This window comes from Kitasatospora sp. NPDC059817 (genome assembly GCF_042731835.1).
Lineage (GTDB): Bacteria > Actinomycetota > Actinomycetes > Streptomycetales > Streptomycetaceae > Kitasatospora.
Map to the genome: position 1 here is coordinate 1 of NZ_JBHWIR010000032.1, position 43,357 is coordinate 43,357.

The 43,357-nt window shown below is 73.3% G+C and carries 46 protein-coding genes and 1 riboswitch; of the genes, 25 read left to right on the forward strand and 21 right to left on the reverse strand.

Features of this window, described 5'->3' with window-relative positions:
* The 3 genes from ACFV61_RS09735 to ACFV61_RS09745 all read left to right on the forward strand — a co-directional run.
* Window positions 1-844 (forward strand): ATP-binding cassette domain-containing protein (locus ACFV61_RS09735; protein WP_380490953.1); only part of this gene is annotated, 844 nt, incomplete at its 5' end.
* A gap of 122 nt (window positions 845-966) precedes the next feature.
* Complete coding sequence (locus ACFV61_RS09740) at window positions 967-2,730, forward strand: ATP-binding cassette domain-containing protein (protein ID WP_380490955.1); 1,764 nt, start codon at window positions 967-969, stop codon at window positions 2,728-2,730.
* 167 nt (window positions 2,731-2,897) lie between these two features.
* Window positions 2,898-3,071, forward strand: a complete 174-nt coding sequence (locus ACFV61_RS09745; protein WP_363372238.1) for a hypothetical protein — start codon at window positions 2,898-2,900, stop codon at window positions 3,069-3,071.
* A gap of 120 nt (window positions 3,072-3,191) precedes the next feature.
* Here the strand turns inward: ACFV61_RS09745 and ACFV61_RS09750 are convergent, their stop codons facing one another.
* A complete protein-coding gene (locus ACFV61_RS09750) occupies window positions 3,192-4,283 on the reverse strand; it encodes an alcohol dehydrogenase catalytic domain-containing protein (protein ID WP_380490957.1) in 1,092 nt (363 codons plus the stop codon).
* A gap of 176 nt (window positions 4,284-4,459) precedes the next feature.
* Here ACFV61_RS09750 and ACFV61_RS09755 point away from each other — a divergent pair, with 176 nt between their 5' ends.
* The 4 genes from ACFV61_RS09755 (at window position 4,460) to ACFV61_RS09770 (ending at window position 8,587) form a co-directional block, all read left to right on the forward strand.
* Window positions 4,460-5,116, forward strand: coding sequence for a class I SAM-dependent methyltransferase (locus tag ACFV61_RS09755; RefSeq protein WP_380370540.1), 657 nt, complete (start codon window positions 4,460-4,462; stop codon window positions 5,114-5,116).
* 185 nt (window positions 5,117-5,301) lie between these two features.
* Entirely contained in the window at window positions 5,302-6,465 is a 1,164-nt protein-coding gene (locus ACFV61_RS09760) for a hypothetical protein (protein ID WP_380482114.1), read from the forward strand.
* A 7-nt stretch (window positions 6,466-6,472) separates the two neighbouring features.
* Window positions 6,473-7,471 (forward strand): N-acetylmuramoyl-L-alanine amidase, encoded by a 999-nt coding sequence (locus ACFV61_RS09765; RefSeq protein WP_380490959.1) that lies wholly within the window; start codon window positions 6,473-6,475, stop codon window positions 7,469-7,471.
* Window positions 7,472-7,666: 195 nt separating this feature from the next.
* Window positions 7,667-8,587, forward strand: a complete 921-nt coding sequence (locus ACFV61_RS09770; RefSeq protein WP_380490961.1) for a hypothetical protein — start codon at window positions 7,667-7,669, stop codon at window positions 8,585-8,587.
* A 148-nt stretch (window positions 8,588-8,735) separates the two neighbouring features.
* On the opposite strand, the gene ACFV61_RS09775 is transcribed toward ACFV61_RS09770, so the two are convergent.
* The 3 genes from ACFV61_RS09775 to ACFV61_RS09785 form a co-directional block, all read right to left on the reverse strand.
* Window positions 8,736-9,797: a hypothetical protein gene (locus ACFV61_RS09775; protein WP_063347384.1), complete on the reverse strand. Its 1,062-nt coding sequence runs from the start codon at window positions 9,795-9,797 to the stop codon at window positions 8,736-8,738.
* Complete coding sequence (locus tag ACFV61_RS09780; protein ID WP_363372252.1) at window positions 9,794-10,543, reverse strand: methyltransferase domain-containing protein; 750 nt, start codon at window positions 10,541-10,543, stop codon at window positions 9,794-9,796. The genes ACFV61_RS09775 and ACFV61_RS09780 overlap by 4 nt, the downstream gene beginning before the upstream one ends.
* 123 nt (window positions 10,544-10,666) lie before the next feature.
* A complete protein-coding gene (locus ACFV61_RS09785) occupies window positions 10,667-11,977 on the reverse strand; it encodes a glycosyltransferase family 4 protein (RefSeq protein ID WP_079135554.1) in 1,311 nt (436 codons plus the stop codon).
* Window positions 11,978-12,231: 254 nt separating this feature from the next.
* Between ACFV61_RS09785 and ACFV61_RS09790 the strand changes: the two genes are divergently transcribed.
* From ACFV61_RS09790 to ACFV61_RS09815, 6 genes are all read left to right on the forward strand, one after another.
* Window positions 12,232-12,861: a TetR family transcriptional regulator gene (locus ACFV61_RS09790; RefSeq protein ID WP_063351068.1), complete on the forward strand. Its 630-nt coding sequence runs from the start codon at window positions 12,232-12,234 to the stop codon at window positions 12,859-12,861.
* 103 nt (window positions 12,862-12,964) lie between these two features.
* A riboswitch (cobalamin riboswitch) is annotated at window positions 12,965-13,040 on the forward strand.
* Between the two features lie 117 nt (window positions 13,041-13,157).
* Window positions 13,158-14,405: a prenyltransferase/squalene oxidase repeat-containing protein gene (locus ACFV61_RS09795; RefSeq protein ID WP_380490963.1), complete on the forward strand. Its 1,248-nt coding sequence runs from the start codon at window positions 13,158-13,160 to the stop codon at window positions 14,403-14,405.
* Complete coding sequence (locus ACFV61_RS09800) at window positions 14,402-15,160, forward strand: SCO2322 family protein (protein WP_380490965.1); 759 nt, start codon at window positions 14,402-14,404, stop codon at window positions 15,158-15,160. Before ACFV61_RS09795 ends, ACFV61_RS09800 begins: the two co-directional genes overlap by 4 nt.
* Window positions 15,161-15,213: 53 nt before the next feature.
* Window positions 15,214-16,317, forward strand: coding sequence for a CbiQ family ECF transporter T component (locus ACFV61_RS09805; RefSeq protein WP_380490967.1), 1,104 nt, complete (start codon window positions 15,214-15,216; stop codon window positions 16,315-16,317).
* Window positions 16,314-17,924 carry an ABC transporter ATP-binding protein gene (locus ACFV61_RS09810; protein ID WP_380490969.1) on the forward strand — a complete coding sequence of 537 codons (1,611 nt, stop codon included), beginning with the start codon at window positions 16,314-16,316 and terminating at the stop codon, window positions 17,922-17,924. Before ACFV61_RS09805 ends, ACFV61_RS09810 begins: the two co-directional genes overlap by 4 nt.
* The gene (locus ACFV61_RS09815; RefSeq protein WP_380423713.1) at window positions 17,921-18,769 is read left to right on the forward strand and encodes an ECF transporter S component; all 849 of its coding nucleotides are present in this window, start codon (window positions 17,921-17,923) and stop codon (window positions 18,767-18,769) included. The genes ACFV61_RS09810 and ACFV61_RS09815 overlap by 4 nt, the downstream gene beginning before the upstream one ends.
* 26 nt (window positions 18,770-18,795) lie before the next feature.
* Here ACFV61_RS09815 and ACFV61_RS09820 read toward each other — a convergent pair whose 3' ends face one another.
* From ACFV61_RS09820 to ACFV61_RS09840, 5 genes are all read right to left on the reverse strand, one after another.
* Window positions 18,796-19,635 (reverse strand): helix-turn-helix domain-containing protein, encoded by an 840-nt coding sequence (locus tag ACFV61_RS09820; RefSeq protein WP_380490971.1) that lies wholly within the window; start codon window positions 19,633-19,635, stop codon window positions 18,796-18,798.
* 233 nt (window positions 19,636-19,868) lie between these two features.
* A complete protein-coding gene (locus ACFV61_RS09825) occupies window positions 19,869-20,957 on the reverse strand; it encodes a methyltransferase domain-containing protein (protein WP_380490973.1) in 1,089 nt (362 codons plus the stop codon).
* Between the two features lie 13 nt (window positions 20,958-20,970).
* Window positions 20,971-21,123: a hypothetical protein gene (locus ACFV61_RS09830; RefSeq protein ID WP_380423710.1), complete on the reverse strand. Its 153-nt coding sequence runs from the start codon at window positions 21,121-21,123 to the stop codon at window positions 20,971-20,973.
* A gap of 346 nt (window positions 21,124-21,469) precedes the next feature.
* On the reverse strand, window positions 21,470-21,754 hold the full coding sequence (locus tag ACFV61_RS09835) for a hypothetical protein (protein ID WP_380423709.1): 285 nt from the start codon (window positions 21,752-21,754) through the stop codon (window positions 21,470-21,472).
* Window positions 21,755-21,855: 101 nt separating this feature from the next.
* Window positions 21,856-23,070 carry a helix-turn-helix domain-containing protein gene (locus ACFV61_RS09840; RefSeq protein ID WP_380490975.1) on the reverse strand — a complete coding sequence of 405 codons (1,215 nt, stop codon included), beginning with the start codon at window positions 23,068-23,070 and terminating at the stop codon, window positions 21,856-21,858.
* 287 nt (window positions 23,071-23,357) lie between these two features.
* On the opposite strand from ACFV61_RS09840, the gene ACFV61_RS09845 reads away from it, so the two are divergent.
* Entirely contained in the window at window positions 23,358-23,909 is a 552-nt protein-coding gene (locus ACFV61_RS09845) for a flavoprotein (protein ID WP_380490977.1), read from the forward strand.
* A 78-nt stretch (window positions 23,910-23,987) separates the two neighbouring features.
* On the opposite strand, the gene ACFV61_RS09850 is transcribed toward ACFV61_RS09845, so the two are convergent.
* Window positions 23,988-24,143 (reverse strand): hypothetical protein, encoded by a 156-nt coding sequence (locus ACFV61_RS09850; RefSeq protein WP_380370499.1) that lies wholly within the window; start codon window positions 24,141-24,143, stop codon window positions 23,988-23,990.
* Window positions 24,144-24,363: 220 nt separating this feature from the next.
* Here ACFV61_RS09850 and ACFV61_RS09855 point away from each other — a divergent pair, with 220 nt between their 5' ends.
* Entirely contained in the window at window positions 24,364-25,539 is a 1,176-nt protein-coding gene (locus ACFV61_RS09855; protein WP_380490979.1) for a macrolide family glycosyltransferase, read from the forward strand.
* Between the two features lie 110 nt (window positions 25,540-25,649).
* A complete protein-coding gene (locus ACFV61_RS09860) occupies window positions 25,650-26,297 on the forward strand; it encodes a M15 family metallopeptidase (protein ID WP_380490981.1) in 648 nt (215 codons plus the stop codon).
* Window positions 26,298-26,435: 138 nt separating this feature from the next.
* Here ACFV61_RS09860 and ACFV61_RS09865 read toward each other — a convergent pair whose 3' ends face one another.
* The 3 genes from ACFV61_RS09865 to ACFV61_RS09875 form a co-directional block, all read right to left on the reverse strand.
* Entirely contained in the window at window positions 26,436-26,663 is a 228-nt protein-coding gene (locus tag ACFV61_RS09865) for a hypothetical protein (protein ID WP_380490983.1), read from the reverse strand.
* A gap of 253 nt (window positions 26,664-26,916) precedes the next feature.
* Window positions 26,917-27,390 carry an ATP-binding protein gene (locus ACFV61_RS09870; RefSeq protein ID WP_380490985.1) on the reverse strand — a complete coding sequence of 158 codons (474 nt, stop codon included), beginning with the start codon at window positions 27,388-27,390 and terminating at the stop codon, window positions 26,917-26,919.
* Window positions 27,391-27,585: 195 nt separating this feature from the next.
* Complete coding sequence (locus ACFV61_RS09875) at window positions 27,586-27,795, reverse strand: hypothetical protein (RefSeq protein ID WP_380490987.1); 210 nt, start codon at window positions 27,793-27,795, stop codon at window positions 27,586-27,588.
* Window positions 27,796-27,870: 75 nt separating this feature from the next.
* Between ACFV61_RS09875 and ACFV61_RS09880 the strand changes: the two genes are divergently transcribed.
* Window positions 27,871-28,833 (forward strand): hypothetical protein, encoded by a 963-nt coding sequence (locus ACFV61_RS09880; RefSeq protein WP_380490989.1) that lies wholly within the window; start codon window positions 27,871-27,873, stop codon window positions 28,831-28,833.
* Between the two features lie 17 nt (window positions 28,834-28,850).
* On the forward strand, window positions 28,851-29,564 hold the full coding sequence (locus ACFV61_RS09885) for a creatininase family protein (protein ID WP_380490991.1): 714 nt from the start codon (window positions 28,851-28,853) through the stop codon (window positions 29,562-29,564).
* Window positions 29,565-29,632: 68 nt separating this feature from the next.
* Here ACFV61_RS09885 and ACFV61_RS09890 read toward each other — a convergent pair whose 3' ends face one another.
* Window positions 29,633-29,962: an antibiotic biosynthesis monooxygenase gene (locus tag ACFV61_RS09890; RefSeq protein ID WP_363372301.1), complete on the reverse strand. Its 330-nt coding sequence runs from the start codon at window positions 29,960-29,962 to the stop codon at window positions 29,633-29,635.
* Between the two features lie 142 nt (window positions 29,963-30,104).
* On the opposite strand from ACFV61_RS09890, the gene ACFV61_RS09895 reads away from it, so the two are divergent.
* Complete coding sequence (locus ACFV61_RS09895) at window positions 30,105-30,341, forward strand: hypothetical protein (protein WP_063347401.1); 237 nt, start codon at window positions 30,105-30,107, stop codon at window positions 30,339-30,341.
* Between the two features lie 27 nt (window positions 30,342-30,368).
* On the forward strand, window positions 30,369-30,911 hold the full coding sequence (locus ACFV61_RS09900; RefSeq protein WP_380490993.1) for a helix-turn-helix domain-containing protein: 543 nt from the start codon (window positions 30,369-30,371) through the stop codon (window positions 30,909-30,911).
* Window positions 30,912-31,045: 134 nt separating this feature from the next.
* Here ACFV61_RS09900 and ACFV61_RS09905 read toward each other — a convergent pair whose 3' ends face one another.
* Window positions 31,046-31,339, reverse strand: a complete 294-nt coding sequence (locus tag ACFV61_RS09905) for a hypothetical protein (protein WP_063347403.1) — start codon at window positions 31,337-31,339, stop codon at window positions 31,046-31,048.
* 519 nt (window positions 31,340-31,858) lie between these two features.
* Between ACFV61_RS09905 and ACFV61_RS09910 the strand changes: the two genes are divergently transcribed.
* Window positions 31,859-32,047, forward strand: coding sequence for a hypothetical protein (locus tag ACFV61_RS09910; RefSeq protein ID WP_380490995.1), 189 nt, complete (start codon window positions 31,859-31,861; stop codon window positions 32,045-32,047).
* Window positions 32,048-32,122: 75 nt separating this feature from the next.
* Here the strand turns inward: ACFV61_RS09910 and ACFV61_RS09915 are convergent, their stop codons facing one another.
* Entirely contained in the window at window positions 32,123-32,533 is a 411-nt protein-coding gene (locus ACFV61_RS09915) for a cupin domain-containing protein (protein WP_380490997.1), read from the reverse strand.
* 78 nt (window positions 32,534-32,611) lie between these two features.
* Between ACFV61_RS09915 and ACFV61_RS09920 the strand changes: the two genes are divergently transcribed.
* Window positions 32,612-33,121: a MarR family winged helix-turn-helix transcriptional regulator gene (locus ACFV61_RS09920; protein ID WP_380490999.1), complete on the forward strand. Its 510-nt coding sequence runs from the start codon at window positions 32,612-32,614 to the stop codon at window positions 33,119-33,121.
* Between the two features lie 51 nt (window positions 33,122-33,172).
* Window positions 33,173-34,195 (forward strand): S41 family peptidase, encoded by a 1,023-nt coding sequence (locus tag ACFV61_RS09925; RefSeq protein WP_380491001.1) that lies wholly within the window; start codon window positions 33,173-33,175, stop codon window positions 34,193-34,195.
* Here the strand turns inward: ACFV61_RS09925 and ACFV61_RS09930 are convergent.
* Window positions 34,192-36,264, reverse strand: coding sequence for an MFS transporter (locus tag ACFV61_RS09930; protein ID WP_380491002.1), 2,073 nt, complete (start codon window positions 36,262-36,264; stop codon window positions 34,192-34,194). The genes ACFV61_RS09925 and ACFV61_RS09930 overlap by 4 nt on opposite strands.
* Before the next feature lie 357 nt (window positions 36,265-36,621).
* On the opposite strand from ACFV61_RS09930, the gene ACFV61_RS09935 reads away from it, so the two are divergent.
* Complete coding sequence (locus ACFV61_RS09935) at window positions 36,622-37,740, forward strand: peptidoglycan-binding protein (RefSeq protein ID WP_380491004.1); 1,119 nt, start codon at window positions 36,622-36,624, stop codon at window positions 37,738-37,740.
* 17 nt (window positions 37,741-37,757) lie between these two features.
* On the opposite strand, the gene ACFV61_RS09940 is transcribed toward ACFV61_RS09935, so the two are convergent.
* The 4 genes from ACFV61_RS09940 to ACFV61_RS09955 form a co-directional block, all read right to left on the reverse strand.
* Window positions 37,758-38,348, reverse strand: coding sequence for a TMEM165/GDT1 family protein (locus tag ACFV61_RS09940; protein WP_063351072.1), 591 nt, complete (start codon window positions 38,346-38,348; stop codon window positions 37,758-37,760).
* Between the two features lie 286 nt (window positions 38,349-38,634).
* A complete protein-coding gene (locus ACFV61_RS09945) occupies window positions 38,635-39,351 on the reverse strand; it encodes an ABC transporter permease (RefSeq protein ID WP_380423732.1) in 717 nt (238 codons plus the stop codon).
* 50 nt (window positions 39,352-39,401) lie between these two features.
* Window positions 39,402-41,018 carry a dolichyl-phosphate-mannose--protein mannosyltransferase gene (locus ACFV61_RS09950; protein ID WP_380423691.1) on the reverse strand — a complete coding sequence of 539 codons (1,617 nt, stop codon included), beginning with the start codon at window positions 41,016-41,018 and terminating at the stop codon, window positions 39,402-39,404.
* Between the two features lie 232 nt (window positions 41,019-41,250).
* Window positions 41,251-42,555: an MFS transporter gene (locus tag ACFV61_RS09955; RefSeq protein ID WP_244293344.1), complete on the reverse strand. Its 1,305-nt coding sequence runs from the start codon at window positions 42,553-42,555 to the stop codon at window positions 41,251-41,253.
* Window positions 42,556-42,702: 147 nt separating this feature from the next.
* Here ACFV61_RS09955 and ACFV61_RS09960 point away from each other — a divergent pair, with 147 nt between their 5' ends.
* Window positions 42,703-43,263, forward strand: a complete 561-nt coding sequence (locus ACFV61_RS09960) for a MarR family winged helix-turn-helix transcriptional regulator (RefSeq protein WP_380491006.1) — start codon at window positions 42,703-42,705, stop codon at window positions 43,261-43,263.
* The last annotated feature ends 94 nt before the right edge of the window (window positions 43,264-43,357 follow it).

Sequence of the window (43,357 nt, forward strand, 5' to 3'; positions counted from 1 at the left end):
GGGGGGCGGCGCGGGGGGGGGGGGGGGGGCGCGGGCCCGGGGGGGGGGCGGCGGGGCCGCGCCGCGCCCCCCCGCCCGCGCCGGCCGCCGCCCCCCCCCCCCCCCCGCCGGCGCGCCCCCGGCCCTCCCCGTCGGCGGCTACGGGGAGGTCGTCCTGCGCGGCGTGGTGGTGCGCGACGGCGACCGGGTGCTGCTCGGCCCGCTCGACCTGACGATCCCCGGCGGCCGCACGGTCGCGCTGGTGGGGCGCTCCGGCTCCGGCAAGTCCCTGCTGGCCGCGCTGCCCGGGCGGCTGCTCGACCCCGACGAGGGCGCCGTACTGATCGACGGCGTCCCGGTGGACGCGCTGGCCCCGGCCGAACTGCGGCACGCGGTCGGCTACGCCTTCGCCCGGCCCGCCCTGGTCGGCCGTACGGTCCGCGACGCGCTGGCCGGCGCCGGCCCAGCCGAGGCGGCGGCCGCCCGCGCGGACGGCTTCCTCCAGCGGCTGCCCCGGGGCTGGGACACCCCGCTCGACGAACTCCGGCTCTCCGGCGGCGAACTGCAACGCCTCGGCCTGGCCCGGCTCCTGGCCCGGCCCGCCCGGGTCGTCGTCCTCGACGACGCCACCTCGGGACTGGACCTCGCCACCGAGTACCAGGTCAGCGAGGCTCTCGACCGCGCCACCCTCGGCCGCACCCGGCTGGTGGTCGCCCACCGCGCCGGGGTCGCCGCCCGCGCCGACCTCGTCGCCTGGCTCGACGCCGGCCGCCTGCGCGGCCTCGCCCCGCACACCGCCCTCCTCGCCGACCCCGACTACCGCGCCGCCCTGTCGGACACCGCCCTCCAGACGGCCTCCGCCTGATGGCCCGTCACCGCGCCCCGTCCGACGGCGGCGCAGGAAGTCGGCCCGATCGACTTCCTGTGCACCCAGCCACCCCGGCGCCACCCGGCCCGAGACGTCGGCGCCGGCCCGGCGCGGGCCGAATGCCCGGCACCGGAAGTCGGCGGCGCCGACTTCCCGCGTCCGCCTCCCCCGGATGGGCGCTGCTGTTCCGGCAACTGGCCGTCACCCGCGGGCCACTGCTCCGGCTGCTCGGCTGGTCCGGGGTGGAGGCGCTGCCGCCGCTGCTGTCCGGGCTGTTCGTCTCGGCCGCCGTCGACCAGGGGTTCCTGGCCGGGCGGCCGGGGGCCGGGGTGGCCTGGCTGGCCGGGTTCGGCGCCGCGATGGCCGTCCGGGCGTACGCGGCGCGGGCCGGGTTCCCGCACCTGGCGGGGGTGGTGGAGCCGTTGCGGGACGCCCTGGTCGAGCGGGTGGTCCACAGCGCGCTCGCCCGACCGTCGGCGGATCCGGCCGAGGTCGCCCGGCTCACCGAACAGGTGGAGTCCGCACGGCAGTTGACCGCCACCCTGCTGCGCACCCTGCGCGGCGTCGGGGTCACCCTGGTCGCCGCCCTGGTCGGCCTGGCGCTGCTGGCGCCCGCCGTCCTGCCGCTGGTCCTGCTGCCGCTGCTCGCCGCCGGGTTCCTCTTCTTCCGTCTGCTGCGCCCGCTGGTGGCGCGGCGGAGGGCGGTCGTGCTCGCCGAGGAGCAGCTGGCTGCCGAGGCGGGGCGGGCGCTGCACGGGTTGCGCGACGTGCAGGCCACGGGCACCCGGGAGCAGGTCGCCGAGGCGCTGACCGGGGCCGCCCGGGCGAGCGCCGCCGCCGCCCGCGCCCTGGGCCGGGCTTCGGCCCTGCGCGCGCTGGTCGTGGCCCTCGGCGGCCGGCTGCCCGTCCTGGCCGTCCTCGCCGCCGCGCCGTGGCTGCTCGCCCGCGAGGCCCTGACCCCCGGCGAACTGCTCGGCGTCGCGACCTATCTGCTGCAGCAACTCGACCCGGCGGTCAGGACGTTGGCGGGTACGGTCGGCGGCTGGCTGCTCAACCTCGCCGTCGTCCTGGACCGCCTGGCCGCCACCACGAGCGCCCCCCTGGCGGACGCCGCCCCCGGCGCGCTGCCCGGGAGAGCCCCGGGGCAGGAGCCGGAGGTGCGGGTCAGCGGGTTGGGGTTCGGGCACGGCGGGGCCGGGGCGCCGGTGCTGGAGGGCCTGGAGTTCGGGTTCGGGCCCGGGGAGCACGTGGCCGTGGTGGGGGTGAGCGGGGCGGGGAAGTCGACGCTGGCGGCCCTGCTGGCCGGGGTGCTGGCGCCGACGGGCGGGGCCGTGTCGGTGGGCGGGGTGCGACCGGACGGGCTGGCGGGGGCGGCGCGGGCGCGGCTGGTGGCGCTGGTGCCGCAGGAGGCGTACGTGTTTCCGGGGCCGGTGCGGTCCAACCTGACCTGGCTCTCCCCGGAGGCCACGGAGGAGCAACTCGCCCGTGCCGTCCGCTTGCTGGGGGCTGATCGGCTGGTCGCGCGGCTGGGTGGCCCGGAGGCCGTCCTGCGCGATCCGGGCGTGTTGTCGGGCGGGGAGCGGCAGTTGCTCGCGCTGGTGCGGACGTATCTGTCGCCGGCACCGGTCGTGGTGCTGGACGAGGCGACCTGCCACCTGGACCCTCGTACGGAGGAGCGGGTCGAGCGGGCGTTCGCCGCCCGGCCCGGGACTCTCGTCGTGGTCGCGCACCGGATCAGTTCGGCCCTGCGCGCGGACCGGGTGCTGCTGCTGGACGGCGGGCGGGGGGTGCTCGCCCGGCACGGCGATCTTCAGGTGCTGTCCCCGCTGTACCGCGAGTTGGTCGGTCACTGGCTGGGTTCGACGGCAGGTCGCGCGTCATGATCTCGATAGGATCTCGTCCGTTCCGGCCGTTATGGTGGCCGGGGCACGGGCCGCGATCACCGGCTGTGGCGCGTACCGAGCGCCCGATCGGGGACCCGACCGCGCGCCGCCAAGCGCCGGCCGGGCGCCGATGACCTGCACCCTCCGCACGGAAAAGACGATTTCTGATGTCCGACACCCTCACCGACACCACCGGACCCACGGCCAACGGGACCGACGCCGACGAGAGCACCGCCTGGGACGCCTCGTCGCACGGCCGGCACCGGGGCCGGTCCGCCGCCGACGACAAGCCCGAGGCCGACCCGCACGGCCGGCACCGCGCCGCGGCGGACCGGGGCTGAGCACACCCGCACCGGGAGGGCCCGTCGGGGGGAGCACCCCCCGGCGGGCCCTCGTCGCGTCCCGGGTCCTGGGTTCGGGGTCCCGGGTTCGGGGTCCTGGGTTCGGGGAGGGCGCGCGGCTCAGCGCCCCAGCGTCACGACCGTCCGCAGCGCCTCGCCGCTGCGCATCTGGGCGATCGCCTCGTTGACGTCCGACAGGTCGACGCGGTGGCTGATCATGCCGTCGAGGTCGATCCGCCCGGCCCGCCACAGGTCGACGACCAGGGCGATGGTGCGGGCCACCGGCGCCCCGCCGTAGAGCGAGGGCAGCAGGCGCTTCTCGTTGAAGAACAGCTCGCCCATGGTGAACTGCGCGAGGTCGTCCTGCGCGCCGGCGCCGATCACCACGACCGCGCCGCCGCGCCGGGCCGCGTCGTAGCCGGCCCGGACGGTCGCGGACCGGCCGACGGCCTCGAAGACGTAGTCGAAGCCGCCGCCGGGCAGGCCCTTCGCCGTCGCCTTGAGGTCCTCGGGGGCGATCGCCTCGGTCGCACCGAAGGCCAGTGCCCGCTCGCGGCGCGAGACGACCGGGTCGACGACGGTGATCCGGGCGGCGCCGCAGACCCGGGCGCCCTGCACGGCGGCGACCCCGACCCCGCCCGCGCCGATCACCGCGACGGAGGCGCCGGGTTCGACCCGGGCGGTGTTGACGGCGGCGCCGACGCCCGTGGTCACCCCGCAGCCGATCAGCGCGGCGGCCTCGTACGGCAGGTCGGCGGGCACCTTGATGACGGCGTCCGCGGCGACCACGACCTCCTCGGCGAACGCCCCGGTGCCGTAGAACCCGGAGGCCTCGACCGCCGCGCCGCCGTTCTCGAAGCGGAAGCCGGGCGCGCCGAGCCGCCGCAGGCTGGCGATGCACAGGTGGCCGCGGCCCCGCTCGCAGTGCGCGCAGCGGCCGCAGGGCGCCATCCAGCAGAGCACCACGCGGTCGCCGGGGGCGAGGCCGGTCACGCCCTCACCGACCTCCACGACCTCCCCGGCCCCCTCGTGCCCGGGGACGAACGGCGCGGGCTGCGGCAGGACGCCGCTCATCGCCGAGAGGTCGGAGTGGCAGAGGCTGGCGGCGCGCATCCGGACCCGTACGGCGCCCGGCCCGAAGCCGACGGCCGTCACGTCCTCCCGGACGTCGAGGGTCTCCTGGCCGGTCTTGTGCAGGACGGCTGCGCGCATGGGGCTGCTCCCGGTGTGCCTCGTGTGCTCGGTTTCCACGGTCGGGCCCGATTCTGACACGGGCGACCCGACCCGACTAGAACACGTTCCAGGGCCGCTGTGGTCCACCCCTCTACCGTCGAGTAGGGTCCGGGTCGAACGCGTTCGCGCACGTCCCGAGCCCGAGGAGCACCGTCATGTCCGACCTGCTGGAGAGTGTCCGCCCGGCGGCCGAGGTGCTGGCGGCGTTCGAGGCGGCCACCGGGTTCATGCCGGTGGACGAGGGGCTGGCGCTGTACGCGGCGGCGGTGACGGCGGCGCGGCGCACCGGTCTGCCGCTGCTGGAGATCGGCACCTACTGCGGCCGCTCGGCGGTCCTGCTGGCGGCGGCCGCCCGGGAGGCCGGGACGACCGCGCTGACGGTGGACCACCACCGCGGCTCGGAGGAGCAGCAGCCCGGCTGGGAGTACCACGACCCGACGCTGGTGGACCCGGAGGTGGGGCTGATGGACACCCTGCCACGGTTCCGCCGGACGCTGCACGCCGCCGGGCTGGAGGAGCACGTGGTGGCCCTGGTGGGCCGCTCGCCGCGGATCGCGGCGCTGTGGGGGCGGCCGCTGGCCCTGGTGTTCATCGACGGCGGGCACACCGACGAGCACGCGACCGGCGACTACGAGGGCTGGGCCCCGCACCTGGCGCCGGACGGGCTGCTGGTGGTGCACGACGTGTTCCCGGACCCGGCGGACGGCGGCCAGGCCCCGTACCGGGTGTACCTGCGGGCGCTGGCCGAGGGCTTCGAGGAGGTCTCGGTGACGGGCTCGCTGCGCGTCCTGCGCCGGACCGCCGCGAGCTAGCCGCCCGCCCTAGCCGCCCACCGCCCGGTCCGCCGGCCGATCCGCCGAGCGGCCCCACAGCCCTGCACGGATGCTCTAACGTCGTGCCGGAGCTGTCGGGCGGAGGTTCGAACGGTACGGTGTCCGCGCAGCACCAGGCAGAGCATCGGCGGACGGTGGGGGCTAACGGTGGGGGCTAGCGGCACATGACGGACCAGCACAACACCGCTCCGGCAGTCTGGGACCCCACCGCGCGCGGCGGCGCGGGCGGCTGGGTGCGCGGCCCGCAGCGACCCGCCGAGCCCACCCCGGCGCAGCCGAACCCGGCGCAGCCCGCCCCCGCTCAGCCCGCCGCCGGCGCCGTCGGGGACCAGGGCCCGCCGCTGGGCGCCCGCCCGTACCTGGCCGCCCCGCAGCCGCCGTCCGTGCCGCCGCCGGCGCCGTTCCCCTCCCGCGCGTCCGCGCAGACCCCGGGCCCCGGCTACGTGTCCGGCGAGGCCCCCGGCCCCGGCTACGTGTACCCGCCGCAGCCGCCCGCCGGCCCGCAGCAGCCCCCGTACGTCCCGTACCAGGGACAGCCCGACTACCCCGCCGCCTACCCCGCCGACCACCCCGTCGGCTACGAGGACCTGGACGACGAGGACCGCCCGAGCAACCGGAAGGCGCCGCTGCTGATCGGCTTCGCGCTGCTCCTGGTGGTGGCGGTCGGCGGCGGCCTGCTGGTGGCCGCCCGGAACAGCGGCGACAAGAAGGACCAGGCCTCGCCCGCCCCGCCGTCCGCCTCCGCGACGTCCACCGGGAACCCGTCGGCGGGCCCGGCGCCCACCGGTACGGACGCCGCGCCGAACGGCGCCACCGACCCGGCCTCGTCCGCCGCGGCGCCGTCCCCGACCGCGAGCGGTGCCGGCGCCAACGCCAAGACGCAGGCGCAGGCCCTGGACGGCCTGCTCACCGAGGGCGAGAGCGCGAAGGCCCCGATCGGCAGCGCGGTCGCCAAGGTGAGCAGCTGCCCGGCGAAGGCCGACATCGAGAGCGCGGCGCAGGTGTTCGACAACGGCGCCAAGCAGCGCGACGGACTGCTGCGCAAGCTCGCCGGGCTGAGCGCCTCCGACGTGCCGGGCGGCGCGGACGCGATGGCGTCGCTGAAGTCCGCCTGGCAGCTGTCGGCCGACATCGACCGGGCGTACGCGAACTGGGCGCGGGCGGTCGCCGGCCAGGGCTGCTCGGGCTCGGCCCCGAACACCGCCGACAAGAAGCGGGCCGACGAGCTCAACCCGCAGGCCACCCAGGCGAAGAAGGACTTCGCGGGCAAGTGGAAGCCGATCGCCGACACGTACGGCCTCACCCCGCGCACCCAGGACAGGATCTGATCCACCCGTGACCGGCCCGAACTCCCGCCCGCCCCGCCGTTCCACCCTGCTGCGCGCCACCACGGCGGTGGGCGCGGCCGTTCCGCTCTGCCTGGCGGGCTGGCTGGGCTGGCAGTCCCTCGGCCACTCCGCCGCGGTGGGCGGCACCGCCGCGCCGGCCACCTCCCCGACCGGAACCGCCACGCCGGGCACCGCCACACCGGAAGCCACCGCACCGGAAGCCACCACCCCGGAAGCCACCGCACCGGGAACCCCGGTCCAGACGCCGACGACCCCGACGACGCCCGCCCCGCCGAACACGCCCGCCCCGTCGGACACCCCGGTCTCCCCCACCGCGCTCACCGGCCGCACCATCCTGCTCGACCCCGGCCACAACCCCGGCAACTCCGCGCACACCGCCGAGATCAACCGCCTGGTCGACATCGGCAACTCCCGCAAGCAGTGCGACACCACCGGCACCGAGACCAACTCCGGCTACACCGAGGCCGAGTACGCCCTGGACGTCTCCCACCGGGCCCGCGCCATCCTGGCCGCCCGCGGCGCGACGGTGGTGCTGGCGCAGGACGGCGACCGCCCGTGGGGCCCCTGCATCGACGAGCGCGCCCGGGCCGGCGCCGACGCGCACGCCGACGTGGCGCTGTCGGTGCACGGGGACGGCGGTCCGGCGGGCGGCAGCGGGTTCCACGTGATCCTCCCGGCGAAGGTGGCGGCCGGGAAGGCGGACAACGCGGCGATCGTCGAGCCCTCGCGCCGGCTCGGCCTGCTGCTGCGCGAGCACTTCCGCGCCGCGACGGGCGAGCCGTACGCGGACTACACCGCGAGCGACGGCCTGGACACCCGCTCCGACCTGGGCGGCCTGAACCTGTCCACGGTGCCGAAGGTGTTCATCGAGTGCGGTAACATGCGCAACCCGGTGGACGCCAAACGGATGACGGATCCTCAGTGGCGGCAGCGGGCGGCCCAGGGGATCGCCGACGCGCTGACGGCGTATCTGACCACCCGGTAAGGGAGTTGGGCCGGGGCGGCGGACGGCGTGCGCACCGCCCGGGTCGCGCCTTTGGCAACGACTTCGCCCCATTCCCGGTCCCGCCGTGCACCGGCGGTGCGGTTGGGCCTAGGCTTCTGGTCCGTTCGGGAGTTTCGGCCGGTCAGCCCGACCGCACGAACCGCCGTCCACGACACGTCAACGAGGGGAACGTTAGTGAATCTGCGCGCTCTCACCAGGGGAGACGCCGCCGTCGCCGGCGCGGCCGTCCTGCTCTTCATCGCCTCCTTCCTGCCCTACTGGACGGTGGACTGCACCGGCCGGTACTGCGGCGACACGTCGCAGAACGCGTGGAGCACCCAGTTGTTCCCCATCCTGCCGTCGATCTACCTGCTCGGCATCGCCGCCGCGGTGCTGATCCTGCTGCACCGCTTCCAGGGCGAGGCCGCGGCCGGGCGCCAGGTGCTCGGCCTGCGGCTGGACCAGTGGGGCATCGCCTTCGCCGTCGTCGCGCTGTGGACGGCGCTGTGGTCGCTGGCCGGCGGCCCGGCCGGCGGCAGCTTCGGGCACGGCTTCGGCGCCTGGCTCGGCCTCATCGCGCTGATCGTGCTGGCCGGTGCGGCCGCGGCCGCGCCGATGGTGCCCGCGCTGAAGGCCCCGCTGGTCGCCGACCGTCCGGCGGCCGTCCCCTACCAGGGCGGCTACCCGGCCCCGGGCCAGCCCGGCCAGCCGGCGCAGCCCGGCCAGTACGGCTACCCGGCCCCGGGCCAGGACCCGAACCAGGCCCCGGCGTACGGCGCCCAGCCCGGTGGCTACGGCTACCCGGCGGCCGGCCAGCCGCAGCCGGTGCAGGCCGGTCAGCCGCAGGACGCGGCCGCTGCCCCGCAGCCTGTCCCGGCCGCGCAGCCGCAGCCGACCCCGGCCGCCCCGGCGGCCGACTTCGCACCGTTCTGGTTCGCCGTCCCGGCCCCGCGCTCGCTGGCGTCGAAGGACAACCCGGCGGGCGCCCCCGTCGGCGAGCTGGTGCCCGGCACCTGGTACCTGGCGGTCGAGCAGCGCGGCAGCGCGCTGGTCGCCCAGCTGCAGGACGGCACCGTCGGCCTGCTGGCCGACACCTCGGGCATCCAGCGCGGCTGACGCCCCCGCCAGTACGACGAAGGGGTGGGACCGGATCTCTCCGGCCCCACCCCTTCGCGTTGCCCGTACGGGCCTCAACCGTCGTACGGGCCTCAGCAGTCGTACGGGCCTCAGCCGTCCGTACCGGCATCGGCCACGGCTACGGGCCTCAGCAGCAGTCCTGGACCACCAGCCCGGCGGGCAGCTGCTCCCCGCCGAAGACCGCGACCGTCGCCGGGTCGCCGCCGAGCGCGGCGACCGCGAGCAGCAGTGCGCCGGCCGTCCAGGTGGTGCGCTCCTCCGGCCAGACGGCGTCGTCCTCGAAGACGTACCCGGTCCAGTAGGAGCCGTCCTCGTGCCGCAGGTGCTTCTGGATCCAGCGCAGGATCTCCACGGCGCGGTCGGAACGGCCGATCGCCCAGAGCGCGAGGGCGAGTTCGGCGCTCTCGCCGCCGGTCACCCACGGGCGGTCGCTGACGCAGCGCACGCCGAGGCCGGGGACGACGAAGCGGTCCCAGTCCCGGTCGATCCGTTCCAGCGCCGCGTCGCCGCGCAGTCCGGTGCCGAGCACCGGGTAGTACCAGTCCATCGAGTAGCGGCCCTTGTCGAGGAACCGCTCGGGGTGGTGGGTGATGGCGTGCCCCAGCCGGCCGGCGGCGAGCTCCCAATCGGGCTGCGGCTCCTCCAGGTACTCGGCGATGGCCAGCCCGCAGCGCAGCGCGTGCAGCATGCTGGACGAGCCGGTGAGCAGCGCCTCGTCGGTGGCGGTGCCGTCCTCGTCGAGGCGCCAGGCGATCGGGCCGCCGGGCAGCCGCTGGCCGACGATGAAGTCCAGGGCGCGCCGGACGACGGGCCAGATCCAGTCCAGGAAGGCGTCGTCGCCGGCGCTGAGGTGGTGGTGCCAGACGCCGACGGCCACGTAGGCGCAGAAGTTGGTCTCCTTGGCCCGGTCGGTGACGGCGCCGTCGGTGTAGGCGGCGTACCAGGAGCCGTCCGGGTTCTGGGTGGCGGCGAGCCAGCGGTAGGCGGCCTCGGCGGCGGCGTGCTCGCCGGCGGTGTCGAGGGCCATGGCGGCCTCGGTGTGGTCCCACGGGTCGAGGTGGTGGCCGGCGAACCAGGGTATGGCGCCGTCGGGGAGCTGTTCGGCCAGGATGCTGCGGACGGTGCCGGCGGCCTGCTCGGCGTCGAGCACCCCGTCGAGCAGCAGTGCCTCGGGGACGGCGGCGGTCATGCGTCCACGCGCCCGGGCTCGGTCCGCCGCGGCTTGGACGCGTAGGCGACGAAGCTCTTGCCGATGACCGGGTTGAGCGCCCGTTCGGCGGCCTTGGTGAGGGTGCTGATCACCGGGGTGCCGACGATGTCCCAGACCAGCAGCTGGTGGTAGGCCTTGACCGGCAGTGCCTTGTCGTTGTTCACGCCGACCGCGCACTTGATCCACCAGTACGGCGAGTGCAGCGCGTGCGCGTGGTGGGTGCCGTAGGGCTCCAGGCCGGCGTCCTTGAGCTTGCCGAGCAGTTCGTCGCCCCGGTAGATCCGGATGTGGCCGCCCTCGACCTCGTGGTACTCGTCGGACAGCGTCCAGCAGATCTTCTCGGGCAGCCAGCGCGGCACGGTGACGGCGAGCAGCCCGCCCGGCTTGAGCACCCGGAACATCTCGTTGAGCACGCCCTTGTCGTCGGGTATGTGCTCCATCACCTCGGAGATGATGATCTTGTCGAAGTAGTCGTCCTCGAACGGCAGCGCCAGCGCGTTGCCCTCCATCGCGACCGCCGACGCGCCCTCCGGGGCCTCACCGGCCTGCTCCATCGCGGCGAACCACTTCTGGACCTCGGCGATCTCCTCGGCGTTCTGGTCGAGGGCGATCACGTTGGCGCCGCGGCGGTAGCACTCGAACGCGTGCCGGCCCCCGCCGCAGCCCAGGTCGAGCACCCGGTCGCCGGGGGCGAGCGGGAAGCGCGAGAAATCGACGGTCAGCACTGCAGGGCTCCCATTCCTTTTGCTACCAAGCGGACTTGACGCCGCGTCAGTTCGATCCGCTACCGCTCCGCACCGGGCGGCCGGGGCCGCCGGGCGGGCGCCGCGCAGGGCGGCCGGAGCGACTCAGGGCACGTACCGCCAGCCCGGCCCGGAGCGGGCCCGGGCGCCGGCCCCGGTGGCGATCGCCGCCCGGTAGGCGTCGGCGGTCAGCTCGGCGGCCCGCGCCCAGGTGAACCGGGCCAACACCCGCTCCCGGCCGGCCGCGCCGAGCCGGGCGCGCAGCCGCGGGTCGTCCAGCAGCCGGCCGAGCGCCGCCGCCAGCCGGTCCGGCTCCCCCGGCGGCACGGCCAGGCAGGTCTCCCCGTCCGGCCCGGCCACCTCGGGGATCGCGCCACCTGTGGTGGCGACCAGCGGGGTGCCGGTGGCCATCGCCTCGGCGGCGGGCAGCGAGAAGCCCTCGTACAGCGACGGCACGCAGGCCACCTCGGCCGAGCGGTAGAGGTCGACCAGCTCCTGGTCGGTCAGGCCGCTGCGGAACTCGATGTGGTCCGCCAGCCCGAAGCGGCGCACCGCCTCCGCCACCGGGCCGTCCTCCTTCTGCGGCTTGCCGACCACCACCAGGTGCGCGGGGCGCTCGGTGCGCACCTTCGCCAGCGCCTCGACCAGGAACACCAGGCCCTTGAGCGGGACGTCCGCGCTGGAGGTGGTGACGATCCGTCCGGGGACGCGGGCGATCTCCTCGGAGGGCGACCAGAGCCGGGTGTCGGCGCCGATCGGCACCACCGAGATCGCGCCCGGCGCGGCGCCCAGGTGCTCGGCGATCTCGCGCTGCGAGGTGCCGGAGACGGTGATCACGTGGTCCAGCCGGGCGGCGACCCGGCGCTGCATCCGGGTGAAGGCGTACCAGCGGCGCAGCGACAGCCGCTTGACCCGGGTGGTGGCCGCGTCCAGCTCCAACTGCCGGTCCACGGTGATCGGGTGATGGATCGTGGTGACCAGCGGGAAGCCGTGCCGGGCCAGGCCGAGCAGGCCGTAGCCGAGCGTCTGGTTGTCGTGCACCACGTCGTAGCGGCCCTTGTGCCGGGCCAGGTACTGGCGGGCGCGCAGCGAGAAGGTCAGCGGCTCGGGGAAGCCGCCGGTGCGCATGGTGGCGAACTCCAGCACGTCCACCGGGCTGCGGAACTCGCCGCGGGCGGGCGTGCGGAACGGGTCCTCGGCGCGGTAGAGGTCCAGGCTGGGCAGCTCGACCAGGCGCACCGAACCGGGGCCGTCGACCTCGTCCAGCACCGGGTACGGCTGGGCACCGATCACGTCCACGTGGTGGCCGAGCCTGGCCAGCTCACGGGAGAGGTGGCGCACGTACACGCCCTGACCGCCGCAGAAGGGGTCCCCGCGGTACGACAGCAGGGCAATCCGCAGCGGCTGCGCGGTCATCCTCGGGCCCTCATCTCTAGCTGCTATTCCTGTGCTGCTGCTGTCTCTACGTTGGCGACGGCGCTGCCGCCGGTCGCTAAAGTAGATCAGGTTTCAGTGGCTGTGGAACTCGTCATCGACCATGTGAACAATGAGAGACCTCGAAGATACCGGCCCGTAGCTTTCCCTCAGGAGCCAGGGCTGGTGATTCCCGCCACGCCGACCCTGCCGACCTTGTGGAGCACGCCGCCACCCACGCGCCCCGGGAGCACTCCTTGCCGCCGCCGACCACCTCCACGAGCCCCACCACCCCGCCCCCCGCGCAGCCGGGCGAGCCGCCGCTGACCGCCCGCCAGGCCGAACGCCGGCGCCGGATCCTGCGGGCCGCCACCGCCCTGGCCGCCCGCGGCGGGTACGAGGCGGTGCAGATGCGGGAGGTCGCGGAGACCGCGCAGGTCGCCCTCGGCACGCTCTACCGGTACTTCCCGTCCAAGGTGCACCTGCTGGTCGCGGTCATGCTGGAGCAGTTGCAGGGCCTCCAGGAGCACATCCGGCGCCACCCGCCGACCGACCCCGAACCGGCCCCGCGCGTCGCCGACACGCTCACCCGCGCCTTCCACGCGCTCCAGCGCGAACCGCTGCTCGCCGAGGCGATGGTCCGGGCGCTGTCCTTCGCGGACCGCTCCGTCGGCGCCGAGGTGGACCAGGTCAGCACCGCCACCGGCCAACTCATCCTGGACGCCATCGGCCAGTCCGGGCCACCCAGTGAGAGCCAGCGCGCGGCCGTCCGGGTGATCGAGCACACCTGGCACTCCGCCCTGGTCGCCTGGCTCTCCGGCCGCGCCTCGATCGCCGAGGTCCGGGCCGACCTGCACACCGCGGCCCGGCTGCTCACCCTGCCCTGACCCCGCCCTGACTGGAACCTGTTCCTGCCCGGGCAGGAGGGGCCGACCGCCCCCGGCGGTTAGAGTCGACGGACAGCACAACTTCATCCCGTCCCTCCCCCGGGGGAAGCCGGTGCGAATCCGGCGCTGACCCCGCAACCGTGAGCCCGGCCCCCGCGACGGCCCGGGCGAGTCGGACCGCCCGTGGAGGGGCGAGCGGCCAGCCCGGGCCCGCCACGCGCACCGCCCGGCACCGTCGAGGACTACGGAACGGCCCCGCCGGGCCACCACCGCTCACCGAAAGGCACACCTCCACCATGCTCACCGCCGCCCGCCTGGGCGCCGCCGCCCTGTCCGCCGCACTCCTCGCCGGCGCCACCGCCGGACCGGCCCTCGCCGACAGCCCCGCGCCCACCCCCGCCGCCGTCCCCGACGGCCTCTACGGCAAGGGCGACCCGACGTACGACGGCGTCTGGCGGCAGTCCCTCGCGCTCACCGCGCTCGCGGCGGCCAAAACCACCCCGGCCGACTCCGCCGTCGGCTGGCTCACCGGACAGCAGTGCGAGGACGGCGGCTGGCCCTCCTTCCGGGCCGCCGGCGCCGCCTGCGACCCCAAGACCGAGGACAGCAACGCCACCGCCGTCGCCGTCCAGGCCCTCGTCGCCCTCGGCGGGCACCAGGAAGCCGTCGACAAGGGCGTCCAGTGGCTCAAGGCCACCCAGAACGCCGACGGCAGCTGGCCCTACAACCCCGGCAGCCCCGGCGACGCCAACTCCACCGGCCTCGCCGTGAACGCCCTCTTCGCCGCCAGGACCGACCCGGCCGGCGTCGCCAAGGCGGGCAGGAACGCCTTCGACGGGCTCGCCCTCTTCCAGCTCGGCTGCGCCGCCCCCGCCGACCAGCGCGGCGCCTTCGCCTACCAGCCCGACCCGTCCTCCGGTGCGCTCGCCCCCAACACCCTCGCCAGCGCCCAGGCCTCGCTCGCCGCCGCCGGCGGCCACCTCCCGGTCGCCACCACCGCCCGCACCGACGCCGCCCCCAAGGCCCTCGGCTGCGACTCCGCCGCCACCTCCGCCACGGCTGCTCCGGTCGCGCACGCCGACTCCGGCGAGGCCGCCGGGGCGTACCTCACCGCCCAGCTCGCCGCGGGCGGCAACCACCTCACCCTCACCACCCCCGGCGCCGCCCCCACCCCCGACTACAACGCCACCGCCTGGGCCGCCCTCGGCCTCATCCAGAGCGGCCACCCCCAGCAGGCCACCGGCGCCGTCGACTGGCTCGCCAAGGAAGGCGCCGGCTGGACCAAGGGCGGCACCGACGCCGCCGCCACCGCCAGCCTCCTGCTCGTCACCCAGGCCGCCCAGCGCGACACCGCCCCGCTGACCGCCCAGCTCACCGCCCTCGGCCCGGCACCCAAGGCCACCGCCAGCCCCGCACCGACGACGGCGGCGTCCAAGAAGGACGACGGCATCGGCCAGTACTGGCCGATCATCGTCGGCCTCCTCATCGGCCTCGGCGGCGGCCTCCTCCTCAGCCTCCAGCGCAAGCGCGGCCAGAGGCTGTGACACCCCGACCCGCGCGCCTGGCCCGCCGCTGTGGCCGCCGTGCTCTCGTCCCGCTGCTCGGTGCGGTGCTCCTGCTGGTCGCGGGGACGCCGGCGGAGGCGGCGACGGGGTACCGGTACTGGTCGTTCTGGCGTGGCACCGGCGACGGGTGGCTGTACCAGCAGCAGGGGCCGGCCGTCGCCGTGCCACCGGACGGGGCCGTCGACGGGTGGCGGTTCGCGGTGAGTCCGGACGGCGGGCAGCAGGCCGCGCAGCCCCGGGCGGCGGGCGACTTCGCCGCCCTCTGCGCGGACACGCCCGCGCAGGCGGGCCGTAAGCGGGTCGCCGTCGTGCTGGACTTCGGCACCGCCGCCGACTCCGGCTCGGGCTCGGGTTCCGACTCGGACTCGGGTTCCGGTTCCAGTTCCGCTTCCGGTTCCAGTTCCGCTTCCGGTTCCGGCTCCGGTTCCACCGAGGCTCCGCCCGAGCAGCGGAGCGCGTGCGCCAGCGTCGTCTCGAACGCCACCTCGGCCGAGGTGCTGGCCGCCGTCGCCCCGCCGCTGCGCTACGACGCCAACGGCCTGCTCTGCGCCATCGCGGGCTTCCCGAAGGCCGGGTGCGCCGACCAGCTCGGGTCGGCTGCCAAGCCGGCCGGCCCGTCCGGCGGCGGCGGCTCGGACTCCGGCCCGGACGTCGGCCTGATCGCCGGTGGCGCGCTGATCGCCGTGCTGGCCGGCGGTGCCGTCTGGCAGGCGCGCCGCCGCCGCACCTCCTGACGCCGCCTTCCCCCTTCCCATACCCCTCCGGACCCCTCCACCTGGACTGACCCATGAGCACCGCCCGCGCCACCCGCCCGCCCACCGGCTCCCGGCAACTGCACCCCGGGGCCTGGTGGTTGTGGGCGCTCGGGCTGGGCGCGGCGGCGACCCGCACCACCAATCCGGTGCTCCTGCTGCTACTCGCCGCCGTCGCCGGGTACGTGGTCGCGGCCCGGCGCGGCGACGCACCCTGGTCACGCTCGTACGGCGCGTTCCTGCGGCTGGGCCTGCTGGTGCTGGGCATCCGGCTGGTGTTCGCGGTGCTGCTCGGCTCGCCCGTCCCGGGCACGCACGTGCTGTTCACGCTGCCCGAAGTGCCGCTTCCCACCTGGGCGCAGGGAGTGCGAATCGGCGGCCGGGTGACCGTGGAGGGCCTGCTCGCGGCCCTGTACGACGGGCTGCGCCTGGCCACCCTGCTGGTCTGCGTGGGCGCCGCGAACGCGCTGGCCAGCCCGGCCCGCCTGCTGCGCGCCCTGCCCGGCGCACTGTACGAGGCGGGCGTGGCGGTGGTGGTGGCGATGACCTTCGCGCCGAACCTGGTCGCGGACGTCCGCCGACTGCGAGCAGCCCGCCGCCTGCGCGGCCGCACCGACCGGGGGATCGCCGCCGTTCTGAGCGTCGGACTGCCCGTCCTGGAGGGCGCGTTGGAGCGTTCGGTGGCGCTGGCCGCGGCGATGGACACCCGCGGCTTCGGCCGCACCGCGGACGTCCCGCGCCGGCTCGCCCGCGCGACGGCCGCGCTCACCCTGGCCGGCCTGCTCGGAATCTGCCTGGCCGCGTACGGGCTGCTGACCGCCGGCGGCGCCGGCTGGGCGCCACCGGTGCTGCTGCTGGGCCTGGCCGCCGCCTTCGCCGGGCTACTGCTCGGAAGCCGACGATCCGTCAGAACCCGCTACCGGCCAGACCCTTGGGCGCTGCCCGAGTGGCTGACCGCCGGTTCGGGAGCCGCCGTCGCCGGGTTGACCATCTACCTGTCCACGCGCGACCCGGCCGCCTTCGCGCCCACCGTCGTCCCGCCGACCGTCCCCGCGCTGCCGCTGACCGCCGTACTGGCCGTACTGCTCGGCCTGGTGCCGGCGTTCGCCGCCCCGACCCCGCCCCGGAGGGCTTCGTGATCACCTTCGAGCAGGTCTCCGTCCGGTACGCGGACGCCGCCGCCCCCGCCGTCGCGGACGTCGACCTGACCGTCCCCGAAGGCGAACTCTGCCTGCTGGTGGGCCCGTCGGGCTCCGGCAAGTCCACCCTGCTGGGCGCGGTCAGCGGGCTCGTCCCGCACTTCACCGGCGGCACCCTGCACGGCCGGGTCACGGTCGGCGGCCGGGACACCCGCGAACACCGGCCGCGCGAACTCGCCGACCTGGTCGGCACGGTGGGCCAGGACCCGCTGGCGCACTTCGTCACCGACACCGTCGAGGACGAACTCGCCTACGGCATGGAGTCCCTGGGCCTGCCCGCCGACGTGATGCGACGCCGGGTCGAGGAGACCCTCGACCTGCTCGGCCTCGCCGACCTGCGCGACCGCGCCCTCACCTCCCTCTCCGGCGGCCAGCAGCAGCGCGTCGCGATCGGCTCGGTGCTCACCGTGCACCCCCGCGTCCTGGTCCTCGACGAGCCCACCTCGGCCCTGGACCCGGGCGCCGCCGAGGAGGTGCTGGCCGTTCTCCAGCGGCTCGTGCACGACCTCGGCACCACCGTGCTGATGGCCGAGCACCGGCTGGAGCGCGTCGTCCAGTACGCCGACCAGGTGCTGCTGCTCACCCCGGGCGCCCCGCCCGTCCTCGGCGAGCCCGCCGAGGTGATGGCGCACTCGCCGGTGCACCCGCCGGTGGTCGGCCTCGGACGGCTCGCCGGCTGGCGGCCGCTGCCGCTGTCCGTCCGCGACGCCCGCCGCAAGGCCGCCGGGCTGCGCTCCCGGCTGGACGGTCTGCACCCGGGCGCCACCCCTGTTCCAACCGCTTCGACCGCCGCACCGATCGCCACCGCCGAGCGCCTCGCCGTCCGGCGCGGCCCCGTCCACGCCCTGCGCGGCGTCGACCTGGCACTGCACCCAGGCGAGATCACCGCCCTGATGGGCCGCAACGGCGCCGGCAAGTCCACCCTGCTGGGCAGCCTGGTCGGCCTGCACACCCCCGCCTCCGGCCGGGTGACGGTCCGCGGCCGCACCCCGCACCGCACCCGCCCGGCCGAACTGATCCGCCAGGTCGGCCTCGTCCCGCAGGACCCGCGCGACCTCCTCTACGGCGAGAGCGTCACCGCCGAATGCGCCGCCGCCGACACCGACGCGGACGCCACCCCCGGCACCTGCCGCGCCCTGGTCGAACGACTGCTGCCCGGCATCGCCGACACCACCCACCCGCGCGACCTCTCCGAAGGCCAGCGGCTCACCCTCGCGCTCGCCGTCGTACTCACCGCCCGGCCCCCGCTGCTGCTGCTCGACGAGCCGACCCGCGGCCTCGACTACGCCGCCAAGGCCCGGCTGGTGGAGATCCTGCGCGACCTCGCGGCGCAAGGCCACGCCGTCCTGCTGGCCACCCACGACGTCGAACTCGCCGCCGAACTCGCCCACCGCACCATGATCCTGGCCGAGGGCGAGATCGTCGCCGACGGCCCGACGGCCGACGTCGTCGTCTCCTCCCCCGCGTTCGCCCCGCAGGTCGCCAAGGTGCTGGCCCCCGGCCCGTGGCTCACCGTCCGCCAGGTCGCGGAGGCGCTGAGCGCATGAGCCGCCCTGTTCCGCTCGGCCGCCGCTCGCTGACGGCCCTGCTCCTGACCTCCCTCGTCGGCGTGACGGCCTTCGGCTGGCCGCTGCTCGCCTCCACCAAGTCCGCCCTGGTCGGCCACGCCACCGACGCCCCCTGGCTGTTCGCCCTGCTGCTGCCGCTGCTCCTCGCCGTCGTCATCGCCCAGATCTCCGAGGGCCGCACGGCGGGCGGCGGCGCGCCCGGCCTGGACGCCAAGTCCGTGGCCCTGCTCGGGGTGCTCGCAGCGGCGGGCGCGGCACTGCGGCCGCTCGGCGCGGGCACGGCGGGGCTGGAGCCCATGTTCTTCCTCATGGTGCTGTCCGGCCGGGTGCTCGGGCCGGGCTTCGGCTTCGTCCTCGGTTCGCTGTCGATGTTCGCGTCCGCGCTGCTCACCGGCGGCGTCGGGCCCTGGCTGCCGTTCCAGATGCTCGCCATGGGCTGGGTCTGCCTCGGCGCCGGCCTGCTCCCGGGCTCCGCCCGCCTGCGCGGCCGGCGCGAACTCTGGCTGCTCGCGGGCTACGGCGCGCTGGCCTCCGTCCTCTACGGCACGATCATGAACCTCCAGGGCTGGCCGTACATCGCCGGGCTCTCCGGCTCCATCTCCTTCGTCCCCGGCGACCCGCTGCCCGCCAACCTGGTCCGCTTCGCCGCCTACTGCCTCACCACGTCGCTGGGCTGGGACCTCCCCCGCGCCGCCCTCACCGTCGTCCTCTGCCTCACCCTCGGCACCGCCGTCCTGCGCGCCCTGCGCCGCGCCACCCGCCGGGCCGCCTTCGACGCACCGGTGACGTTCCGGCCGCCGGACTCCCGACCGCCGGGCGGGTGAACTCCGCCTCCCCGCCCCGGGGTCGACTACGGCAAGGCCCGCGACACCCTCGGAGCCCGGCACTCCCCGCACACCTGCCCGACCCCGGCGACGGGCCGCCCGCACAAGCCGTCCCGCCCAGGGCACTCATGCCGGCGCGGCCCGCCGCTTGCCCCCGGAGTCAACGGGGTCAACGGGGTCAACGGAACGGGCGGCACCTTCGCCAACCTCCCCGCCAGCACCGCCCCCACGCTGTGCGTGACCCGCTCCGGCAAGGGCGCGGCCAGAATCCCCGCCAGCGCCTCCCCGCTCCACCCGCCCGCGAGCAACCCCTCCACCCGCGCGGCCTGATCGCACAGCGGCTTGCCCGCCAGCGCCATCCTGGGTTCCCTGCGCCCGAGTTCGAGCAGCAGCGCCATGCCCGCCGTCAACTTCTCGGACGGAGGGACGGAAGGAACTTCCGCTTCCTTCACCCTCACCTTTCCGGAAGGGTTTCCCGCCTTCCCGGCGCACGCCACCCCAGCTCCGGGCCCACCGGCGGCCGGGGACACGGGAAGCGGCGGCAGGGTGTGAACCGCCTTGCCCGTCACCGGCACTTCGTGCACCGAGACGATCGTCCGCACCTGCCCCGTCACCGGATCCCGCTGCGTCCGCCGCACGTAGTGCCCGGCCGCCTCCAGCTCACGGAGCGCCCGCGCCACCGTCGCCCGGCCCTCGACGCTCTTCGCCGCCAGCGTCCGGATGTCCTCCCGCGCACCGTCCGGCAGGCTGAGCAGGTAGCTGAGCAGCCCACGCGCCGCCCAACTCAGTGAGTGCTTCCGGACGACGTGGCCGTTGTCGAGGATCGTGTACCCGGGCGAGTGCTTCGGGATACGATGAATGTGCATTCGGGAGCCTTTCACTCCTAGTGCCATTCCCCGGGGTGTTCCTGCACCGCCGGGGCTCACTTTTGCCGCGCATAGGCCGTCCCTCCGAACGCCCGCGCCGACACAATGATCACCGCAATGTGCTAACCAAGCGTCAAACTCCCCACCACATCACCCAAACGGGCGGCGCAAACGCGCACCCCCCAGCGCACGCCAGCCTCACAAGCCCGGGGCGCACCTCCCAGCCACTGCCGTCAGCCGATCACACAATCCGGGCTATCCAGCCACACCCGGTGCTCACCCGCGACGGTGACCGTCACCCCGAACCGACCGAGCCCGGGCGCGCCTTGGCGCTGCCACCAGGCATGGGCAGCCGTCACCTCGCCCCACAGGCTCCGGGGCCCGGACTGCGATACAGCGTGCTCGCCATCCCAGTCGGCGAGGCGGCAGTGGGCGTACGACACGCCGTCCCAAACCTCGAACCGGCCGGTGCCGAACCGGTCATAGCCTGCCCACACCTCCTGCCGGAGAAGATCCGGCAGCCGCAGGCCGACCGCGAAAGCGGCGTCGGTGTGGTCGGCCACGGCAGCGGGATCGAGCCCCGACGGGCCGCGCCGGACATCCTCGATATCGAACTGCCCGCTCCTCGGCCGCTGGTCGCGCACCCACATGAACGCGACGTCCTCGACGAACGGCCCGCTCGCCGAGGTCCCGTCCTCGGAGACGGTGAGCTTCAGCAGCGCACCGTTGCAGAACGGCGTGCCGTAGGGCACGACGATGACGCCGCCGGGCACCGTCTGCTCGATCAGCGCACCAGGGACGCGCTGCACGGCCGCAGTGACGTGGACCCGGTCGTACGGCGCGCCCGCCGGATGCCCGAGCGTTCCGTCTCCGACAACGGTGGTGACTGGCAGGCGGTTTGCCACCAGCCGGCACCGCGCGTCGTCGGAGAGGTCGCGGTCCAGTTCCACCGTCGTGACGCTCTCCGCCCCGAGCCGGTGCGCCAGCAACCCTGCCGTCCACCCCGTGCCGGTGCCCACGTCGAGCACCCGCATGCCATCTTCGACGTCGAGGTGCCGGAGCATCTGCGCCACGACCGTGGGCATGGAGCTGGACGAGGACGGCGTGGTGCCGTCCTCGTCCAGCTGGGTCACGAGCGGGATGTCCGAGCCGACCAACTCGTTCCACTGAACGGGAAGTTCCCGACGGTCGATCCACTCGCCCTCGCAGTGGATCCGATCCGGCACGAACAGCCGGCGCGGCACGGCTCGGAACGTCGACTCCCAGTCCGCCGACAGCGTCCCGGACTCCCGGAGGCCGTCGGCCAAGGTGTCCCAGTTCATGCGATCACTCCCCTCAAGGCTTCGACGGCTTGGGCAGGTTGGTGGGCGGCGCGTCCCGCTTGCCGTCGTGCGGCGCGGTGTCCGGCTTCCCGGAGTGCCCACCGCCCTTGCCCCCGCCAGCCTTGCCGGGCCCGTCGCCGCCGGATCCTCCGCCATGTGCGCCCATGCGCTTCTCCTCTCGAAGTCCTTGCCAAGATCAGATATTGCTCGGGTTGAGACAACAGGGCCGCCGCCCTCACGGGCCGCCGAAACAGAGCGCCAGCAGCATCGCCGCGAGCACGGCTGCTCCCGCAATCGACACCGCGCAGGCGGCGAAGAATGCTTTGTGACGACCATCGGGTGAATCGCACCTCACCGGTGTGCGCTCCGATGGTGGCGACGCATCAGTACGCGGGCGTCAACGGCACTGGAGTAGTCGAACCGGGCCGCCGACTCCGCCTCCCGAACGGCTAGTTCGGCGCATTGCTCACAGTCGCCGACCGGCCCCGAAGCGGTATCGCGGCCCGCCTCCATCAGTTCCACCGGGACACCCAGTTCGCCTCACGCACACGGGCTTCCAGGTGCTCACGCCGCAGCCGCAGCCACTCGCCGTTCGCGGCCTCGAACCGCACGAACGCCCGAATGGTTCCGTCGCCGTCCCGCAGCCACTCACCGCCCTGCTCGTCACGGACGTGGTAGCAACGCGCCGCCGGGTCCCAGCGGATGCCGTACCCGTGCGTGGCGGCCGGATCCAACTCCCGCACCGCCTGCCGCGACAGCCTGGCCGCCCTCGCGGCGGCGACTCCGTCCTGCGCCATTCGCACACTCCCTTACGCACCGAACCCGCAATGTCACTCGACGCTACGGGTTCGTCACTGTGCGAAGGGGCAGGGTTTCTGCCACCAACTCCGGCAGCCCTCTATGCGGCCATCCCGATGGACTCGGCGAGTCGACGCCCGGCCTCCTGGACCGGCGAACGGCCATCAATCAACCCTCGGACCATGGCCTGCGTCTCCTCGTTCCACCGGGCTGTCTCGGGCGCGACCGCAACAGCGTCCGTGAGCAGTTCCACCACGGACGCCGATTCCCCGCGAAGGGCGTGCGCCCGCGCGACCTCGATCAGATGGCGGCCACGGCGCGGAATCGCCGTGACCTCGGCCACCGGCAACCGCCGGGCCCACCGAAGCGCGGTGCCGGTCTGGCGAAGCTCGACCGCCACAGTGACCGAGTGCAGCCCAACCGCCTGACGGGAACCCGACGTCGGGGCACTCCAGAAGCCTGCGGGAAGGCGCTCGGCAACGGCTGCCGCGCGGTCGATCCAGCCCCAGGCCTCACCGGCCTCACCGGCGACCGCATGCGTGATGGCCGCGTGGAATGCCATGTCCGCCCACGCCGAGGCCAGTTCCGGCGAATCCCCGCGGACGGGGTCGAGCAGGCGGAGAGCTTCCTCGGTCAGTGACTGGGCGCTGTCCCACTGCCCGGACTTCCGGAACGCCTCCACCAGGAACCAGCACGCCTGCGCGATCGCCCGCCGGTCGTCCGATGCCCGCGCGGTCGCCAGCGCCCGTTCGGCGACCCGCCAGACCAGATTGCCGTCCCCTTGGAAGGCCGCATACATCTGCGTCAGGTTCAGTGCGCCGGCGTACATCACCTCCGCCCGACGCCGATCGGCGCAGTCCTGATGCGCAACTGCCCGGGAAGCTGCCGACACGAGCGCCGGCAGCAACTCCGCCAAGGCGGTCCGGTGGTCGCCTCTGGTCATCCTGGTCCGCCAGGCGTTCGCCAGCTGAACCTCGATGTGGTCGAGGTTGGGTACCGGCCCACCGGCCGACCCGAGCTGCGCACCGTCAACCGCCCGCCGGACGGAGTCCAGTGCCGCGTGTTCCACACCCGAGTACAGCGCCCTGGGCATGCTGACGTCGCCCGTCAGCAACGAGAGATCATCGACCCCCAAGTGCTGAGCGATGCGCACGAGCATCGGCAGGCGCGGCGGCAGCAACGCCCCGTTCTCCACCTGCTTCAGCCAACTCGGCGACCGCCCCAGCAGCGCGGCCAACACCGGACGGGACTTCCCGGCGCGCTCCCGGTAGTACTGGATGCGCCGGCCTACGGGCAGAGCGGGATCCACAGCCATGCCATCAGCGTAGGGCCGCCGTGCCTCCCCGGCAGCCAGAGAAACGAATTGAGCACGCTCCGAATCCAGGCCTCCGAAGGACGGGCTGGCCCCTCCTGCACCGACATATCCCCGATCCACAGCGGCGGACCGCACTCTGGGTGGAGTCCGCACGGACGTACAGCCGACACGGCAGACTGGCCGAGGGATACAGAGCGCTCAGAATCGTGAAGAGCTGCGCGCCGGAGGACATCCGTCGGCGGTGTCCCGGAACTTCGCCGCTTCTGCCAGGAATTGGGAGTCCAGACTTGACCGACCAACGCAAGCCGTTCCTCTACGTCGTCGTCTGCGCCTCGGGCATCGCGGACGACGTCGGCACCTTGATCAGCGCCGCCCACGCCGAAGGCTGGAAGGTCGGCGTCATCGCCACCCCCCATGGGCTCGGGTTCATCGACCCGGAAGCCGTCGAGCGCCAGACCGGCTACCCGATCCGCTCGGCTTGGCGCACTCCCGCGATCCCCCAGCCACTTCCCCCGGCGGACGCCATCGCCGTGGCGCCCGCCACGTTCAACACCGTCAACAAGTGGGCCGCCGGGATATCCGACACCCTTGCGCTCGGCATTCTCTGCGAGGCGTACGGGCTCGGCATCCCCACTGCCGTTCAGCCCTACGTCAACTCGGCCCAAGCAGCCCACCCTGCGTACGGCGAGAGCCTGGAACGACTCCGCTCGATGGGCGTCCTGATCGGCGACTACATCCCCCACAAGCCGAAGGCCGGCGGAGGCCGCGACAAATACAACTGGACCCACGTCCTCGACCTGCTTCGCCCCGCACTGACCTCGGTCACAGAGCAGAACTGACAACGCGCCAAGCTCGCCGTCCGCCACGAAGTGACCGTACCGGTCGCAGCCATCGACGAGTGGCCACGACCGGCTCGGTCATCGTTCGACGCCCGGCTCGTACAAAGGCAGGAAGTGGATGACCGGTTCCTCATACGGATGAGCCGCGCGCACTGCTCGCAGCACCGCCTCGGCCTGCTCGGCCTTCGGGGTCAGGACGAGCAGGCCCTTCCCGTTCGTCCACACGGCTCGCACGTCGAGGCTCCGCAGGCGCCGGCTCTCCGCCCGCCTCACCCCGACCGACCCGCCTCGCGACCCTCCATGTGATCCTCCGCACCGGCCGATCTTCGGCCGAACCCCACCCCCCGTCACCGCAACGATTGCCAACGTTACGTACTGTTCTGAAAGGCGAGTTGACGATAAGTCAGCCCGCCGATCGCAGGACGCCTAGCGACATACGAGGAGAGGGCCCGACATGTCCCGACCAGCACACATCGCCATGGTGAACATCCCGGCGCACGGCCACGTCAACCCCAGTCTGGAGGTGATGCGGGAGTTGGTCGCCCGCGGCCACCGGGTCAGCTATGTCAACGACCCGTCGTTCGCCGATCAGATCGAGTCCACCGGCGCCCAACTCGTGCCCCACGACACGACCCTGTCGATCGTCAAGGGCGGGGTCGACCCCAACATCGGGGCCGGTGTGCACACCATGATCTTCGAGGAGGCGCAGGCGATGCTGCCGCGACTGCGCGAGGCCTTCGACGACGACCGGCCCGACCTCGTCCTGTACGACTTCATGGCGTACGCGGGCCGGGCGCTGGCCGACGGCTGGGGCGTGCCGTCCATGCTGATCTCGCCGTCAATGATCATCCGGGAGGACTCCCACCTGGCGCGCTTCGAGATGGCGCGGGAGGCCTTGGAGGCGGACAAGATCCCGGAGCGGTTCGCGCAGTGGCTCGCCGACAACGGCGTGCCGGCGGGCGAACCGTTCGGGTACATGCTGCGCCCGGATCGCGGGATCGCGCTCATCCCCCGGGTGCTCCAGCCCGAGATCGAGCTGGTCGATCCCCAGATCTTCTCCTTCGCCGGGCCCTGCCTCGGCACCCGCGAGCACCAGGGCGGTTGGACCCGTCCGGAGGGCGCGCAGAAGGTGCTGCTGGTCTCGCTCGGCTCCACCTTCACCCACCAGCCCGACTTCTACCGCGCATGCCTGGAGGCCTTCGGCGACCTGCCCGGCTGGCACGTCGTGCTCCAGGTCGGCCAGGCAACCGACCCGGCCGAACTGGGTACGATCCCGGCCAACATCGAAGTGCACCAGTGGGTGCCGCAGTTCGCCGTACTCCAGCAGGCCGACGCATTCGTGACCCACGCCGGAATGGGCGGGTGCAGCGAGGGCCTGTACTGCGGGCTGCCGATGGTCGCGGTGCCGCAGGCCGCCGACCAGTTCGACAACGCGGACCGGCTGGTCGAACTCGGCGTCGCCCGCCGACTGGACACCGCGCAGGCCACCCCGGAGGCGCTGCGCTCCGCCGTACTGGAGCTGACCGCCGACCCGGCGGTGACCGCCCGGCTGGACGAGCTCAGCCGCGAGGTCCGCGTCGGCGGCAGCGCAGCCAGGGCCGCCGACCTGGTCGAGGCCGCCCTCGTCTGAACCCCCCGTCCGCCACCGCCCCACCACCCCCCCACCACCCGGGGCGGTGGCGGACACCCCACCGGCCGTCGCGGCGCGCACCGTCGTTCCCTCCTCCCCAGGAGACCCTGTTGACCGAGATCATCCTCATGTCCGACCCACAGGTGGCTGCCCTCCCCATCCAGGACTGCGGCGACCGCCTCCTGGACGTACGCGAGCACGAGCTCCTCCTGGACGACCGCAAGTGCGACGACGCCGGGGCGTTCGCCCACCTGCGGTCCGGCGTGCTCGACCGACTCCTCGACGCCCAATCGCACCTCCCGGACGGCCTGCGGCTGCTCTTCGTCGAGGGCTACCGCCCGCCGGCCCTTCAGCGCCGCTACTTCGACGAGTACACCGCCGAGTTGCGCACCGCACACCCGGACTGGCCGTCCGCACAGCTCCGATCGGCCGCGAGCCGCTACGTCTCCCCGCCCGAGATCGCACCACACAGCGCCGGCGCCGCCGTCGACCTCACCCTGACCGACGCCGACGGCCACGAACTCGACCTCGGCACCCGGATCAACGCCAGCCCGGAAGAAAGCGCCGGCGCCTGCTACACCGACGCCGCCAACCTCTCCCCCGAAGCCCGCACCAACCGGCAACTCCTCAGCCACACCCTCACCCGCGCGGGCCTCGTCAACTACCCCACCGAGTGGTGGCACTGGTCCTACGGCGACCGCTACTGGGCCCTCACAACCGGCGCACCCGCCGCCCTCTACGGCCCCCAGCACCGATAACCCTCACGCGGCCGCCCTCCTACCGCCCGACCCGCCGACGACATGACGGGCCACCCAGAGCGCCCCGGGGCTCGGAAGCCCCGGGGCGCATAGGTCAACCGGTGATCCGTAAGACCCGGGGCCGTTCGCCAGCGGTCATCACTCGGCCAGGTAGAGACGGACCAGGTGCGGGGTCAGGCCGACGAACGCCAGCGTCCGCACCTCGCCGAAAGTGGCCAGCCGGTGCCCGATCCTCTGCACGGCGGACGGGCCGAACAACTCGATGAAGTAGTCCTGCTGATCCATGCTGAGCGGGAGGGCGCGAAGCGATCCCAGGAGCGCGGCCAACGCGTCCGGGAGCCGGGAGAAGCGTGCGGGTTCCGTCACGCCGCGGACCTCCACCACCACCGGAAACGGGCGCGACGCCGCTCCCGCCTCGCCACCAGCGGAAGCCGACTCGGCCCCGTCGTGATCCCGAAGCGCCGTCATCGCGCCGGCACCTCCCCCGCACGGCGCGGATGCCACATGTGGACGCCCACCACCCGTCCGTTGACCGCGATGTTCCGCGTCACGGCCTTCCGCAGGCCCGCACCACAGTAGAAGCATCGCGTCGCCGCCGATCCGAACGCCCGACCGTTCCTCATCTGGCACCGCTTCCCGGGCCGACCAAGGCCCAGACGATCTTTCCGAAACCTTCGGGGCGGGGCGCGCAGCCCCACTCCACGGACAGGGCCTCCACCAGGAACAGTCCCCGCCCCGACAGTTCGTCGGACACAGTGGACCGCCGGATCGTCGGCTTCTCGCTGCTCGCGTCGTGCACCTCGATGCGAAGATGGCCGCAGGTCAGCTCGAACCGGACAGCAATCTCCCGGCCCAGCGAAGCCCGCCCGTGGACCACGGCGTTGGACACCAGCTCGGTGAGCACGAGCTGCCCGTCCATCGTGAGGGCCGCGCCGTCGGGAACCTCCGCAAGGAACTTCCGGAGGTGGTCCCTGGCCATGCCGGCGGACTTACGGTGCCGGGTGAGCATCGCCCCGAATGTGGTTATCCCGACGCCCGACTCATTGGACTCAGCGTCGTCCCGGGATTCTCCCGAGCTGATCACGTGCACCACCCTCCCGATGCTCGACAGCGGCCGGAACAGGTCTTCCGGCCCGTGACTCCAGGTTGCCGGGAGGCGATGCGGTCGACGTACCCAGGCTGAATGCCCAATGTGGATAAACTCACGGTCAATCAACTTCCGCTCAGGGAGCGCTGATCGACAGCGGGGGCAATGGTGACCGAAGCTCGCCTTCCGGACCGGCTTCCATCAGGTCTGCTCGCCAATCCCGAGATGATCGCCGCGTGCCGACAGCGGGACTTCGCCGCCGTATTCCGGCTGCTCAAGCTGGCCGGCGTCTACCCAGCGCTCATCGCGCGAGCCTGTGACCTGACCCCGAGCCGTGTCGGCGAGGTAATGAATGGGAAGCGGCGGATCGAGAAGATCGATCTCGTCGAACGCATCGCGGATGGCCTCCACATCCCGGGTCACATGCTGGGCCTGGCCACCCGGGATTGGGAGCAAGCGCCCGCGCCGCCCCGGGCAAGGCGCTGTGTGATCGAACCCCATCTCGCCACCGCAAGGCCCAGCCCGCCCGTCAACCCCGAGTTCTTGGTCAGCCACCTACGCGAGGTGATGCCCGGCCACTACAGGACTGCCAACCTTCTGGGCTCCCGCCACGCGCTCGACCCGGTCACCCGGCACGTCCAAGTACTCGACCGTCTCCAGCAATCCGCCGACGGGAGCGCCAGGGGCGAGATCCTCGCCATCGGCGCCCGGACCGCCGAGTTCCTGGGCTGGCTGAACCAGGACCTGGGCGACTTCGACCAAGCCATGTACTGGTCGGACCGCGCCATGGAGTGGGCGCAGGAGTCCGGCGACGACGTCATGGCCGCCTACCTCCTGTTCAGGAAGAGCAACCAGGCGACGGCCCGCCGCAACGCGCAGCAGGCCGTCGGGCTGGCACGCGCCGCCCAGCGTTCACCCGGGGCGACCCCGCGCATCCGAGCCCTGGCCACGCAGCAGGAGGCCCAGGGGCACGCGCTCATGGGCAACCAGCGCTTCGCCCAGGCCAAGTTCGACGAGGCCCACGAGCTGGCCGCGTCACCGGACAACGAGCACCGCGACGATGCCCTCGACATGGCCTACTGCACGCCGACGTACATCGAGATGCAGCGCGCGAACTGCCTGCTCGAACTGGGTGACCCGCTCACGGCGGTGGCCATGTTCGAGGCCGAGCTCTGGGCGCTCCCTCCGGTGTACCGCAACGACCAAGGCGTGTACCTCTCCCGGCTGGCCCGCGCCTACGCGGTGTCCGGCGAGCCGGAGCAGGCTGCCGCGGCGGCGGACCGCGCGCTGTCGATCGCCATCGACACCGAGTCCGCGCGAGCGATGGCGGAGCTGTCCGCCGCGGACAAGGCCCTCCGGCGGTGGCACACCGTGGCCGAAGTCGCCATGTTCACCGGACGGTTGAAGCTGATGAGCGGTACGGCGCCCTCTCGACCTGCGACAGGCTGATGAGAGAGGGTGGGGCCATGGACGCACTGATCACGGCCGCCACCTCCGCAGACGAACACCGGCGCGGCGCCAAGATCGCCGTACTGCCGGTCGGCAGCTTCGAGCAGCATGGCGACCATCTGCCGCTCACCACCGACACCGTCGTCGCCGGCCTGATCGCCCAACGGATCGCCGCCGACTACGGCCTATTCCTCCTGCCGCCCATCACGGTGTCCTGCTCTCACGAGCACGCCCACATGCCCGGCACCGTCAGCATCAGCGCCGCCACGCTCTATGCCGTCGTCAACGACATCTGGAAGTCGCTCCAGGCGTCCGGTGTTCCCGGCCTGCTCATCGTGAACGGCCACGGGGGCAACTACGTCCTCTCGAACGTCGTCCAGGAGGCCAACACCTCCGGTCCGCGCGTCGCCCTCTTCCCGGTTCACGCGGACTGGCACCAGGCCCGCGAGGCAGCGGGCCTGGTGAGCAGCGGCGCCGAGGACATGCACGGCGGCGAGTTGGAGGTGTCGCTCCTCCTCCACGGCGCCCCGGAGCTCATCCGCGACGGCATCGAGCGGGATGACCACTCCGCCCCCGAGCGCCCGCACCTACTCACGCTCGGCATGGCCGGGTACACGAAGAACGGCATCATCGGGCAGCCCTCCCTCGGAACGGCGGCGAAGGGTCGCGCCCTCCTCGACAGCCTGTCCCAATCCGCCGCCGCGCATCTCTCGATCCTCGCGGGCAGCTGAGAGGCACTTCGGGCCCTCCCCCAGACTGGGGAAGGGCCCGAAGCGAAACCGCAGAGTGACCTGAGGCATCAGGCCTTGGGGCCGGCCGACTGGACGACCTCGAAGGACCAGAGGGTTGAGCCGGAGGCGGCGGGGCGCTTGGGGGCCTCGCCCTCCGGGGCGGCGGGGCGGTGGGCGGCCTGCATGGGGCCCTCCATCCACGCCTTGAAGTCCTCCTCGCTGCGCCAGCGGGTGTAGACGAGGTACTGGTCGGTGCCCTCGACGGGGCGGAGGAGCTCGAACCACTCGAAGCCGTCCGAGTTCTCCACCGCGCCGGCGCGGGAGGCGAAGCGCTGCTCCAGGACCTCCCGCTGCTCGGCGGGAACCGTCAGTACGTTGATCTTGACGACGCTACTCACATGACACCTCTCATCACTAGGCCCTCTACCTGGGCACCTAACCTTGACCACGTGCGAGCAGTCTCCTACATACGACAGTCAAAGAAGCGTGAGGACGACTCTCAAGCTTCGCCCGGCTGCCCAGCGAACGAAGACCGAAGCCTTGATTCTCGCGAAGGGCTGGGAGAGCAACGGCCACTTCGAAGACGTCGGCAAGTCGGGCTGGGACCTCTGGGAGAAGCAGCGCAACGGCCGTAACGGGTCGCTGGTGGCCAAGCTCCAAGGAGCCCGGCTCGTGCTGTCCAGCGAGAGGACGGCCGCCCGCCTGGACGAAGCGTTCGTGAAGCTCTTCACCGCCGCCGACCTGCTCACCTCGCACCAGAAGTACAAGCCCGCGTAAGACTTCACACCGACCGCTCTGCTCATCATGTCCGGCAACGACAAGCCGACGATCCGAGGCACCGACGAAGGCATCTGGCGGCGCTTCCGCTGCGTCCCGTGGGACGAGTCGTTCATCGGAAGGGAGGACAGGGGATTCAAGGGCCGCCTACTGGCCGAAGCGGAAGGCATAGCGGCTTGGGCGGTCCGGGGCGCCGCCGAGTGGTTCGAGCACGGCCTGAACGAGCAGGAACGAGTCACCAGGGCTACCGGCGAATACCGGGAGGAGTCCGACCCGTTCGCCGACTGGGTGGCGGCCAACTTCGAAGCAGCGCCGGACGGCTTCGTGCCGAACAGCGAGATCAAGCAGCGGGCAGAGCGGATGCACCCGAAGCTCCCCGGACAGGCGCAAGCGTGGTCCAAGGACTACGTCCGCCCCGGCGACACCCTGTGCGTGTGGAAGCTGGACCGGTTCGCCCGGCCGCCGATTGACGACCGCCACGCCAAGGGGGAGAGCGTGAGCAGCATCGCGAAGGCGCTCGGGATCAGTCGGGCGACGCTGTACCGGCACTTGGAGGACTCCGAGTCGTAGCCGCCGCGCCTGCCGTGGGAGCCGTCTGCCCCACTGTGGGTGGACGGCTCTTTCACTGTCTCTGGCGTCCGCCATCTTGACAGCACGATGCCCCGGTACGGGCTCTGAGAGGTCCGTACCGGGGCGGCGCCAGTTCACCAGCGCGAGCAGAGGTAGTCCACCACAGGCGCCAACCGGGTGGTGGCGGACGTGGGCCCAGCCGTGTACGCCGCGAGAGCAATCCCGGCGCCATCCACGACCGTGAGCCCCGCTGGAATGGCCGTCCCGCCGCTGACGACAACGACGGGCTGACCGTCCCGGTACTCGATCGACAGTGTGCCGATATCCTCGGGCTTGACCTGATCGGCCGGGACCAGCACGGGTTCGGCCGTCCCGGGCGTGAGCTTGATCGGGGCCGGGCCCTTTGAGTTGGGCGTGGTCTCGGGCATGACTGTCTCCTCACTGGCCGGCTCGCTGCCGACGCGCCTGGACCTTCCCATGACTGTCCGTCACCAAACCATCGCCGTTCTGATCGCTCGTCCGGCCGGCTGGGCGGGGCGCTCCGGAAGTTTCCGGCCGTGGCCGCCAACGGTCCCGACCCCAGCTCGAAGCACGCGCCCTGAGTGTGATGCCGTTTCCAGACCCAAGATTCACCAACTGGGATGCGGCCCGATGAGGTGGTCACCATGACCCGCGAGGCGTGGGCGGAGTTCACCAGCGCCATCAAGTGCGGGGAGGTCGACCTGAGCGCGTAGGAGACCTGTGGACTGTCCGCTGTGTGATCAGCCCTTCGCGTTCGACCCGGAAACAGGCCAAGGCTGCTGCTCCCGGTGCGACCAGTGGGCGGGTCGGGCGATCCGGGGCCTGTCGATCGTGACGCTCCGCGGCAACTGGCCCGAAGTGCAGGCGGAGAGGGGGCGTGCAAGCCTGGTTGGAGAACCCGAAATCCAACCGAATGGGGCACAGCCATGGGTATCGGCGACAAGTTCCGGGACAAGGCCGAGCAGTTGGAGGAGGAGGCGAAGTCGCGCCTCGGCAACAAGCCCCCGAAGGGGGACGACGCCCAGCAGAAGGCCGCCCAGACCCAGCAGCAGGGCCAACAGCAGGGCCAGCAGAACCTGGACGACCTACCGGACGACATCGACGACCGGAAGTAGCGGCCAAGACCGGGCGGGGACGGCCGAGGCAGATCCTCGACCGTCCCCGTACTCATGTCCGGACCGCTTCGCGGGTCAGGCGATCCACGGCGGGAGGAGGCGCTCGGCGTCGCAGGGGGCGAGGCCGCAGGCGCCTTCGGGGGTGACGGCGTCGGGGTTGTAGGCGTGGGCGGGGGACGGGCCGGCGACGATGGCGGTGAAGCCGTCGGCGGTGGTGATCCGGCGGGCGAGGTCGGCGGGGAGGACGAGGGTGTCGCCGGCGGTGAGGGGCACCGGGCCGTCGGGGAGGGTGACGGTGGCGGCGCCGGTGAGCAGCGTCCAGATCTGTTCGACGTCCATGGCGTGGAGCGGGCCGCTCTTGCCGGCCGTCATGTCGACCTGCCACAGGGCGAGGGCGGTTGAGCCCTGGGTGGGTGAGGCGTAGGTGGTCATGACGGCGTTCGGCGTTTCGGTGCGACGGGCGTCGGCGTGGCGGATCACGGGCATGGCGAGGGAACCCCCTAAGATGGTCAATGACGTTGTCTATATGGTCAATGAGGTTGTCTACCCATGTCAAGCGAGCCCGTGAGCACACCCACGAGCACACCCACAAGCGCCCCCGCAGGCGAACCCGCCCCGCCCGGCTTCGAGTTGCCGCTGCGCCTGCTGCTCGCCTTCCGGACGATCATCGACGAGTTGCACGAGCGCATCGCCCGCGAGGGCCACCCCGACCTGCGGCCCATGCACGGCTTCGTCTTCCAGGCGATCGGACCGCACGGCACCACCGCCGTCGACCTCGGCCGCCGGCTCGGCGTCTCCAAGCAGGCCGCCGGCAAGACCATCGAGAACCTGGAGCAGCTCGGCTACGTCGAACGCGGCGGCGACCCGGCCGACGCCCGCCGCAAGGTCGTCCGACTGACCGCCCGCGGGGTGGACTGCCTGGTCCGGTCGGCCCGGATCTTCGACGAGCTGCGCGCCGAGTGGTCCGCCACCCTGGGCGAGGAGCGCCTGCGCGAGGTGGAGACGGCCCTGCGCCTGCTCGCCCCCGGCGACCCGTTCCGCCTCGACACCCCCCGCTGGTTCGGCGGTCCGTGAGGAAGGATCAGGAGTGGTACGAGCCATGAGGGGTCAGCGGAGGAGGAGCGGATGAGACGACTGGGACGGGTGGTCGCAGCGGCGGCCGTACTGGCGCTCGCGGCGTGCTCCTCGCCGGTTCCAGGGTCGCCGCTCCCCGAGCACATGTCCCCCGAGGCCCGCGGCTACCTCTCGGAGGCCCTGGACCTCATCCAGCAGAAGTCCCTCAACACCGCGAAGGTGGACTGGCCGAAGCTCCGCACCCAGGCCTTCGCCCAGGCGGCCACGGCCCGCACCCCGGCCGACACCCACCCCGCGATCAGGGCCGCCGTCACCGCCCTCGACGACCACCACAGCCGTTTCTACCCGCCCGACCAGGCGGCGAAGGTCGACGCCGACCCGGAGGCCGTGAACGCCCCGACCGCCCGGCAACTCCCCGGCCGCATCGTCCAGTTGAATCTCCCGGCGGTGAACGGATCGGAGCGCACCTACGCCGAGTACGTCGCCCGCGGCCGTGCCGCCGTCGCCGAAGTGAGCGCCTGCGGCTGGGTGGTGGACCTGCGAGGCGAGACCGGGGGCGGGATGTGGGCCCCGCTGGCCGTCGCGGCGCCGATCCTCGGCGACGGCCCGCTGGGCGCCTTCGTCACCGCGGACGGCACCCGCAGCACCTGGTCGGTCCGCGACGGCGTGCCGTACCTGGACGACGCCCCGCAGGCTTCCCCCGCCACCCGCCACGACGAGGTGCCCACCCACCACGACCAGACGCCCGAAACGCCCGTCGCCGTCCTCACCGGCCGCGCGACCGGCAGCGCGGGCGAGGCGGTCGCCATCGCCTTCATCGGCCGCCCGGCCACCCGCAGCTTCGGCCAGCCCACCTACGGGGTGCCCACCGGCAACGCCGCCCACCGGCTGTCGGACGGCGCCGTCCTGCTGCTCACCGGCGCCGCCGAGGCCGACCGCACCGGCCGGGTCCACGAGGGCCCGATCGAGCCGGACGAGGCGGTCGAAACGGCCGACCCCCGCAAGGACGACGACCCCGCGCTCGCCGCCGCCGTCGCCTGGCTCTCCATCCAAACCCCCTGCAAGGCAGGCTAGAACGACCGCCCCTCCCCCCGGTACGGCGGCTCGTGGGCGGGCCGGTCCGGGCGGTCGCGCCGGTCGGCGCAGAGGGTGGAGCTGAGGCGGGTGAGCAGGTCGGCGAGGTCGGCGTACTGCTGCTCGTCCCAGTCGCCGAGCAGGTCGGCGAGTTGCGAGCGCCGGGCAGCGACCAGCTTGACGGCCGCCTCCGCCCCCGGTTCGGTGAGCCGTAGCGCCAGCCCGCCGCTGCGGGCGGCGAGGCCCCGGCCCTCGACTTCCCGGACGGCGCTCTCGATGACGGCGATCGGGACGATCCGCCGCTCGGCGAGTTCGGCCGGCTCGACCGAGCCGTGGTGGTGCATCTGCAACAGCAGCCAGCTGGAGGCGGGTTGGAGGTCCAGCCCGGCCCCCTCGGTGATCCGCCGGAAGAGGTCGCGCCGGGCCTCGCGGGTGCTCAGCACCGAGAGCGCGCGGGCGATCTCGTCCAGCGACGAGCGTTGGACGGGGTTGAGGCCGATGGATTCGCTCAGGTCGGGTGCGGTGACGGTGGAGCGCAGCTTCTGTTCGCGTAGGAACAGCGACAGCACGAAGGCGACCACCGCGACGGGCACCGCGTACAGGAACACCCGGGTGATCGACTCGGCGTACGCGTGGTGGACGGCTTCCTGGACGACGGCGGGCAACCGGGTGATCACCCGCGGGTCGGAGGTGATGGCCTCGGGGTGGAAGCCGGGCGGCAGCGGCAGGCCGGTGAGGGCGTCGGCGAGCCGGTCGCGCAGCCCGCTGGCGAACAGGCTGCCGAAGATGGAGACGCCGAAGGAGGCGCCGATGGAGCGGAAGAAGGTGGCGCCGGCGGTGGCGACGCCGAGGTCCTGGTAGCCGACGGAGTTCTGCACGATCAGCACCAGTACCTGCATGACCAGGCCCAGCCCGAGGCCGAAGACCAGGAAGTAGAGGCTCATCTCGGTGGTGCTGCTGTGCTCGTCGAGCCGGGAGAGCAGCAGCAGGCCGACGGTGGTGACGGCCGTCCCGGCGATCGGGAAGATCCGGTAGTGGCCGGTGCGGGCGACGATCTGGCCGGAGCCGATCGAGGTGAGCAGCATGCCGAGCACCATCGGCAGCATGTGGATGCCGGACAGGGTGGGCGAGACCTGCTTGACGACCTGGAGGAAGGTCGGCAGGTAGGTGAGGGCGCCGAACATCGCGAAGCCGACCACGAAGGAGATCACCGCGACCAGGCTGAACGTCCGGGAGCGGAACAGCCGCAGCGGCAGCACCGGTTCGCTGGCCGTCCGCTCGACCAGGACGAAGGCGAGCAGCAGCACCAGGCCGAGCACGCCGAGCCCGACGATCTGCCAGGAGGTCCAGCCCCAGGTGGTGCCGCCGAGGGAGGTCATCAGCACCAGGCAGGTGGCGACGGCGGCGATCAGCACGGTGCCGAGGTAGTCGATCCGGTGCTGGCGCCTGGTCTCCTGCCCGGGCAGGACGGCGGCGATCACCACCAGGGCGACGATGCCGATCGGCAGGTTGATGTAGAAGACCCAGCGCCAGCTGAGGTTGTCGACGAACAGTCCGCCGAGCAACGGGCCGAGGACGCTGGTCACGCCGAAGACGGCGCCGAAGAGGCCCTGGTACTTGCCGCGGTCCCGGGGGGAGACGAGGTCGCCGACGATGGCCTGGGTGAGCACGATCAGCCCGCCGCCGCCCAGGCCCTGCAGCGCGCGGAAGGCGATGAGTTCGCCCATGTTCTGGGCGATGCCGCAGAGTACGGAGCCGAGCAGGAAGATCACGATGGAGGCCTGGAAGAAGCGCTTCCGGCCGTACATGTCGCCGAGCTTGCCCCAGAGCGGGGTGGCGGCGGTGGAGGCCAGCAGGTAGGCGGTGACCACCCAGGAGATGTGGTCCAGGCCGCCGAGGTCGCTGACGATGGTGGGCAGCGCGGTGGAGACGATGGTCTGGTCGAGGGCGGCGAGCAGCATCGCCAGCAGCAGGGCGCCGATCGGCACCCAGAGGTTGGGGACGGTGACCTCCGGCGGGCCGGGCTCGTACGCCGGGCTGCGGTCGGACGCGGCGCGCGAGTCCGTCATGGCGGCTCCGTAGGGTCGCGGGCCCCGGCCGAGGCGGCGGGCCCGTGCGGATGATCACTCCCAGCTCACCATGCTGTCAGAAATGCCCCGGTTTGCTCCCTCGGGTTGAGCCGAACGTAGCCGCCGGGCCCGCTAGCCCAGGACACACCGCACCGACCCGACCGCCGGCACCGGGGACATCCGCCGCTCCCCGGCCGTTCCTCGGGAAACAACCGCCACCAACCGGCACAACACCCCCGCCCGGGTCCGGACGCCCCTGTCCCCCCTCCGGGACGTCCTGCATAATCAGGCGCGATCGTGAGCCCGGGAACCGCCCCGGGGCACGCAGACCGCCCGAGAACCGAGGAGGACCGGCCGATGCCGGACCAGCACTGCCCGACGTGCGGCACCGCACGCTCCACCGGGTGCGGCTGCGTCCCGGACCCGAGCCTCACCGAGACGGCCGTCCTCCCGCACCTCGAAGGCCCGCCACTGGTCCGCCCGTACGTGCCGCAGGCGGTCGGCCAGGTCGCCGAGGAGCCCGTGGCGGACGTCCCCGCCGTCGACCCGTTCGCGACCGCCGTCCTGCCGCCGGTCGCCCCGGGACAACCGACCCCCGTCCACCCCGCCCCGCCCGTGGTTCCCCCGCTGGGGCCGGACGCCGACGCCTACGCCACCACCGTGCTGCCGCCGGTGCCCGCCTCCGGGCCGGGCGCCTACGCGGCGGCGACAGCCCCGCAGGCCGCGTCCGGCGGCGACCTCGGGGTCTTCCCCTTCGACCACGCGACGCCCGGGCCCGAGCCGGAGCCCGTCGGCGGCCGGGCCGCGCGCCGAGCCGCCGAGCAGGCCGCGCAGAACCCGCTGGCCCGGCACAAGCTGCTGCTGGCCGGGGTGGGCGCCGGCCTGGTCGCGCTCACCATCGGCATCGCATACGCGGTGACGCCCTCGCCCGCGCCGACGACCCGGCAGGCGCAGCCGCTGCCCACCACCCTGGCGCCCGCGCCGGTGGAGCCGACCGCCCCGGCACCGACGGACCCGGCCACGCCGCCGACGCCGACCAGCGAGGCGCCGAGCCCGACGTCGCCCCCCACCCGCAAGCCGAGCCCGACGAAGACGGCCACCCCGGCGCCGACGCCGACCACCCAGGCCCCGGTCGCCGCTCCCCCGGCCCCCGCTTCCGCCCCGACCGCGCCCGCGACGCCCACGCCCACCCCCACCACCGCGACGCCCACGCCCACCCCGACCCCCACTCCGACGCCGACCCCGACCACCCGGGTGCTCCAGATGGGGATGACCGGCGCCGACGTCAAGGACATGCAGCAGCGGCTGTGGGCGGCCGAGTGCGGATACGTCGACAAGTCGATGATCACCGGGACCTTCGACTTCTGGACCCGGTCGGTGCTCGGCGACTACCAGACCAGCAACCGGATCAAGGGCGAGACCTTCGTCTACGGCCCGAAGACCCGGGCCGCCCTGGAGGCCGACCCGGGCTGCTGAGCCCCGCGGACAAGGGGTCAGCCGGTGATCGCCCCGAAGATGCTGATGCCCGCCAGCACCACCATGATCGCCGCCGCGACCCGGATGATCAGCTTCATCGGCACGTACTTGAGCAGCTTCTGCCCGCCCACGATGGCGAGCCCGCCGACCGCGCACAGCGCCAGCCACGCGCCGAGGCCGACGGCCAGCGGATCGGCGTACTTGGCGGCCAGGTTGGCGGTCATGATCTGGGTCAGGTCGCCGAACTCGGCGACCGCGACGACCAAGAAGCTGGCCCCGGCCACCTTCCAGAAGCTGTTCGAGGACGGCTCCTTGGCGGCGTGCCCCTCCTCGTCGTCGCCCCCTCCGTGGAAGAGCAGCATGGCCGCACCGGCCAGGAACAGCACGCCGGTGACGCCCTCGACCCAGCGGTGCGGCAGCAGCGAGAGCAGGTGCCCGGCGGCGAGGGCGAGGACGACCTGAACGCCCATCGCCGCGGCGACACCCGCGAAGACGTAGCTGGCACGGTACTTGGTGCCGAGTACGAGGCTGGCCAGCGCGGTCTTGTCCGGCAGTTCGGCCAGGAAGATGATGCCGAACGTCAGCGCGGCCACGGTCAAACTCATCAGAAAGGGTCCCTCGGTCGGGCTGCCCGGCCTCCGCAGGTCCGTCAGGGGACGCTTCGGCCCGACAGCACTGGTCATGGTCACAGCACTGCGGCCGAAGGTCTCGCCGGCACCGACCCCGGAGGATCGGGTGCCCCGGGCGCCGGGCCCGTGAGGGCCAGTATGTCGACGGTCCGGTGGAGGGCTACTCCCCTTCAACGTGCTCAAGGGTACCCGACCGCGTCCAGTACCCAAGGCGGCCCGGTACCCGCCCCCGCCCCGGCCCCCCAGCGCTCACCAGCCCGCGCGCTCACCAGCCCGCGCTCACCAGCCCCCGGCCGACCAGCTCCAGCACCACCACGATCGCCACCGACTCCACCGCCAGCAGCCCGACCAGCACGAACAGCTGCACCGCCCCCGCCTGGACGGGCGAGGCGCCGCCGAGCAGCATGCCGACGAAGGCGCCGGGGAGGGTGACCAGGCCGACCGTCCGGGTCTGGTCGAGAGCGGGCACCAGCGAGGTCGCGGCGGCGGTGCGGCAGATCTCCAGCCGGGCGTCGCGGTCCTCGAAGCCGAGCGCCAGGGCCGCCTCCACCTCGCCGCGGCGCTGCCGCAGTTCGTCGAGGGCGCGCCGCCCGGCCAGCGAGGTGGCGGTGAGCGCGCCGCCGATCAGGATGCCGGCGACGGGGATGACGGACAGGCCCTTGGCCGGCAGCAGTCCGACGGCCAGCAGCAGGGCGAGCACCGGCAGCACGCCGGCGCCGATCGGCGCGGCCGCCCAGACCCAGTCGGGGCCGGGGGTCATCCGCCGCCCGGCGGTGCGCACCGCGACGCTGAACATCAGCAGCACGAACAGCGCCGACCACCAGAGCGAGCCGACCACCCAGCTGATCACCGCGGCGACGGCGGCCAGTTGCACCACCGCGCGCAGTCCGGCCCGCAGCACCGCGTGCCCGTGGCCGAGCAGGCCCCGGCCGGCCACCGCGACGGCGGCCAGCAGCAGGACGGCGGTGACCACCCCGAGCATCGGGGTGACGGGCAGCAGCTGACCGCCCGCGGCGGACAGGGGCACCGGTGTCAGATCCAGCTGGTGAACCACATCCGGTCCTGCCAGGACGTCATCGGGATCACCTCCGCCGTGTACAGCGGGTAGAAGAAGGCGAAGCAGGCGACGATGGCGAGCACGATCAGCCCGGCGCCGGCCGCGCCGATCCGGCGGCGTTCGGGGCTGCACCCGGCCGGGCCGAGGATCGCCCCGAGCATCTGCGCGACGGCCAGGCACAGGAACGGCACCAGGACGACCATGTAGAAGGAGAAGACGGTCCGCTCCTGGTACTGGAACCAGGGCAGGTAGATCCCGGCGACGGCGCACAGCACGGCGCCCGAGCGCCAGTCCCGGCGGAAGAACCAGCGCCACAGCAGGTAGACCAGGGCGAAGCAGGCCGTCCACCAGAGCAGCGGGGTGCCGAGGCCGAGGATCTGGGACGCGCAGCCGCCGGTGGCGGTGCAGCCGTGCTGCCCGTTCGGGACCTGCTCCCAGTACATGGAGACGGGGCGGCCGACGACCAGCCAGCTGAAGGGGTTGGACTGGTAGGTGTGCGGGGTGCTCAGCCCGGTATTGAAGTCGTACATCTGCGAGTGGTAGTGCCACAGGCTGCGCAGCGACGCGGGCACCCAGCTCATCGACACCTGCGGCAGCGGGACGCCGAGGAAGGTGTCCGGTGACAGGCCGGGGCGGCCGTCGGCCCAGTGCCGGTCGTACCCGCCCTCGCCGTTGCCGCCGCTGGCGAGCCAGCCGGCCCAGGCGCCGACGTACACCACCAGGGCGGAGCCGACCATGGCGAGGAAGGCGGGGACGGCGTCGCGGCGCAGCATCGAGCGCCAGGGGCGGCGGGCGCCGGCCCCGCGACGGCCGGACTGGTCCCACAGGACGGTCAGCAGGCCGAAGGCGGCGAGGATCATCGCGCCGTTCCACTTGACGGCGCAGGCGGCGCCGAGGAGCACCCCGGCGGCGATCCGCCAGGGGCGCAGGCCGAGCCGGGCGCGGTCACCGTCGGTGACGCCGGCCAGCCGGGCGCGGACGTGGTCGCGGTCGATCAGGAGGCTGCCGAAGGCGGCGAGCACGAAGAACATCTGGATGCCGTCGAGCAGCCCGACCCGGCTCATCACCAGTTGGAGGCCGTCGACGGCCATCAACAGGGCCGCGGTGCAGCCGATCAGGGTGGAGCCGAAGAGCCGGCGGCCGATCCGGGCGAGCATCAGCACGGTGACGGTGCCGAGCAGGGCGGTCATGAACCGCCAGCCGAAGGGGTGCATGCCGAACATCTGTTCGCCGATCGCCATCACCCATTTGCCGAGCGGCGGGTGGGCGATGAACTCGGGCGCGGAGGTGAGCGGGATGTGCTGCGGGACGGCCAGGACGTCGGTGTTGGCGTGGTCCGGCCAGCTGCCCTCGTAGCCCTGCCGCAGCAGCGACCAGGCGTCCTTGGGGTAGTACGTCTCGTCGAAGACGAAGGCGTTGGGGTAGCCGAGGTTCCAGAACCGCAGCAGGCCGGCGAAGAGCGCGACGCCGATCGGCCCGAGCCAGCCGGACCAGTCGGCCGACAGGCGGAGCAGCCGGCCCCGGACCGGTGCCGGGGCGGCGGGGGCCGAGGCCTGGACCGCCGGGGGGTGCGTGAGCGCCGCTTGCGTCATTGCCTCGCCGATTCGCCTGTCTCCTGTGCCGGCCGGGTCTCCTGTACCGACCGGGCCGGGCGGCCAACAGCCACTGACACTATGTGGCGGTGGTCGCGAAGCCAAGCGCGACGGGCGCCGACCAGGTGACCCGGTCGGCGCCCGTCGGCACGCCTGTTCGATCGGCGGTCACGCCGCCGTCCGCAACTCCCCGTCGGCGGTCACGCCGCCGTCCGCAGCCCCCCGTCGGCGGTCACGCCGCCGTCTGCAGCTCCCGGACGACCGTGGTGCGGACCACGGCCGGGGCCGCGTTGTCCTGCTCCGGCGTGAGGTACGGGCGCAGCCGCAGCGCCAGGACGACGACCAGCAGCGTGGAGCCCGCCATGGCCGCGAGGTAGAGCGGCCAGGTGCCGGAGCCGACCAGCAGCACGCCGACGGCCGGGCCGACCGCGATGGCGATCTGCTTCACCAGGGCGTACCCGGAGTTGTAGGTGCCGAGCAGCCGGGCCGGGGCGAGGTCGGCGACGATCGGGCCCATGGTGGGCGCGAGCAGCGACTCGCCGACGCCGAACAGGGCGTAGATCGAGACGATCGCGACCGTGGCGGCCATGGTCTCGGTCCGGATCAGGCCGGCCACCAGGGCCATCGCCCAGGCGCCGAGCCAGACCACGCCGGCCGCGGCCATCGCGGTGGTGCGGCGGCGGCGCGCGGTGATCCGCACCATGAACATCTGCAGGACGACGATGGTCAGCGCGTTGGCGCCGATCGCGAAGCCCAGGGTGGAGGGCGGCGTGCCGACGGTGTCGGTGGCGAAGGCCGCGACGCCGGACTCGAACTGGCCGTAGCAGGTGAAGAAGATCAGCCCGGCGAGCGCGCAGAGCCGCAGCATCGCCTTGTCGGCGACCAGCGCGCGCAGGCCGGTCGGGCCGTCGCTCTTCTCCTGGAGGGGGATCAGCGGGTTGGCCGGCATCCGGGCGGTGCCGGTGACCAGGGCCAGGCCGAGGAAGGTCGCCGCCTCGATGGTGAACAGCCGGGTGAGGCTGGCCGGGTCGGCGACGTTCACGATCTGGCCGCCGACCAGGGCGCCGATGCCCATGCCCAGGTTGACCAGGGTGAACTGGAGCGCGAAGGCGTGCGAGCGGGTCGCGGCCGTCGAGCAGCGGACGATCATCGTGGCGAGCGCCGGCTGGCAGGTGGTGACACCCGCGCCGAACAGGAAGGAGGAGACCAGCAGGGCCGGGGTGCCGGTGGCGTGGCCGAAGGCGAACGCGCCGGTGGCGGCGAGCGCCGTGCCGGCCAGCAGGACCGGGCGGGGCCCGTACCTGTCGATGCCGCGGCCGGTGAACGGGAGGACGGCGAGCGCCGCCAGCGCGAAGACGGTGAACACCATCCCGGCCGCCAGCGAACCCAGCCCGCGCACCTGGTCCACGTACACGAACATGTACGGCATCGTGAAGCCGCTGCCGAACGCGCTGAGCGCGTTGCCGATCTGGACGCGGCGCAGCGGGCCGCCCGCCCCGCGTCGCTGCTGCCTCTGCTGCTTCACCGTGCCGGTCACCGTGCACATCCCTTCCTGGATTCAACTGGATACTCTTAAGGTCCAGAAGATTTCAGAGCTAAAGTTTGACGAGATAAAGTCTTAGCACCGGAAGAGTGTTGAGTCAAAGGCTTAAGGGATTCACGCCTCCGTGCGACACTGGTCCGCATGACTACGGACAAGCCCGCGCCGGCCACCGCCAGGGAGCTCGGCATCGCCGAGCAGGTGGCCGTCTACCAGCGGGAATTCCCCACCGTGGACCCCCAGGTGGAGACCATCGTGCAGACCCTGTCCCGGGTCGCCCGACGGATGGGCGTGGCCTACGACCGGCAGCTGACTGTGCTGGGAATCACGGCCGCCGAGTGGGAGGTGCTCAAGGCACTGGTGGTCTCCGGCAGCCCGTACCAGCTCGGACCGGGCGAGCTGGCCAAGCGGCTCGGGCTCACCCCGGCCGCGATGACGCACCGGATCGACCGGATGGTGGCCGAGGACCTGGTCACCCGGGAGCGCGACGAGACCAACCGGGTCCGGGTGATCATCGAGCTCACCGACAACGGCCGCGACAAGTGGCTGGAGTCGATGCGGATGGCGGCGGTGTTCGAGGAGGAGCTGCTCCAGGACGTCACGGGCGAGGAGCGGGCCGTGCTGTCCGCGATGCTGGCGCGGATGCTGCGGCGGATCGAGGAGAGCCGGCCGGACGCGCTCGGGCGCACCGCCGACCCGGCCTGAGTCGCGCGCCCGGGTCGCACCCCGAAACGCGCTCCCGGCCCTGCCCTGCGGCGCGCCCCCGAAACGCAACGAGTCCGGCCCGCCGGGGGTGCTC

Excerpts from the sequence above, each read along its gene's own strand:
- ACFV61_RS09930 (WP_380491002.1), bottom strand. The coding sequence starts at position 36,264 with ATGACGGACTCGCGCGCCGCGTCCGACCGCAGCCCGGCGTACGAGCCC.
- ACFV61_RS09910 (WP_380490995.1), top strand. The coding sequence starts at position 31,859 with ATGGGTATCGGCGACAAGTTCCGGGACAAGGCCGAGCAGTTGGAGGAG.
- ACFV61_RS09775 (WP_063347384.1), bottom strand. The coding sequence starts at position 9,797 with ATGACCGCCGCCGTCCCCGAGGCACTGCTGCTCGACGGGGTGCTCGAC.
- ACFV61_RS09900 (WP_380490993.1), top strand. The coding sequence starts at position 30,369 with ATGTCCGGCAACGACAAGCCGACGATCCGAGGCACCGACGAAGGCATC.
- ACFV61_RS09785 (WP_079135554.1), bottom strand. The coding sequence starts at position 11,977 with ATGACCGCGCAGCCGCTGCGGATTGCCCTGCTGTCGTACCGCGGGGAC.
- ACFV61_RS09855 (WP_380490979.1), top strand. The coding sequence starts at position 24,364 with ATGTCCCGACCAGCACACATCGCCATGGTGAACATCCCGGCGCACGGC.
- ACFV61_RS09945 (WP_380423732.1), bottom strand. The coding sequence starts at position 39,351 with ATGCTCGGGGTGGTCACCGCCGTCCTGCTGCTGGCCGCCGTCGCGGTG.
- ACFV61_RS09815 (WP_380423713.1), top strand. The coding sequence starts at position 17,921 with ATGAGCCGCCCTGTTCCGCTCGGCCGCCGCTCGCTGACGGCCCTGCTC.
- ACFV61_RS09905 (WP_063347403.1), bottom strand. The coding sequence starts at position 31,339 with ATGCCCGAGACCACGCCCAACTCAAAGGGCCCGGCCCCGATCAAGCTC.
- ACFV61_RS09750 (WP_380490957.1), bottom strand. The coding sequence starts at position 4,283 with ATGCGCGCAGCCGTCCTGCACAAGACCGGCCAGGAGACCCTCGACGTC.
- ACFV61_RS09935 (WP_380491004.1), top strand. The coding sequence starts at position 36,622 with ATGCCGGACCAGCACTGCCCGACGTGCGGCACCGCACGCTCCACCGGG.
- ACFV61_RS09830 (WP_380423710.1), bottom strand. The coding sequence starts at position 21,123 with ATGGGCGCACATGGCGGAGGATCCGGCGGCGACGGGCCCGGCAAGGCT.
- ACFV61_RS09885 (WP_380490991.1), top strand. The coding sequence starts at position 28,851 with ATGGACGCACTGATCACGGCCGCCACCTCCGCAGACGAACACCGGCGC.
- ACFV61_RS09960 (WP_380491006.1), top strand. The coding sequence starts at position 42,703 with ATGACTACGGACAAGCCCGCGCCGGCCACCGCCAGGGAGCTCGGCATC.
- ACFV61_RS09740 (WP_380490955.1), top strand. The coding sequence starts at position 967 with ATGCCCGGCACCGGAAGTCGGCGGCGCCGACTTCCCGCGTCCGCCTCC.
- ACFV61_RS09950 (WP_380423691.1), bottom strand. The coding sequence starts at position 41,018 with ATGACGCAAGCGGCGCTCACGCACCCCCCGGCGGTCCAGGCCTCGGCC.
- ACFV61_RS09820 (WP_380490971.1), bottom strand. The coding sequence starts at position 19,635 with ATGCACATTCATCGTATCCCGAAGCACTCGCCCGGGTACACGATCCTC.
- ACFV61_RS09840 (WP_380490975.1), bottom strand. The coding sequence starts at position 23,070 with ATGGCTGTGGATCCCGCTCTGCCCGTAGGCCGGCGCATCCAGTACTAC.
- ACFV61_RS09825 (WP_380490973.1), bottom strand. The coding sequence starts at position 20,957 with ATGAACTGGGACACCTTGGCCGACGGCCTCCGGGAGTCCGGGACGCTG.
- ACFV61_RS09755 (WP_380370540.1), top strand. The coding sequence starts at position 4,460 with ATGTCCGACCTGCTGGAGAGTGTCCGCCCGGCGGCCGAGGTGCTGGCG.
- ACFV61_RS09745 (WP_363372238.1), top strand. The coding sequence starts at position 2,898 with ATGTCCGACACCCTCACCGACACCACCGGACCCACGGCCAACGGGACC.
- ACFV61_RS09835 (WP_380423709.1), bottom strand. The coding sequence starts at position 21,754 with ATGGCGCAGGACGGAGTCGCCGCCGCGAGGGCGGCCAGGCTGTCGCGG.
- ACFV61_RS09805 (WP_380490967.1), top strand. The coding sequence starts at position 15,214 with ATGAGCACCGCCCGCGCCACCCGCCCGCCCACCGGCTCCCGGCAACTG.
- ACFV61_RS09915 (WP_380490997.1), bottom strand. The coding sequence starts at position 32,533 with ATGCCCGTGATCCGCCACGCCGACGCCCGTCGCACCGAAACGCCGAAC.
- ACFV61_RS09795 (WP_380490963.1), top strand. The coding sequence starts at position 13,158 with ATGCTCACCGCCGCCCGCCTGGGCGCCGCCGCCCTGTCCGCCGCACTC.
- ACFV61_RS09760 (WP_380482114.1), top strand. The coding sequence starts at position 5,302 with ATGACGGACCAGCACAACACCGCTCCGGCAGTCTGGGACCCCACCGCG.
- ACFV61_RS09925 (WP_380491001.1), top strand. The coding sequence starts at position 33,173 with ATGAGACGACTGGGACGGGTGGTCGCAGCGGCGGCCGTACTGGCGCTC.